Source organism: Type-D symbiont of Plautia stali (genome assembly GCF_001485335.1).
Taxonomy (GTDB): Bacteria; Pseudomonadota; Gammaproteobacteria; order Enterobacterales; family Enterobacteriaceae; genus Pantoea; species Pantoea vagans_C.
Genome location: NZ_BBOC01000027.1, coordinates 1 through 57,494 on the forward strand (window position 1 = coordinate 1; position 57,494 = coordinate 57,494).

Below are 57,494 nucleotides of genomic sequence, written 5' to 3' on the forward strand. Positions count from 1 at the left end.
CACTCAAATTCGATGTCCGGATAACGAGATTCGAAGCGGTTCAGCAGATTTTCATGATGATCCGCCTGCCAGAAATCTGAGATCGCCAGACTCAGCCGTGGCTCCACCCCTTGCGACAGGCGCGCCGCCAGTTCATCCAGCCGCTGGCTGGCCGCCAGAATCTGCTGTACCTGAGCCAGCGCACGTTGCCCCTGTTCCGTTAGCACCGGCTGACGCCCGCTGCGATCAAACAGGGTGAAACCTAAGTCATCTTCCAGATTCGCCACCGCACTGCTGATGATGGACTGACTTTTCGCCAGTGCGCGTGCCGCCGCCGAAAAGGATCCGCTGGCCACCGTCTGCACAAAGGCCTCAAGGGATTCCGGGGAGTATTTCATGGTGAACCATCGCTTTTATCGATAGGTAATCATTTTATCTTAGCATTTCACGGTGAGAAAATACGCGGCGTAACCAAAAAGGAGGTTTTTATGCGTACCCGTTCGCTGAAAGAACGTTTTTGTCATGCCGCAGGATTTGAAGTGCTGGCGATTTTAACTGTTGCACCGCTGGCTGCCTGGGTGATGGATAAACCGCTGTTTCAGATGGGCGCGTTGGCGATTATGTTATCGACCGTCGCTATGCTGTGGAACATGATCTATAACAGCGGTTTTGATCGTATCTGGCCGCCGCACGTGAAACGTGGTCTGGGTCTGCGTGCGGTGCACGCACTGGGCTTCGAGGGGGGCTTTATCGTGATTGGCCTGCCGATTGCGGCCTGGATGCTGAATATTACGCTGCTGGAAGCGTTCGTGCTGGAAGTGGCGTTCTTTCTGTTCTTCCTGCCTTATACCATGGCGTATAACTGGATGTGGGATAAGCTGCGCCAGCGCTGGGTTGGGCAAAAGTCCTGCCAGGCATAAAAAATCAGTGTTCAATAATCGTAGCGGCGCGATTTATCGCGCAATAAATTGCGCCGCTACAGACCCAGCCGCTAACCTAAATTAATTATGCGCCATGCGCGGCCAGATCCACGCCAGAATGGCCTGCGGATAGCTGCGCTTCCTTGGCTTCTCCTGCGCTTTATCTCGCTCTTGCACCTGCGCTTCCGTCAGATGCGTGATCCCTGTGGGTGCATAATCAGCCACTTTAAGCGGTGAGTGCTGGCTGACGTAATCGCGCAGCACGTCCGCATCACGCTGCCCGGTATTGTTAAAACCAGCATGGCTCTCAATCTGCGGATATCCATCGCCGCCGCTGGCGTTAAAACTGTTGGTGGCCATGCGATAGGTTTTGTCCTTTTGCAGCGGTTCGCCATTGATCTTCACATCGCTTACCGCTTTACCATCCGCCACCAGACTGATGTTGCTGAACTGCGCAAAGCCGCCGGAGTTGGGTTTGATATTCGCCACGGTCGCGAGATAACTCAGCAGCTCGTTGCCGGTTAAGGTGACGGAAACCACCTGATTACCAAACGGCTGCACCTGTAACAGGTCGCGCCAGCTCAATTTGCCTTCCGCTAATGAGGTGCGAATGCCGCCCCCGCTCATCACCGCAAAATCCGCTTGGGTCGCGGCCATCTGCGCACGCAGAATCAGCTGACCGAGATTGGTTTGTTCAAAGCGCACCTTGTCGCGCTCACCGACAAATACGCCATCGCTGCTGCCCACGCTGACATCCAGCTTCTTCGCGGCACGCAGTTGATACGGCGTCAGCAGTTTCATCATGGCGCTGTTAGGCGGGATCTCTTCCTGCCAGGTCAGCCAGGAAACACTGCCATCAAGGTTTTTCACCTCATGCTTAAGATTCACCGGGATCAGCTGATAGCTGTCCAGCGTCAGCTCACCGTTACGGAAGGTGAAATCGCCGCGACCGACATATTTGCCCCACTCTTTCGCTTGCATGATCCACACGCCATTTTGCCGATCGGGCTGGCACGGCTGGCCCGGCTGATAATCTTTGACGCTGACATTCTCTTTTTCCATGCACACCGCATCTTGCGAGTGGCCGCCAATGATCACATTAATAGTCCCCGGCGGCAGGCTGCGCGCTAACTCCACATCGCCCGGCGCATTGCTACCATGCTGGCCGTCGTCGTAATGCCCCATGTGGGTTAAGGCCACGATGACATCGGGTTTCTCGCTGGCGCGCAATTCCGCTACCGCTTTTTCTGTCTCTTTCACCGGATCGCGAATATCGATCTCAGCAATATTTTCCGGGTTGGAGATTTTTAAGGTGTCGGTGGTGGTCAGGCCAATCACCGCAATTTTCAAACCCATGCGGTTAAAGATCGCCCACGGCTTAAACAGGCGCTGATCGCTGCCTTTTTGATAGATATTGGCGGAGAGAAACGGGAATTTCGCCCACTTCTGCTGCATTTGCAGCACGCTGAGCGGCTTGTCGAATTCATGATTACCCAGCGCCATGGCATCGTAACCAATCAGGTTCATGCCACGGATATCGGGTTCTGCGTTCAATAAATCGGACTCCGGTACGCCGGTGTTCACATCCCCGGCAGAAAGGATCAATGCGCCGCCGCCCCGCGCCTGCACATCATAACGCTGTTTATCCATCAGCGTTTTCTGCGCGGCCAGACCGTATTCGCCCTGCGCATTCGGCCAGTAGCGACCATGATGATCGTTGGTGTGCAGAATACTAAAACGATAAGTCCGATCCGTTTGCCAGGCCTGCGCCAGCATCGGCAGTAACAGCACGATCAGCGCTAACCAGCGCCCTTTCCGCGGTAATGACAACAAAGCCGATCTCCTTATTCTGCGTTTTTCCACTTAGCCGTGGACTTAATGTGCTTTATCACTCATCTGTGTCGCACAGATGGCACTTTAACTCAAGACCAAAGGCTTATAGAGTCACTCAGGTATTAACAAACTGATAACGATAAACGCACTCTCAGGATTTTTTATGGCAAGTGAAATCGCAACCCCAGCGCGTGCGCCGGGACGCACTGCTTTTGGCATTTTAGGTGCCATCAGCCTCGCGCATCTGCTTAACGATATGCTGCAATCGCTGCTGCTGGCGATCTACCCAATGCTGCAAAAGGATTTTAGCCTTAACTTCGTGCAGATTGGTCTGATCACGCTGACTTTCCAGGTCACCGCGTCATTACTGCAACCGCTAATTGGCTACTACACGGATAAATACCCTAAGCCCTGGTCGCTGCCAGTCGGCATGGGTTTTACCCTGTGTGGACTCGTGTTATTGACCTTCTCCTCGACTTATCCGCAGGTGCTGCTGGCGGCCGCGCTGGTGGGCAGCGGTTCCTCCGTATTTCACCCGGAATCTTCTCGCGTGGCGCGTATGGCCTCTGGTGGACGTCACGGACTGGCGCAGTCGCTGTTCCAGGTGGGCGGTAATTTTGGAAGCGCATTAGGGCCACTGCTGGCGGCGATGATCGTCGCGCCTTACGGCAAAGGCCATCTGGGCTGGTTTGTGCTGGTGGCACTGCTCGGCATTATTGTGTTGTTGCAGGTGAGCCGCTGGTACAGCCACCAGCATCGTGCCAGCAAGGCGAAACCCGCCGCTGCACCGGTCAATGTACTGCCGCGTAAGAAAGTCGCTTTTGCCATTAGCATCCTGCTGCTGCTGATTTTCTCCAAATACTTCTATCTCACCAGCCTGAGCAGCTATTACACCTTCTATTTAATGCAGAAATTTGGACTTTCAGTGCAAGCGTCCCAATTCCACCTGTTTGCCTTTCTCGGCGCAGTGGCGGCCGGCACCATTATTGGCGGGCCGATTGGCGATAAAATTGGGCGTAAATACGTGATTTGGTGTTCGATTCTGGGTGTCGCGCCCTTTACGTTGCTGCTGCCGCACGCCAACTTGATGTGGACCAGCGTATTAAGCGTCATCATTGGCTTGATTCTGGCATCGGCGTTTTCCGCCATCCTGGTCTACGCGCAAGAGTTGATGCCGGGACGTATCGGCATGGTTTCAGGGCTATTTTTCGGTTTCGCCTTCGGCATGGGCGGCTTGGGTGCCGCCGTTCTTGGCGTGGTGGCTGACCACACCAGTATCGAATGGGTATATCAAATCTGTGCCTGGCTGCCTTTGATTGGCCTTTTGACCGCTTTCCTGCCTGATAACCGCCACGCCTGAACCGCTTTTGGGGGGCAATTTTTTTCTATCGCCCCCCTCTACTCTGCGTAAATCCTGCCGATAGCGTGAGATAACTGAGAAAAATGCTGCTTCAGCTGCGTTTTCTTCTCATTTTTTCAATTTTTTCGCTTTTCACCGCTCAAATGTTTAAACGCGGTGGAGGATTGTGCATTACACTAGGTTGTTACAAGCGGATACATTTGCATACAAGGAGACAGGCATGCATCACACCACACCGTTGATCACCACCATTGTCGGGGGCCTGGTCCTCGCCTTTCTCCTTGGTATGCTGGCGAATCGTCTGCGTGTTTCTCCGCTGGTGGGCTATTTACTGGCTGGCGTGCTCGCCGGCCCTTTCACGCCAGGTTTTGTCGCCGATACCAATCTTGCCCCTGAGTTAGCCGAACTGGGCGTCATTCTGCTGATGTTTGGCGTTGGTCTGCACTTTTCCCTGAAAGATTTAATGTCGGTAAAGTCGATCGCCATTCCCGGTGCTGTCGCGCAGATTGCGGTCGCCACGCTGCTGGGGATGGGGCTTTCCTGGGCCATGGGCTGGTCCTGGATGACCGGCTTAGTGTTTGGTCTGTGCCTCTCGACCGCCAGTACCGTGGTGTTACTGCGTGCGTTGGAAGAGCGCCAACTGATTGACAGCCAGCGCGGACAAATCGCCATCGGCTGGCTGATTGTCGAAGATTTAGTGATGGTGCTGACGCTGGTGCTGCTGCCCGCGATTGCCGGCATGCTGGAGGAAGGGAACGCCAGCCCGACGCTGCTGCTGTGGGATTTGATGCTGACCATCGGCAAAGTCGTCGCCTTTATGGTGCTGATGATGGTAGTTGGCCGCCGCGTGGTGCCGTGGATTCTGGCCAAAAGTGCCGCAACCGGCTCGCGTGAACTCTTTACCTTGTCGGTGCTGGCGCTGGCATTGGGCATCGCCTTTGGCGCAGTGGAATTCTTCGATGTCTCCTTTGCGCTCGGCGCCTTCTTCGCCGGTATGGTGCTGAATGAATCCGAACTCAGCCATCGCGCCGCCCACGACACACTCCCGTTGCGCGATGCGTTCGCGGTGCTGTTCTTTGTCTCCGTTGGCATGCTGTTTGACCCGATGATATTGATCGAACAGCCACTCGCCGTGCTGGGTGCGCTGGCAATCATCGTGCTGGGTAAATCCATCGCCGCCTGGCTGCTGGTCACCCTGCTCGGCCACTCACGCCGCACTGCTATGACCATTTCCGTGAGCCTGGCGCAGATTGGTGAGTTCGCCTTTATCCTGGCAGGTCTGGGGATTTCGCTCGGCATGCTGAGTGATGAGGGCCGCAATCTGGTACTGGCTGCCGCGATTATCTCCATTATGCTGAACCCGATTCTGTTCACCCTGCTGGAACGTTATCTCGAGAAGACTGAAACCATCGAAGAGCAGACGCTGGAAGAGGCCATTGAAGACGAGAAACAGATTCCAGTGGATATCTGCAACCATGCGGTGATCGTCGGTTATGGACGCGTGGGAAGCTTGCTGGGGCAGAAATTACTGGAAGCGGATGTGCCGTTAGTGGTGGTGGAAAACTCTCGGCCACGCGTCGAAGCGCTGCGCGAGCAAGGTATCAAAGCGGTGCTGGGCAATGCGGCACGTGTTGATACCATGGAATTAGCCCGACTCGATTGCGCCCGCTGGCTGCTGCTGACCATCCCGAATGGCTATGAAGCGGGTGAGATCGTTACCGCCGCCCGCGAGAAACGCCCGGATATCGAGATCATTGCGCGCGCGCATTATGACGATGAAGTGAATTACATCATTGAACGCGGAGCCAATCGCGTGGTGATGGGCGAACGTGAGATTGCCAACAGCATGTTGAACGTGTTGCAGGAAGAGATTGCCGAGCAACCGATTGTGCGTGAGTGCCCGATTTAATTTGGCGCCGTTATTAAACAGGTCGCCATAAATGGCGTAAGTCTCGTCAGTTAAGCGACTGACGATAACGCCGTCTGGGGTCGCATCGGGGTTATCCGCAGCGCTGAGACTTTTACGTTGGGCCAGGAGCCCCACGCGGGGAGGCGTGGGGCAGTTCGCGGCCGACCATGAATGGTCATCCGCGAACGGTCCGTCCGGCACGACGTGGAAGTCGAAGGTACCGCTTTAGCGGCGCGAGGACGGCCCAGAGGGGGCAGTAGTGGCGGCAGAGCCCGCACAGAAAAGACAGGCCACTTATCAATAAGCAGCCTGAGTCCTTAACTGACAAGCATTACGCCATAAATGGCGACCCTGGAAATTCAATCACGAAGGGTGCGCATTGATGCGCACCGGTTTCATTATCGATCCCAATACGACTCTTCTAAACTGTCTTCCCTTTCCGGCAGGCCGCGCGTCAGGCGTGGAGAGTGCTGATTAAGCACCTGATAACTCACCCGGTTCGCATACTTACATACCTGCGCCAGCGACGAATAAGTGAGATATTCGCGCGCATGCTTGCTGGAGTTCGGGACTTTCTGGCGATGGAAATTGTTGGCGGTGATATCGTGCAGCAGCGCCGCTAACGCACCATCACCCGCGCCGTTGGTATTCATGATTTTCTCGGGTCCGCCCATGTAAGGCGCGATATGCGAGAAAATACGCAGCGGCTGCTGACAATCCTGATGTCGCATCGCACGGCTGAATTCAAACTGGTTAAACTCAGCAATCGCTCCCGGCAGCAGCGGATGGTTGGTTTTACGCTTGAATGCTTCCTCGGTGAAACCCGCCATATACAAGCCGGTTGGTCCGGCGGTACACAGCACCAGATCCACCCAATCCAGCGCCATGTTCGATGCCAGCAGCGGATCTTGTTCACCGGTTAAGGCAAAGGCCTCTTCTTCGTTCATCGCCACGATCGAGACATGATTGCGCAGGAAATCACGCCAGAACTCAGGGTTATCCTGAATCACGTATTTGGTGCCCAGCGTCAACACCACTGGCACGTTGTACTTTTTCGCGTATTCAATGGCACGCAGCGTCGCGTCAGGCATCGGTTCGCCGGGTTGGCAACGCACAAGATAAGAGGTCAAAACCAGTGCTGAGGCACCGGCAATCATTGCTTCTGGAATGCTGTCAGCCTTGAGTTGGTTCATCAAACCGGGGCTGATGGCAAAGGTACGTTCGCCCTGCTCGCCAATCAGCGTAAAGCAGCGGCCAATCGCGCCATCGACGCCTTGCAAATAATTGAGATCCATACGGCTGGAGGTATTGCACAGATAGCGATAGGCGTAGCCACCAATCTGGATGTTATTACACATCACGCCAAGCAGCACCGAACGATCGTCCGCGAGAACAGAGTAGTTGTGTAGCGTATTGCCGATGGTGCCACCGGCAAACTGATGGCTGATCAGCCCTTCACGCATCAGTTCGTCATATAAGGCTTCGGCGGTGGCATCGTCAATCACCAGCGAATGACCGGCACTCAAGCCATAGCGCTGTAAGAAAGCGTCATCGACTTTAGCCTCAATATCCACCAGCGTTTGGTCGATACCGACCACCCAACTGCCCTCTTCCTGCTCTTGAGGCGTGGCTTGCAGCAGTGGGTCGCGCGCGTTGACGGGGAAATAATGTTTGGATTTGCGTTTGCCGGGAAATTTCATCGTGGCTGCCGTAAGGGAAATCTGACAGAGAATGATATCACACTCTCTGTCATCACTTTATCGGCGTGCGTTAACCAGTTGCACCATCATCTCGATATGCTCGTCATCGGCGTTGAGCGCAGGGATATATTCAAACTTCTCGCCGCCCGCATGCAGGAAGAACTCACAGTTCTGCTCGCTGATCTCTTCCAGTGTTTCCAGACAGTCTGCGGCAAAACCTGGACTCATCACCTGCACATGCTTGATGCCTTTGGCTGGCAAACCTTGCATGGTTTCATCGGTATACGGCGTTAACCACGGCTCGCGGCCAAAGCGTGACTGGAACGTCATCATAATTTTATGCGGCGCAATGCCTAACGCGGCGGCCAGCGCATCCGTGGTGTCTTTGCAACGCAACGGATAATCATCGCCTTCGTCCGCAAAGCGCTGCGGAATGCCGTGATAAGAGAGCACCAACAGATCGGGTTCGCCGTGCAGCGCAAAGGAGCGCTCTACCGAGGCTTTCAGTGCCGCGATGTAGGCCGGATGCTCCGCATAATCGCGGATAAAGGCAACGCTCGGCAACGAACGCAGCGGCTTGAAGCTGGCGGCCAGGCCATCCCACACTGCGGCTACCGTTGAGCAGGAGAACTGCGGATAGAGCGGCAGCACAATCAGTTGTGTGACTCCTTGCGCCAGTAAACGCTGCACCGCACCGTCAAGGCTCGGTTGCCCGTAGCTCATTCCCAACTCAACCGGCATATCCAGCCGCTGGGCGAGCGCATCTCGCTGACGTTTACTGAACACCATCAGCGGTGAGCCCTCTTCCATCCAGACGGACGCGTAAAGTTTCGAGACGCGCGGCGATCGGAACGGCAAGATGGCAAAATTCAGGATCGGCCACCACAACCAACGTGGAGTATCCACCACGCGCGGGTCGCCAAGGAATTGTTTCAGGTAGCGCTTAACAGCTGGTGTAGTGGGTGCATCTGGTGTGCCTAAATTAACCAGCAAAACCCCGGGCTTTTCTTGCCTCATTGTATTTCCTTGATGTCGAAACGAATGGGTCAAAATCGAGGGAAATTGTAGCGGAAATCGTGGGAGGGGAAAGCAATTGCTGCAAAAGGGCCGGACAACCGACCCTTTATAGCACAACCCTTAATCATTCAAATGGCAGGAAGGTGGCAAACGAGAGCAGCCAACGCGCCTGCACATTGAAGTATGTCGGGTTAACCGAGAATACCGGCCAGTTGCGTGCTCACTTCAGCAACCTTACGGGTGCCATCGATCTTGTGATACTGGGTGTTACCGTCTGCTGCTTCTTTGCTGTAGTAAGCAATCAGCGGTGCAGTCAGCTGATGGTATTCCACCAGACGCTTACGCACGGTTTCTTCCTGGTCGTCTTTACGCGTGGTCAGCTCTTCGCCGGTCACATCGTCTTTACCTTCCACTTTTGGTGGGTTGTAAGTGACGTGATAAACGCGGCCAGACGGCGTATGTACGCGACGTCCCACAATACGATCCACAATCAGTTCGTCCGGTACAGCAAACTCCAGCACGAAATCCACGTTGATGCCTGCTTCTTTCATGGCGTCAGCCTGCGGGATAGTGCGTGGGAAGCCATCGAGCAGGAAACCGTTTTTGCAGTCTTCCTGCGCGATACGCTCTTTAACCAGCGCAATCACCAGCTCGTCAGTCACCAGTTTACCGGCATCCATGATGGCTTTCGCCTGTTGGCCCAGTTCGGTGCCTGCTTTTACTGCCGCACGCAACATGTCACCGGTGGAGATTTGCGGAATACCGTATTTCTCCATGATGAATTGAGCCTGAGTGCCTTTACCTGCGCCCGGTGCCCCGAGCAGAATAATACGCATTGCGTAATTCCCCTTGCGAATCGCATTGATCAATCTGAGAAGGCCAAGAACATACCATTATGACCCGCGCACCACAAGGAAACGGGCGCGCTTCCGATGAAAGGTTTCACTTTGACCTGCTTTGACAGCCAACACCAGCGGAGCGCCCATTTTTAGGAATTGCGGCTAAGGCTTAACACTTCTTTTAGGCGTTTTTTCAGTGTCGGCGTCATATTTTGGTTCTTATTGACGCTGCCGCGTACGCTGGCATGCAGCCGCAGACGCTGCTGAGTCGGCAACAGCTGCATATCCTGCGGTAATTCGGCCAGCTTCAGGCCTGCAGGTAGCGGGAACAGCGCGAACGGCAGCCCGTGTTGCTGAATCGATTGCAGCTCAACGGGGGCATCAAGTGTGATGTTATCCACGCTTGCGATGTTAAACGGCCGCCAGTCGCTATTTTCCATTAATATCAGCGCCTGATCCAACGCCTCACCAAACGCCAGTCCCTGCTCGAACAAGCGCAGCTCACTGCGTACCAGCGTACTGAAATCGTTGGTTTTCAGGGCGATAAGCACCAGGTCACTGCTCAATGCCGCGTGGCGGTCAAGACGCGTCACAAACAAACGCGCATCGCTCACTAAACGTTTGTGTAGCAAGGTAGCAAAGGATTCGGATGCATCCGTCACGCCCTGGCTTTGGCACTCAGCCAGTGTCCGCACGCGACCCTGTTGCATATCTACGTGCTCAATAAAGGCGATATTGCCCGCCATCATGGGTAATGAAGGCAGAACACTGAGTTCGCTAACGGGATAGTGCGAGGCATAGCGTGTTTGGTTGCGTGCCTGTTCCTGACGCAGGAATAGCTGTGAGAGCAGCACCCGTGCAATATGCAGAGAGGGTGCAAAAAAGAGGTCGTAATTTTCCAGCCGGTAATGACGGGATAGCAAGCCGCGAAGTCGATCGCGCGCTGCCGCCGCCCTGGCAGTAGCATGTTGGTGATCCATCGCGAGAGGTTTCTCTATTATTATGATGCTGTGTGTGGTCGCGAATTGAGGGGCACATTAGCCGCGTTAAACACAGAGAAGGCCTTCCGTCAACCCGCCAGAATCTGGGGGAAAGGTTAGGCCAATGCGGCTGGACATTAAAATGATATAAACTGACAATCCCTGTTAGGTTTTTACACAGGGGATGAGTATGACCGCGCTTCCGTCGTTACGTGCACTGCACTATTTTCACCAGGCAGCCCTGCACAGCAGTTTCAGCGTTGCGGCCGAGCGTCTGCATGTGACTCATAGCGCCATCAGTCATCAGATTCGACAGCTGGAAAGCTGGATGGGTAAGCCTCTGTTTGTGCGCACCAATGGACGCGTCAAATTAACCTCACACGGCGAACGTTTGCTGGTGAGTTGTCAGAAAGCCTTTAGTGAACTCTCGACGACCTGCGAAAGCATTCGCACCGGCATGCGCCATCACCTCAGCGTTTCTTGCGCACCGAGTTTCCTCGCGCAATGGCTGATCCCACGTATTAGCAGTTTTATCAACGCTATCCGGATATCGAAGTCCAGTTTCAGCCGCTGGGCGAAATCGACCATCTGCGCAGCGAGCATACCGATTTGCTGATTCTCAGCTATGAGCAAACGCCGGATGAGGATATCGATGCCACGCTGATCAGCGATGATTATATTGGTCCGCTCTGTGCGCCTCAGTTCGCAGCACGTTTTCAAAGCGAGCAGGATTTGGCTTCGCTGCCGTTGCTGCATGCCGATACGCGCCTGCACGCCTGGGCGGAATGGGCGAAAACCAGCGGTGCTCGCGGCAATTTTTGGGTTGGTAAGCATTTCGATAATCTGACGTTAGGGATTCAGGCGGCGAGAAATGGCTTGGGTGTGATCATGGCACCGCGCTTGCTGGTTCGGCAGGAGTTGAGTGACGGGACGCTGATTGCGCCTTTGGGCTTTGTGCGCGCGGATCGTGCCACCTGGATGATGACCAAGCTGTCACGGCAGCATGACGCCGAGATCACCTTGTTCCGGGATTGGTTGCGGGACCAGGCCCTGCATTAAAAAAAGGTCGTCATAAATGACGACCCTACGGATTCATTTCATACCACACGCCTGGCTTGTGTTAGGTCGGCATTTATGCCGACCTTATGGATTCATTTCATACCAACGCACTGGCTTATGTAGGGTCGGCATTTATGCCGACCTGGTCAACCATCGCGCCCGATTACGCCGTCAGCAACTGATTCATACGACGGATAAACTGGTTCGGATCGTCCAGCGTGCCGCGTTCTGCCAGTAGCGCCTGATCCAGCAACAGCTCAACCCATTCAGCAAAATGCGTCTCATCGTGGGTATCCGCCACACGTTTCACCAGCGTATGCTCTGGGTTGATCTCGAAGATGTACTTCACATCCGGCACTTCCTGACCCGCCGCCGCAAACAGCTTCGCCATCTGGGTGGTCATTTCGTTGGCGTCCGTGGTGACAATCGCTGGGGTGTCGGTCAGACGATGCGTCAGACGCACCTCTTTCACGCGCTCGCCGAGCAGCGTTTTCACACGCTCAACAAAGGGCTCCAGCGCTTTTTCCGCTTCTTTCTGCTCTTCGGTCTCTTCATCCGCCAGTTTGCTCAGCGATTCATCCGCCTTGCTCACAGACTGGAAGGTCTTGCCGTCGAACTCGGTCAGGTAGCTCATCATCCACTCGTCGATACGATCGGACAACAGCAGCACCTCGATGCCTTTTTTGCGGAACAGTTCCAGATGCGGGCTGCTCTTCGCGGCGGCATAGCTGTCCGCGGTGATGTAGTAAATCTTCTCCTGCCCTTCCACCATACGGCTCAGGTAATCTTCGAGCGAAATGGTCTGCTCTGCACCTTCACTCTGGGTAGTGGCAAAACGTAGCAGCTTGGCAATCGCCTGCTGGTTGGTGTTGTCCTCTGCTGGGCCTTCTTTCAGCACCAGGCCAAACTCTTTCCAGAATTGCTGATATTTCTCAGCATCATCCTTCGCCAGTTTTTCCAGCATCTGCAGGCTACGCTTGGTCAGCGCGGCTCGCAGGCTTTGTGTCACGCGGCTATCCTGCAGGATTTCACGGGAGACGTTGAGCGGCAGATCGTTGGAATCGATCAGGCCACGCACGAAGCGCAGATAGTTCGGCATGAACTGCTCGGCATCGTCCATGATAAATACGCGCTGCACGTAGAGTTTCAGGCCGTGCTTGCTGTCGCGGTTGAACATGTCGAACGGCGCACGCTGCGGAATATACAGCAGGCTGGTGTACTCCTGCTTACCTTCTACGCGGTTGTGGCTCCAGATCGCCGGGTCGCTGAAATCATGGGCGATGTGTTTGTAGAACTCGTTGTACTCTTCATCGCTGATTTCTGACTTGTTACGCGTCCACAGCGCCTGGGCTTTGTTGATCTTCTCCCAGGTGGTGGTGTCGTTCTCTTCGTCTTTGGTTTCGATCTCCACCGGCAAGGCGATGTGATCGGAGTATTTGCTGATCACATTACGCACGCGCCATGCATCAAGGAAATCATCCTCGCCTGCGCGGAAGTGCAGCGTAATTTCGGTACCGCGATCGGCCTTCTCGATTTCAGCCAGGGTATATTCACCCTCACCCGCTGATTCCCAGAACACCGCTTCATCGGCTTTAGCACCGGCCGCACGGGTGCGCACGGTGACTTTATCGGCCACGATGAAGGCCGAGTAGAAGCCCACGCCAAACTGGCCGATCAACTGGCTGTCTTTCGCCTGATCGGAGCCCATGGATTCGAGGAACGCTTTGGTGCCCGATTTAGCAATGGTGCCGAGGTTCTCAATCACCTCATCACGACGCATACCGATGCCGTTGTCGCTCAGGGTCAGAGTGCGATTGTCCTTATCGACCGAGATACGCACGCGCAGGTCGCCATCGCCTTCATACAGATCTGGCGTAGACAGTGCGCGGAAGCGCAATTTGTCGGCGGCATCGGAGGCGTTGGAGATCAGCTCACGCAGGAAAATCTCTTTGTTTGAATAGAGGGAGTGGATCATCAGGTGCAGAAGTTGTTTTACCTCTGACTGGAAGCCACGCGTCTCTTGTCCTTTCATGGTCATTGCTACCTCAACTAAATCAGGGTTGATCATACCCCCTTCATACTTCAAGCCGCAGGCGCTTTGGCTGCATCTTGAATTATTTTGGGTATAGGTTGAGAAGGAAATGGGGATGATGAGGAGAAATTCAAGCCGATGTCCGTGAAGACATCGGCAAGTGATTAGAATTTAATCTTGTGACGTCCGGCAAGCGAGTGCGACAGCGTGGTGCCATCGACCATTTCCAACTCACCGCCCACTGGCACACCGTGCGCGATGCGGCTGGCATCAACGCCATATTGTCCGCACAGTTCAGCGATGTAGTTAGCTGTGGCTTCCCCTTCCACCGTCGGGTTGGTGGCGAGGATGACTTCCGTCAGGGTTTCACGCTCCAGCCGCTGCTCCAGCCGATCCAGGCCAATGTCCTGCGGACCAATGCCATCCAAGGGTGACAAATGGCCCATCAGCACAAAGTAGCGGCCGCCAAACTGGCCGGTCTGCTCAATGGCGTGGATATCGGCAGGGCTTTCCACCACGCAAATCTGACCGTTTTGTTGACGACGAGGATTGGCGCAAATGGTGCAGATTTCCTGCTCGGTGAAGGTGCGGCAATCGGCGCAGTGGCCGATTTCCGACATGGCACGGGTCAACGCCTGTGCCAGACGCATGCCACCGCTACGATCGCGCTGCAACAGATGAAAAGCCATGCGCTGCGCCGACTTCGGGCCAACGCCCGGCAGGCAGCGCAGTGACTCCATCAAAGATTCAAGCAGTGGACTGGTTTGCATCAGAACGGCATCTTGAAGCCAGGTGGCAGCTGCATGCCAGAAGAGACTGACGCCATCTTCTCTTTCTGCGTTTCGTCGATGCGACGTGCCGCATCGTTAAACGCAGCTGCGATCAAATCTTCCAGCATGTCTTTGTCATCTTCCAGCAAGCTAGGATCGACTTCGACACGGCGGCAGTTGTGTGCGCCATTGATGGTCACTTTCACCAAGCCAGCACCTGATTCACCGGTCACTTCCAGCGCGGCGATCTCTTCCTGAACTTTGGCCATTTTGTCTTGCATCTGCTGGGCCTGCTTCATCAGGTTGCCCAATCCGCCTTTACCAAACATAGTCTTCTCTCTCTGCTGGGGCTGCACGCAAACAAGCTGCGACAGCGGGTGTTCAAACGGGTCGAATACTCTCTTCATCCAGATCGGCATCGAAGAATCGACGCAAGGTCTGAATATGAGTATCGCTTTCGATCGACTGGCGCGCCTGCACCAGCTTCTCTTCATAAATGGCCTGACGCCATTCCAGTGGCGTCAATACCGCGGGATTATCATCTTCAACGATGGTCAGTTCAACCGTTTGTCCGGCTGAGTGACTGAGCGCCTCGGCCAGCGACTGTCGGGCAGACGCCGAATTCAGATGGCGCTGGCTGCTGCGCAGATGCAGTGTGACACTGTTTTCGCCCACTTCTTTCCACGCATTTAACGCCACCTGCTGCACCAGTTTGGGCAGCGTCAGTGCGGCAATTTCTGCTGCCCAGGCATCGCGCTGCTGGGCTTCTTCTGCCAGACGCAGCGCCAGCTCAGGCGTTTTCTCATGCTCCAGCGCGGAACGCAAGGCTTTTGGCGTAGCGACCGGCTCAGCTTTCACTTCCACCGTCTGCTGTGCTTTCCAGCGATAGGCTTCCGGTTTGGCCGGGGTTTTTACTGCCGGTTCTGCAGTACGCTGCTGCACACGTTCAGTGACACTGGCGAGACGTTCCAGCGCCGGATTCGCCGGCCGCGCGGAACGCGCTGCCGGCTCACTCTTTTTTGCTTTGCCGGCTCCCTGACGCAGCAACTGCGTTCGCGCCTGAAGTAGCTGACTGGTGGAGTCGGACAGATGTTCGGGGGCCGGTGGCATATCCGGGTAGTCATCGGCCATCGGCGGCGCATCGTGCATGGGCGGCGCCATCTGCGGCTGTGCAGCTGGCGCAGCTTTCGCGGCCGGAGCCGATGGCGCAACGGGCGCTTGTGGCGCGGCCTGCGGAATCAAGCTGGGGCGGGCGACCGGTTCGGCAATGGTGGCCTGCGGGTGGAAAGCCAGCGCACGCAGCAGTGTCATCTCAACGCCTAAACGACGATCCGGCGCCAGCGGCAGATCTTTACGCCCCATCAGCAGGGTCTGGTAATAGAGCTGAACATCGGCAGGCGGTAATACGCGGGCTAAGTCGCGCAGGCGCTGTGCCTGAGTAAGATCATCTTCGCCCAGCGAACTCGGCAAAAGTTGCACCATCGCCACGCGGTGCAGCAGACGCAGCATCTCCACCAGCAGCGCTTCCCACTCAACACCACGCGAGGCCGCCTGGTTCAGTAGCGCCATCACCTGCTCGCCCTGGCCATCAACCAAAGCTTCAATCAACGCCAGCGGCTGCTCATCATCCAGCGTGCCCAGCATCTGCGCCACGGTTTCACGCGTCACGCTGCCCTGCCCCATGGCAATCGCCTGGTCGGTCAGGCTGAGCGCATCGCGCATACTGCCGTCTGCGGCACGCGCCAGCAGATGCAGTGCGCGCGGCTCGGCGGCAATCTGCTCCTGCTGCAACACGTGCGCTAACTGCTGTTGAATTTGTTCAACATCCAGTGCTTTCAGATGGAATTGCAGACAGCGCGACAGAATAGTGACCGGCAGTTTTTGCGGATCGGTGGTCGCCAGCAGGAATTTAACGTGTGAAGGCGGCTCTTCCAGCGTTTTCAACAGTGCGTTGAAGCTGTGACGCGAGAGCATGTGCACTTCATCGATCAGGTAAACCTTGAAGCGCCCACGTGCCGGTGCGTACTGCACGTTATCCAGCAGATCGCGCGTGTCTTCGACTTTGGTGCGTGAGGCGGCGTCGATCTCAATCAGATCGACAAAACGGCCCTGCTCAATTTCACGGCAGTTGTCGCATTGACCACAAGGCGTGGAGGTGATGCCGGTTTCGCAGTTAAGGCCTTTCGCCAGCAGACGCGCGATCGACGTCTTCCCTACGCCGCGAGTACCGGAAAAGAGATAAGCATGATGGATTCGTCCCAGTGACAGCCCGTTGGCCAGCGCAGTCAGCACATGTTCCTGACCGACTACGTCAGCGAAAGCCTGGGGACGCCATTTTCGCGCAAGTACCTGATAGCTCATGTGGATTCGATCACTGGATTTTATTGAGTTGGCACAGCGGTGCGGCTAAGTGAACCGGGTTCCGCCACAGACAAAGGGGGAAAATGCAGCTTCGCAAAACCCTGTTTATATGGGCAGTAGTCTAACAGCCACAACAGGATATGCCTATACCCGAGATACGTTGAGTGAGAGGAGAGACTGGCGGTTTGACGGAGGGGCGGCCATCAGGCCGCCCAATGGCGCACGGGCCTTAGTGGCCGGGGAAATTCACCAGGCTGAAGCAGTCGATGCCCATCGCCGTCAGGCGCGCTTCACCGCTCAGATCGAACAAATTGATCACAAACGCGGCATCTTTCACTTCACCACCGGCACGGCGGATCAGCTTCACCGTGGCTTCCAGCGTACCGCCGGTCGCCAGCAGATCGTCAACCACCAGCACCACATCACCCGGCTTGATCGCGTCTTTATGCAACTCAAGCGCATCAGAGCCATACTCCAGCTCATAGCTTTCACTGAAGGTTTCACGCGGCAGTTTGCCTGGCTTACGTACCGGCACAAAACCCACGCCCAAACCTAACGCGACGGGTGCACCGAACAGGAAGCCACGCGCTTCAGTGCCCACCACTTTGGTGATGCCTTTACCACGATAGCGCTCAACCAGAATGCCGATCGACGCGGCATACGCCTGAGGGTCTTCCATCAAACTGGTGACGTCGCGGAACAGGATGCCCGGCTTAGGGTAGTCAGGAATGCTTTTGATGCTGTTTTTGATGAGTTCAAGCTGCTGAGCAGTTGCGGTCATAAGTGTTACGCCTGGAAAAATATCTAATACGCGAAGCTTCTGACAGCGCCAATACCCGGAGACCGGGTTAAGCGAAGACATTTAAACAGGGAAGCCACGCACGAAGATGCCCAAATCTATGCAAATACCCGGTTAAATGCAACCCTGACGCGCTTATTCGCGCGTGTCAGCATTTTCTGCCACTACCGGGATGCGCCACATAAACAGTAGCAGCGCGCACAACATGACGCCGAGCATAATCCGCACCCACAACATGTCGACGACATAGATAGAGACGGCAAAGGTGACGATAATCAGCAACATGGCGCGGCCTTTCGCGCCTGGCGGCATCGCGCGGTGCTGTTGCCAGTGGCGAATGTAACGGCCAAACGGTGAACGCCACAGCAGCCAGTGATGAAAGCGCGGCGAGGAACGGGCAAAACACCATGCCGCCAGCAACACAAATGGCGTGGTGGGCAATAAAGGTAATACAATGCCCAGCGTACCCAGCACAATCGCTAGCCAACCGAGGCTGATGAGTAAAATTCGCTGCATGCCTGATGCCTGATAAAGTCGGAACTGCGCTACGTTAACACAGTCGGAATCAGAGTGATGCCCCAACCGCCCGCACAACAGCGCTTACTTAACCTTGTCGATCAACTGCGCCAGCAGATTGCGCAGCAGCGCGATGGCGCATGCCGTCAGCCGCGTTTCGACGCACAGTTATTCCGGTGTAAAGGTACACGTTTAGCCGACTATCTTCTTGAGCTGGAACAAAATGTCACGCAACTGTTCGCGGTGGACACTGATGTCGCCCGTCGCCAATGGCTGGCGGAGAAGGTGCTGGACCAGATTGCGGCGTTACAGCGCGAATGCCAAAGCCAACAGCTGCGCACCTCACGTGAACGCCCACGCGTCGATCCGCGCCAGCAGAAGCGTGAAGAGTATCTGGGCTATGAAACCCGGCTGTTAGCGATGATTCAACAGCGCGAACAGCATCTGGCAAAAGCGGAGACGCTGAGCGTGCAGCAGCAACTCATTCGCGAAGTCGAAGTGCTGCACGAGCGTTTAGCGCGTTGTCGTTCGGCGCTACATAAACTGGAAATGTCATCCTCGACACGATAATCAGCGTCCGCTTTCCTCTATACTTTCCCCAACCATAAAAGGAGGAAAATCATGACGCTTATCTTCTGGGTTGTGATTGGCATTGCCGCAGGCGGGTTAAAACGCATGATGTTTCCCGGTCGACCAGGCGGCTTTGTGCCGACGCTGGTGCTGGCGGTGATTGGCGCACTTATCGGTGGTTATATAGCGACTTACTTTACCACCGGCGATCTGGGCACCCTGCATCCTGCGGGCTTTGCTGTGGCGCTGATTGGATCAATATTGATGCTGCTGGTGGCGGCAAAATTACGCATTTAGGAGAGAGAATGTCACTGGAAACAGCATCAGACGAGATCAAACTGGCGGTGGATTTAATTCAACTGCTGGAAGAGAACCAGGTGCCAACCGCTACCGTGCTGGCGGCTCTGGCGATTGTACAGCGTGATTATCAACAGAAGCTGGCAGCAGAAAATTAAGCGCGCCTGATCCGATGGCGGCCTGAAGGCCGTCGCGACGACACCGAATCCAGCCCATCAACGGGGAGTTGAAAGCGTTGAACTCAACCGCAGCATATCGATAAAGGCATCCACCAACTGCGGCGCATCCGCAGCCAAATCAAATGCCTGCGGGTTGAACAGCCAGTTTTCCATCATGCCATTAATGTATCCGCACATCAGCCGAGCTGACTGCAGCGTATTCAGACCGGCCGGTAACTGCCCGACTTCAATACATTCACGTAGCACTAATTCAATTCGGTCGTAACACTCCAACAGTAAACTTTGACGCATATCCTGTAACGTCGACATTTCGCCAACAAACTCACATTTATGGAAGATAATCTCCATTAATGCGCGTCTTTGTGGATCCTTTGCTGTGGCTTCAAGGATATAGATCAACATCGAACGGATAACAGAAAGTGGATCGCCCGGGTATTTTGTCTGATACTCAAGTTCCACATCATCAAGCCCAGCGTCACAGCGCAGCCAGATTTCATGCAAGAGATCGGCTTTATTTTTGAAATGCCAGTAGATAGCACCGCGCGTTACGCCGGCCGCTGTTGCGATATCTGCCAGGGATGTGGCAGCCACACCGTGTTCAGAGAAGTGTGCTAAAGCGGCATCCAGAATTTGATGCCGAGTTTCAAGTGCTTGCGCTTTGGTTTTTCGTGCCATAGAGGACTTTTTTTACAAACTGGCAAGTTTACATACATTTGTGAATGTATGTACCATAGCACGACCCGTGTTTTAACGCAGCAATGGGTTTATCGGTTTGTGATCCATTGATCATTTGATATCGGACACTAGAGGTTTATTTATGAATAAAAACAGAGGATTAGCCCCTCTGGCGGCCGTCCTGATGCTTTCAGGCAGCTTTGTGTTAACAGGATGTGATGATAATAAATCCCAGCAAGCCGCCCAGCAGCAGCCCCCAGAAGTGGGTGTTGTGACGTTAAAAAACGAGCCCTTGAAGATCACTACCGAATTGCCTGGCCGTACGTCGGCTTTCCGAGTGGCAGAAGTGCGCCCTCAGGTCTCAGGCATTATTCTGAAGCGTAATTTTGAGGAAGGTACGGATATCAAAGCAGGCGTTTCCCTGTATCAGATCGATCCCGCTACCTATCAGGCCGCTTACGACAGCGCCAAAGGCGATTTAGCGCAGGCACAAGCCAACGCGCACGTCGCGCAGTTAACCATCAAGCGTTATAAGCCGCTGCTGGGTACCAAATACATCAGCCAGCAGGACTATGACACCGCCGCCGCAACCGCTGCACAGACCGCCGCTGCTGTTCAGGCTGCACAAGCGAATGTTGAGACCGCGCGTATCAATCTGGCCTATACCAAAGTGACCTCGCCTATCAGCGGACGCATTGGTAAATCTTCAGTCACTGAAGGTGCTTTAGTTTCCAGCGGACAAACCACTGCCCTGGCGACCGTGCAACAGCTTGATCCGATGTATGTCGATGTGACCCAATCCAGTGATGATTTCCTGCGTTTGCGCGCAGAACTGGAGTCAGGTCAGCTGAAGCAGAATGACGGAAAAGCCAACGTCACCCTGCTAATGCAAAACGGTAGCGCATACACTCAACCAGGCACATTGGAATTCTCTGATGTGACCGTGGATGAAACCACTGGCTCGATCACGCTGCGTGCCATCTTCCCGAACCCGGACCACCGCCTGCTGCCAGGTATGTTTGTGCGTGCGCGTCTGGATGAAGGGACTAACCCCACCGCACTGCTGGTTCCGCAGCAAGGTGTGACTCGCACCCCAACCGGTCAGGCAACGGCGATGGTCGTGGGCGCAGATAACAAAGTTGAAGTGCGTAATATTACGGCGAATCAGGCATTTGGTGACAAATGGCTGGTGACGGATGGCCTGAAAGAAGGCGATCGCGTGATCACCGTCGGTCTTCAGCGTGCCAAGCCAGGTGCGCAGGTGACACCACAAGAAGTCAAAGATGATGCCAAAGCAGCACCGGAAACACAGTCTGCTAAATCATCGTCCTAAACAGGAGCCACTGATACATGGCTAAGTTCTTTATTGATCGCCCCATTTTTGCCTGGGTGCTCGCCATCATCATCATGCTGGCGGGTACTTTAGCAATTATCAACTTGCCGATTGAGCAATATCCCAATGTTGCGCCACCGGCAGTTGAAATTCAGGCGACTTATCCGGGTGCGGATGCGAAAACGCTGCAGGATTCGGTAACCCAGGTTATCGAACAAAACATGAACGGCATCGATGGCCTGATGTACATGGCGTCGAGCAGTGACTCGTCAGGTACCCTGACGCTGACGTTGACGTTCCAGTCGGGCACTGATGCCGATATCGCGCAGGTTCAGGTGCAGAACAAACTGCAACTGGCGATGCCGTTACTGCCGCAAGAAGTTCAGCAACAGGGGATTCAGGTAAAAAAATCCTCTAGCAGCTTCTTGATGGTGGCCGGTTTTGTTAGCGATAACGACAACATGACGCAGAATGACATCTCTGACTATGTTGCCTCTAACATCAAAGACCCGATCAGCCGTACGCCTGGCGTCGGTGATACTCAGGTATTTGGTGCGCAATATGCCATGCGTATCTGGCTTGATCCGCACAAGCTGAATAACTATCAACTGACACCGGTTGATGTCATCAGTGCGTTGCAGACCCAGAACACCCAGATTGCTGCAGGCCAGTTAGGTGGTACGCCGCCGGTTCCGGGCCAGCAGTTGAACGCCTCGATCATTGCGCAGACACGTCTGACATCCACGGATGAGTTCGGTAATATCTTGCTGAAGGTTAATCAGGATGGCTCACAGGTGCGCCTGCGTGACGTCGCGAAGATCGAATTGGGTGGTGAGAACTACGAGATCATCGCACGTTATAACGGTAAACCTGCATCCGGTATCGGTATTAAGCTGGCCACTGGTGCGAACGCATTGGATACCGCCAAGGCGGTGAAAGATGAGCTGGCTAAACTGCAGCCCTTCTTCCCTGCCGGTATGAAAACCGTTTATCCGTATGACACCACGCCATTTGTGAAGATCTCCATCTTCGAAGTGGTGAAAACGCTGTTTGAAGCGATTGTGCTGGTGTTCCTGGTGATGTATCTGTTCCTGCAGAACTTCCGCGCGACCTTGATTCCAACCATCGCCGTGCCGGTCGTTCTGTTGGGTACTTTTGCCATCATCAGCGCCTTCGGTTACTCGATAAACACCCTGACGATGTTCGGGATGGTGCTCGCCATCGGCTTGCTGGTGGATGATGCCATCGTGGTGGTCGAGAACGTTGAGCGCGTAATGGTCGAAGAGGGCTTACCGCCTAAAGAAGCCACCAAGCGTTCGATGGAGCAGATTCAGGGTGCATTGGTCGGTATCGCCTTGGTGCTGTCAGCGGTATTTATCCCGATGGCCTTCTTCGGCGGTTCAACCGGTGTTATCTATCGCCAGTTCTCAATCACTATCGTTTCGGCCATGGCGCTGTCAGTCCTGGTGGCGTTGATTCTGACGCCAGCACTCTGTGCCACCATGCTGAAACCGGTTAAGAAAGGCGATCACGGTAAAACCACCGGTTTCTTCGGCTGGTTTAACCGTCTGTTCGATAAGAGCACCAACCACTATGTTGATAGCGTAGGTCATATCGTTCGCAGCACCGGTCGCTATCTGGTGATCTATCTGGTGATCGTGGTCGGTATGGCGTACCTGTTCCTGAAACTGCCCACCTCGTTCCTGCCGGAAGAGGATCAGGGTCTGTTACTGGCACAGGCGCAGTTGCCTGCTGGTGCGACGCAGGAACGTACCCAGAAAGTGCTGGATCAGGTCACGGATTACTTCCTGAACAAAGAGAAAGACAGCGTTAACTCGGTGTTTACCGTTAACGGCTTCGGCTTTGCCGGTCGTGGTCAAAACACCGGTATTGCGTTCGTCAGCCTCAAGCCTTGGGATGAGCGTGGTGACGCCAGTCTGAAGGTGCCTGCGATTGCGGGACGTGCAATGAAAGCGCTGGGTCAGATTAAAGATGCGATGGTCTTCCCGTTCAACCTGCCAGCGATTATCGAACTGGGTAACGCCACCGGCTTCGACTTTATGCTGACTGACCAGGGTAACCTAGGGCACGAGAAGTTGACCGCCGCGCGTAACCAGTTGTTTGGCATGATTGCCCAACATCCGGATACGTTGGTGGGCGTGCGTCCGAACGGTATGGAAGATACCCCACAGTACAAACTGATTATCGATCAGGAAAAAGCACAGGCATTAGGTGTGTCGCTGTCTGACATCAACACCACGCTGGGCGCCGGTTGGGGTGGTTCTTACGTTAACGACTTTATCGACCGCGGTCGTGTGAAGAAAGTGTACGTGATGGGCCAAGCCGACTCGCGCATGCTGCCAGACGACATCAGCAAATGGTTCGTGCGCAACAGCTCAGGCACCATGGTGCCGTTCTCCGCCTTCTCTTCGGCGAAGTGGCAGTACGGTTCGCCACGTCTGGAGCGCTATAACGGCTTGCCATCAATGGAAATCCTCGGCCAGGCTGCACCAGGCAAGAGTTCCGGTGATGCCATGAACCTGATGGAAGAGCTGGCAGGTAAACTGCCTGCCGGAATTGGCTATGACTGGACCGGTATGTCCTATCAGGAACGTCTGTCCGGTAACCAGGCCCCTGCCCTGTATGCGATCTCGCTGATTGTGGTGTTCCTGTGTCTGGCGGCGCTGTATGAGAGCTGGTCGATTCCGTTCTCGGTTATGCTGGTGGTACCGCTCGGTGTGGTCGGTGCGTTGATCTTCACCACCTTGCGCGGACTCAGTAACGACGTCTACTTCGTGGTGGGGCTGTTAACCACTATCGGCTTGTCGGCGAAGAACGCCATCCTGATCGTTGAATTCGCTAAGGATTTGATGGAGAAGGAAGGGAAAGGATTGGTGGAGTCAACGCTGGAAGCCGCGCGTATGCGTCTGCGTCCAATTCTGATGACCTCACTTGCCTTTATCCTCGGTGTACTGCCGCTGGCGATCAGCACCGGTGCCGGTTCTGGCGCACAGAACGCCGTCGGTACCGGCGTAATGGGCGGTATGGTCACGGCAACAGCATTGGCCATCTTCTTCGTTCCGGTGTTCTTCGTGGTGGTGCGTCGCCGCTTCGGTAAGAACAAAGCGGATATCGAACAAGGTCATCCGGTCGAACACAAGCACTAAGTTTTAACCTGTTGAAAAGGCCGCGTAAGCGGCCTTTTTTATTGCTGCGCTCTCCTGCCTGATGAATACCCATACTGCAATCACGGTTGCAATCAATTCTCTGCAGGTTCATACTATTGTTATAGTATAACATTACATGAGACCGCAGTTATGAAACCGAATATCCATCCGCTTTACCGCCCTGTGGTGTTCCATGACACCTCGGTAGACGAGTACTTCAAAATCGGCTCCACCATTAAAACCGAACGCACCATTGAGTTCGAAGGTGAAGTGCTGCCTTACGTGACGCTGGATGTCTCATCCAAGTCGCACGTTCATTACACCGGTAAGCAGAAAGATCTCACCAAAGAGGGCAGCGCTGCACGCTTCAATAAGCGTTTTGGTAGCTTCCTGACGCGCGGCAACTAATCGGGGTTACATCCATGCAAGTATTAAGTTCATTACGGTCTGCCAAGACCCGCCACAAGGATTGCAAAGTCGTGCGCCGTAAAGGCCGCATTTACGTGATCTGCAAAACCAATCCGCGCTTTAAGGCGGTTCAGGGAAGAAAGAAAAAAGGTAGGAAAGTGTCGTGATAATTGGCCGGGATGCTCCCCGGCCTTTTTTACTTCATGCTTTTGGCAATGGTTTCAACGTTATGTTTGAACGCATCAACATAGGTTGCCGCTGGACCATTTGCTTCGGACAGCGCTTCTGGATACAGCTCACCACCCGGTTGTGCGCCAGTCTCACTGGCAATCTGTTTCACCAGACGTGGGTCAGTCTGATTCTCCATGAAGTAGGTATTGATGTGCTCTGCTTTCAACTGTTTGATGATCGAAGCCACATCGCTGGCGCTGGCTTCTGCTTCCGTTGAGAAACCAACCGGTGCCATAAAGCTCACGCCATAGCGCTGACCAAAGTATCCAAAGGCATCGTGGCTGGTCAGGACTTTACGTTTGCTTTTTGGTACGGAAGCAAACTCGCTTTTCGCCCAGCTATCCAGCTTCTGCAGCTGTTGAATATAGCTTTCACCACTTTTACGGATATCAGCCGCATCTTCTGGGTCGGCTTTAATCAGTGCGTTCATGACGTTGGTCGCGTAGATCACGCCATTCTGCATGCTGTTCCACGCGTGAGGATCGGTAACGGTTTTGCCGTCTTCTTCCATTTTGCGCGTGTTCACGCCGTTTGATGCCACGACGATGGTGCCTTTATAACCTGACGCGCTGATCAGACGATCCATCCAGCCTTCCATGCCGAGGCCACTGACAAACACCACGTTAGCTTTGGACAACGCCTGGCTGTCTTGCGGTGTCGGTTCAAAGGTATGCGGATCGCCGTTCGGGCCCACCAGTGACTTCACGTTGACATGTTCGCCACCCACCTGCTTGACGATATCTGCCAGCACGGTGAAACTCGCCACTACATCGACCGTTTTCGCCATGGTCAATGGGCTGATAAACAGGGTGCCAATGGCCAGGCTTAACGTTAACTTTTTCATTCATATCCCCTTATAGTTTGATTATCGGCGGCGCAGCAGGCCACCACATGGTCCTGTCAAAACAGAAAGCAAAAACAGTACGGCCGCACTCAGCACCACCGCGGGTCCGGCGGGCAGCGAGAAGTGCCAGGAAAGGATCAGTCCCACCAGCGCGGCGACCATCGCCAGCAGCATGGCGATACCGAGCATGCAGGCCAGATGACGACTCCAGAAACGGGCGCTGGTTGCGGGTAACATCATCAAGCCCACCGACATCAGCGTGCCGAGCACCTGAAAACCGGCCACAAGATTGAGCACCACCAGCATCAGAAAGATGCCGTGCACCACAGGCGCGCTCCACTTGCCCTGCGCGCGCAGGAAATCAGGATCGAAGGCGTCGATCACCAGCGGACGAAAAATCACGGCCAGCATCAGTAAGGTGAAAGCCGCAATACCTCCAACCAATAAGATGGCCGCGTTGTCGACCGCCAGCAGCGAACCAAACAGCACGTGCAGCAGATCGACGCTTGAGCCGCGCAGCGAAACCAGCGTGACGCCCAAGGCCAGCGAGCCGAGATAGAAGCCCGAGAAGCTGGCATCCTCTTTCAGCGGGGTATAGCGGCTGACGGCGCCAGAGAGCAGCGCCACCGCCAGGCCAGCAATCAGTCCACCGATGCCCATCGCCACCAGCGATAATCCAGACACCAGGTAGCCAATCGCCGCGCCGGGTAACACCGCATGGGATAGCGCATCCCCCACCAGACTCATGCGACGCAATGAAAGAAAGACGCCGAGCGGTGTGGCGCTCAGCGCTAAAGCCACACAGGCCACCAGGGCGCGGCGCATAAAACCAAATTCGATAAAGGGTTGAATCAAGGTCACGAAGCCACCCTACGCAGCAGTGGAGTTTGAGCGGAGGTTGCATCGTCGAGCGACAACACATCGTTAAAATGGCGCGCCACTAATGGGCGGTCGTGCAGCACCACCAGCAAGGTCGTGCCGAGTTTCTGTTGCTGTTCGAGGATGGACATCAGTAACGCCACGGTCTGCGTATCAATGCCATTAAAAGGCTCATCCAGCAGCCAGACTTTGCTCTGCTGCAACATCAAACGGGCGAACAGTACGCGCTGCAACTGACCGCCAGAAAGCGTCGAGGGCTGAGCATCGGCAAACTCACGCATCATCACCGCATCCAGCGCGGCATCGATTTCCAGGCGCAAAGCACGGTTGATGCCGCCGAACCAACCACAGCGCGGCCAGCAGCCCATCGCCACTAACTCATAGACGGTGAGAGGAAAACGCGTTTCTAATTCGCTGCGCTGCGGCAACCAACCCAATGCTTTGCGCGGAACCTGAACTTCACAGGTGCCAGCAACCGGCGGCAACAGACCCGCAATGGTTTTTAATAGCGTGGATTTTCCGGTGCCATTGGCACCCACCAGCGCCGTCATACTGCCCGCTGCCAGTTCGCCGGTCACCACCGGCGTCACGGCCTGACCTTGGTAGCCAGCCTGCAATCGGTTGAAATGCATCATTTTTGCATTCCCCAATAGATAGCTAAGGCTAAAAAGGCGATGAGCAGTAAGGCGACCATCAGGCGACCGCCGAGCGAGAAGAGTAGTCCGCTGTGATTCATGGGTGACAACCAAAATGTTATAACATAACAAACATCATATCCGATCGCCCCCTCGCTACGCCCGGTCGAAAGTGTTTCAAAAGTTAACCATTCCCCTGCTTGTCTGCGCTAATCCGTGGCCCTGAATTGATTAAGTGAAAAAACCCATCGCAACGATTGCGTATTCTGTTTATTGATGTATTGCAAAGTTGGCGCGGAACCCCAATGATAGAATCATGTTTCTTTTTTACTGGATGCAGAATGCAGTCTATTATTCATTGTAATATTGCTGTGGATGAGGACGATTGCGAGAAGTTACAGGCTATTATCCAGGGGAATATTCTCAAAATAGCCGAAGCACTGGCAGGTGATTTACAGTGGTATTCTCAAAATGCGCAATTAGTTCCTGGCAGTTTTAAGATTATTTCTATTCAACCGCATGACCAGAATCGATTTAAAATGCTTTACGATTTTTCGTGGGATTTATTTAATCCTTGCCTGGATTTAAAAGAAACTTCAACCCAACGTGAAGAAGTTTTGTTCCACATAGCGCCCGGCGCGCTGGTGTTTTCAGTGATTGACAATACGCGCCCCTCGCCTGCCGACGAATTGTAATATTTGGTAATTGAGGTGAGCAAAACTAATGAATGTGGATTATATTTAAGGAGTCGCTGAATTCATTTTATTCGTGATCGCTTCCTGATAGCTTTTCCAAATCTCGCCGCGCTGCGGTAACTGTGCAAGCTCTGGAGGGGAAAAAGATGGACGAATACTCACCAAAACGGCATGATATTGCCCAGCTTAAATTCCTGTGTGAGAACCTGTTTGACGAAAGTATGGCGACCCTAACCGACAGCCACCACGGCTGGGTTAATGATCCTACTTCGGAGAGCAATTTACAGCTCAACGATTTGATTGAGCATATCGCGTCTTTCACGATGAATTACAAAATTAAGCACGTTGAAGATGAAGCGCTGATTACGCAAATCGATGAATATCTTGACGATACCTTTATGCTGTTTAGTAGTTATGGAATCAATACTCAGGATCTTCAACGGTGGCAACGTTCAGCAAGACGCTTATTTAATCTGTTTGCCGAAGAGTGCGCTTTTCTCCAACAACCCAGCCATTCCTTTTAGCATCAGAGTGAGACCGGTTTATTTATGAGCAACCAAGCCTTAACCAAAACAGATTATTTGATGCGACTTCGCCGTTGTCGCTCAATCGACACCCTCGAACGGGTGATCGAAAAAAACAAGTACGAATTATCTGACAATGAACTCGCGGTATTTTATTCAGCAGCCGATCATCGTTTAGCCGAGCTGACCATGAATAAGCTTTACGATAAAGTGCCGGTCTCTGTCTGGAAGTTCGTCCGCTAACGCTTTACTGCCACTCGTTACATTACGCTTTCGTTTTATTCAGGAAGAGCTCCCCAGGCAAAGGAGTGCCAGCGTGATGCTGTGCGCTGTAATTGTTGGGATTTTTTTGGGGAGTAGAAATGGTGGAGGCCCTGCCAGCTACATCCCGGCACACGCGTCGCCTGCTGCGGCTGCTTCCTTCCGGACCTGACCGAGTTCACAAGTTAGCGTTGCGGGAGAACCAACAGGGCCCCCATTGACGAGCCCTCATTTCGAGAGCGCAGGCATTATCAAGTAAGCCCCCGGCAATTGCAAGCGCAGGCCGGGTGACCGTTGTTTTCTTGAACAACCGCGCAGTAATACTCCAGCTTCCCTCTCCTTGTGCGTGATAAAGTCAGCCTTTCCTCGCTTAACAGGTATGCGCATGAGCGATACAAGCAATTTTTCTGAACGCGTCTGGCAAATCATCGCCGCAATTCCTGAAGGCAAAGTTGCGACTTATGGGGATATCGCGCTATTGGCAGGTTCCCCGCGTGCCGCACGACAAGTCGGAGGCGTGCTCCGCCGTTTGCCCAAGGGCAGCAAATTGCCCTGGTTCCGGGTGATTAATCGCTACGGCCGTATTTCCCTGCAGGGCGATGATTTGTTCCGTCAACGTGATGCATTAGAAGCCGAAGGCATTGAAGTCAGCGATGCGGGTGAAATCGAGCTGGGTAAGTATCGTTGGAAGTATTAAGCGTAGCGGTGCAATATGCGACACTCATGTCCGCAGGCGTTGCGAAATTGATTCGACCGCGCGCGCAATTTTCGAAGTGCGGGCAGGCAACACTGTGGAGTAAAGCGTCACACGCCATGAATGGCGTGTGCCGAGCGATCAGGGACGAGACAGCGTCTTTACGTAACAGTGTTGCCTGTCCGCACACTCTCACGTCCCCATCAGTTTTTACATACTGGTTGGCGCAGGCACCGATGCTGAAGGCACCACCTGCGTCGGCGACGTGGATGGCACTGTGGTTGCCGCGCCAGGCTGCGTCTGCATCGCCATATTGGTCACTGGCACCAGCAACAGCTCTGCTTTAGTCCCGCCCTGATTAATCACCGGCTTCACGGTGTCCGTGATAAATGCCAGCTTGCCGTCAATGGCGATGGCCGCACTCAGCAGAATGCGTGCGTTCGGCTGAATATCTGCCGGATTAAATGGCAGCACGAACTGGAACGGCGCCTGTTTCCCCTCAGTACGCACCACATGCTGTGCCAACACTTTCGATGGCGCGTCAGCCAGTGATGCATCAGACAGCGTCACCGTCAGCACCGCATCCGGCGGCAGCGCAATACGTTGGCGAATATACACCGAACCACTAACGTTAGGCTGCGCAATGGCGGCCTGCTGTCCCGCAACGGCGGAGCCCAGTGTTGGGGTCGCTACTGGCTTACTGTGATCGGCACAGCCCGTGATTGCTGCAGCCAGGGTAATGCCGCTAATAACATGCCAGAGTTTCATCGATGTCGTCTCCTTGTGAACACTATGATTGTCGGCGCTAAATTTGTTGGGTAGCTTTTCAACCGCCGATTGACCTTAATTCTGGCACAAAAATCCGCATTGCGCCTAAATGCACCGCCAGCCCGCTGAAATCACGGCAAAATCATTGACGGAAACTGGTCGGATCTTTCAAACTGGCGCGATCGGGAATATTGAGGAATCGACTATGAGCCAGGCACTGCACAACCTGCTTAACTTACTAAATCTGGAAAAACTCGAAGAGGGTCTGTTCCGCGGCCAAAGTGAAGACCTCGGTCTACGCCAGGTGTTTGGCGGTCAGGTCGTCGGACAGGCGCTGTATGCGGCAAAACAAACCGTGCCAGAAGAACGCATCATCCACTCGTTCCACAGCTACTTCCTGCGCCCCGGTGACAGCCAGAAAGCCATCATCTATGACGTTGAAACCCTGCGTGACGGCAAAAGCTTCAGTGCGCGCCGTGTCAGCGCGGTGCAGAATGGCCACCCGATTTTCTACATGACCGCCTCATTCCAGGCACCAGAGCAGGGATTTGAGCATCAAAACACCATGCCGCAAGTGCCCGGACCGGATAACTTACCTTCTGAGCAAGATCTGGCGCAAAAACTTGCCGCACATTTGCCGCTTAAACTCAAAGAGAAGTTTCTTGCTGAGCGCCCACTGGATATTCGTCCGGTGCAAATTCACAATCCGTTAAAAGGCCGGGTCGATGAGCCGCTGCGTCAGGTGTGGGTTCGTGCCAATGGTCAGATGCCGAGTGATCAACGCATTCACCAATATGTGCTGGGTTATGCTTCCGATCTCAACTTCCTGCCGGTGGCGCTGCAACCGCATGGCAAAGGCTTCCTGGAACCGGATATGCAAGTGGCGACCATAGACCACTCTATGTGGTTCCATCGCCCCTTCGACCTCTCAGAATGGCTGCTGTACAGCGTGGTGAGCACCTCCGCATCCGGTGCGCGCGGTTTTGTGCGAGGGGAGTTCTATACGCAGGATGGCACCCTCGTTGCTACCACGGTGCAAGAGGGCGTGATGCGCCAACGTGAGGCATAAAAAAGGGGCGATATTATCGCCCCTTATGCTTTTTATTGTTTTAGCGCACTGCTCTTCAGCAGCCCGGCACTTACTGGTTGTAAGCGTTTTCGCCGTGGCTGTTCACATCCAGACCTTCACGTTCCTGATCTTCTGGAACACGCAGGCCAACAATCATATCTGCCAGTTTGAAGCCGATGAAGGCAACCACACCAGACCAGACGATGGTCACGCCGCAGCTGAACAGCTGTACCCAAACCTGATGGCCCATGGTCACGCCTTCAGCGTAGCCCACACCACCCAGTGAAGAGGAGGCGAACACACCGGTCAGGATACAACCCAGGATACCGCACACACCGTGTACACCGAACACATCGCATGGGTCATCCACACGCAGCCATTTTTTCAGGGTAGTTACGCCCCAGATACCTGCCAGGCCACCGGCCAGACCGATAATCAGCGCGCCGCCAACACCGACATAACCACAAGCTGGGGTGATAGCAACCAGACCCGCGATGAAACCAGAACACGCACCCAGCAGAGAAGGCTTGCCACGCATTGCCCACTCACCGAACACCCATGACAGCACCGCACCTGCAGTCGCTACAACGGTATTCAGGAAGGCCAGTGCAGCAATTTCGTTCGCTGAAGAGGCTGAACCGGCGTTGAAACCAAACCAGCCAACATACAGAATCGCTGTACCGGTGAAGACCATTGGCAGGTTGTGTGGTTTGAAGGCTTCTTTACCAAAGCCAGCACGTTTGCCCACCAGGTAAGCACCCACCAGACCGGCTACCGCGGCGTTGATGTGTACAACGGTACCGCCTGCGAAGTCCAGCGCACCATCTTGAGCCAGCAGACCGCCTGCCCAGACCATGTGTGCGATTGGCAGATAAGAGAGCGTCAGCCATACCACCACGAAAATCAGTACCGCAGAGAAGCGAATACGTTCTGCCAGTGCACCCACAATCAGGCCCACGGTAATACAGGCGAATGAAGCCTGGAACGCAACGTGGATATACTGATAGAAGCTACCCATCACCGCTTTCAGCTCGATATTTTTCAACATCGCCCACTGGAAGTTACCGAAGAAGGCGTTGCCTTCGCTGAAGGCCAGCGAATAACCGTAAATTACCCAGAGTACGCACACCAGTGAGAAAGTCACTGCGACCTGAGTCAGCATTGAAAGTACGTTCTTACCGCGAATTAAACCGCCGTAGAACAGGGCAATGCCCGGAATCGACATGAACAGCACCAGTGCGGTACAGATCATCATAAAGGCGTTATCCGCTTTGTCCGCAACGGCAGGTGCTGCCGCCATGGCCAGAGACGGTAACAGTGCCAGGCTGGTGAGGCCTAACTTAGTCATCAGTTTATTCATTTCTTTCCATCCCATCACAATTCAGAGCCCCAGTTACAGTGCTGCTTCGTCGGTCTCGCCGGTGCGAATACGAATAACGCGCTGCAGTTCTGCGACGAAGATTTTGCCGTCGCCAATTTTGCCGGTGTAAGCGGCTTTGCTGATGACATCCACCACTTCATCGAGTTGATCGTCCGCAATCGCGATATCAATTTTTACTTTTGGCAGGAAGTTCACGCTGTACTCGGCACCGCGGTAAAGCTCTGCGTGACCTTTCTGGCGACCAAAACCCTTCACTTCGGTAACAGTCAATCCCTGAATGCCAATGGAGGATAAGGCTTCACGCACGTCCTCCAGCTTAAATGGTTTGATTACCACGGTAACCAGCTTCATACGTTCCCCTCCGGATAATAAATTGAGTGAGTCTCGCGGACACGCAGAGATATAAGCAAACGCTGTGCCATAAATGAAAAAAGTGCGGAAGTCAGTGGCATAGAGGCGCTGGATAGCGCTTCGTTATGTGATGGGTAGCTCAATCTGGAGGATGGGGTAAAGAAAGGTGTTGCAATATTGCACTCCTTTGGTGCTTTCAGCCTCAAAGGAGTGCATCAATACAGAACAATCTGATAAATCTGCGCAAAAAAGGTGCAAATCACCCTTCAGCTTGTACGGGGATGCTCGCCGCGAGTTCATCACCCGCTTGTTGCAATTGATACATCTGCCAATAACGACCTTGTTGTGCCAGCAATTGCGCATGCGTACCGCGCTCGGCAACCTGGCCGCGATGCAGCACCAGGATTTGATCAGCTTCGGTAATGGTGGAGAGACGGTGCGCAATCACCACCAGCGTGCTGTGCTGACGCAGTGCACGCAAAGCATGCTGAATCGCCTGCTCGGTACCGGAATCAATGTTGGCGGTGGCTTCATCCAGAATCAAAATCTGTGGCAACGACACCAGCACGCGCGCCAGCGCCAGCAACTGTTTCTGTCCCACCGACAAATTATTGCCCTGCTCCCCTAAGCGCGTGTGAATGCCCTCTGACATTGCACGTGCTAAAGGGGCAAGCTGCACGGTTTCCAGCGCCTGCCACACCTGCTCTTCAGGAATATCGCGTCCCAAACGTACATTCGCCAACAGCGTATCAGCCAGAACCACCGGATCCTGTTGCACCATAGCGATACTTTGCCGCAGTGCCTCATGGGAGAGTTGCGGTAATGGGCGGCCATCCAGCTCAATACTGCCGCGCGTTACCGGATAGTAGCCCATTAACAGATTCGCCAGGGTACTCTTACCGCTACCGGTATGCCCGACCAGGGCGATAAAGCCCCGCGCCGGTACGTCCAGATTAATATGGCTTAGCACGTCGCGGTCATCACGATAGGCAAAGCTGACATCGTGCAGCTTGATACGGCCTGAGGCCAGCGGCTGGTTATCGGCACCGTAACCTTGTTGTGCGGCATCCATCAGCTCAAAAATACGTTCACCGGACACCACCGCCTGCTGCAGCATCGACTGCTGCGTCGTCAGCTCGATCAGAGGTTCATTCAGGCGGCCAAGATAAGTAATAAAGGCGTAAAGCACCCCAACTTCAAACACGCCCGGCGTGGCAAAGCTAAACAGCATCAGCAACCCACACAGGATCATCGCTGAAAACAGGCTCAGCAGCGGACGCAGCAGGAAGCCATCCAGACGCAGCGTTTCCATGCGCGCCAGATAGTGCGAGCGGCTCGCCTCCCCCATGCGCTCGCCGAAGCGCGCCTGCTGGCGGAACTGCTGGATCACACTCATGCCGTTGATCACTTCATTGAAGCCGTTGTTGATGTCGGCGAGATAACTGCGCACCCGGCGCGCGATCGGCGTACTGTAGCGCTGGTAGATCAGCATCACCGTTAACACCAGCGGGAAGATCACGATCGCTACCAACGCCATGCGCCAGTCGAGTGAGAACATCGCCACCAGCATTGCACCAATTAACGCGGCACTGCGTAAAACAGTTGCCACCACCGTGACGTAGAGATCTTTGATCACTTCGGTATCGTTGGTGACGCGGGAAATGATTTGCCCCACTGGTTGGGTATCAAAGGCGCTTAAGGGCTGACGCAGTGCGGCGTTCATCACATCGACGCGCAGTTGTTGCACCACGCCAATCGCGGCACGGTTAAACAGCAGCGCCTGAAAATAGTGTAAGCCCGCCGCCAGCAGTTGCAGCAACACAAAGCACACCAACAAGCCAATGGCGATGGCCCACGGCATCTGATGTTTCGCCACCAGATTATCAATGAAATAACTCACCAATACCGGGCCGGTGACTTCGGCGGCAGCGGCAATCCACAGCATGCCGACCGCTAACCACAGGGATTTTCGCCAGGGTTTGCCGTAAGCCAACAGGCGTTTGAGCGTTGGCCACAAACGAGGTGATTTAGCCATGATTTGATCCCTCCGTCACATCGTCCTCATCCAGTGCCGCTTCCAGTTGCTGATAGCGGTACATATCGCGATACCAGCCCTCTTTGCTCACCAGGCTGTCGTGATCGCCACGCTGTGCAACAGCGCCCTGCTGCAGCACCAGAATCTCACTGGCTTCGGTCAGTGCCGACAAACGGTGCGCACTGATAATCAACGTGCGGCCTTTGCCCCACTGCCGCAGGTTATGCAAGATTTCATGCTCGGTGCGGCCATCAACGGCAGAGAGTGCATCGTCCAGAATCAGGATCTCGGCATTCAGCAGCAGCGCGCGCGCAATCGCAATACGCTGTTTTTGGCCGCCGGAGAGCATCACTCCGCGCTCACCGACTTCGGTGTCGTAACCTTGCGGCAGGCGCAGAATGTCATCATGCACACAGGCCATCTGCGCCACGTACTCGATCTCTTGCTGGGTGGCATTAGGTCGGCCCAGTGCCAAATTGTTCGCCACCGAATCGGAGAACAGAAACGGTGTCTGGCTCACTACCGCTAATTTGCTACGCCAGCTGTCGAGCCGTAGCTGGTTCAGTGGCAGGTTGTGATAGCGAATATCGCCCTGGTCGATATCAAAGTGGCGCTGAATCAGGCTCAGCAGCGTACTTTTACCGCAGCCGGTTGGGCCACACAGCCCTAACATTTGTCCCGGCTTCAGTTGGAAATTGAGGTGGCTCAGCACCGCGCCAGAACTGGCGGGATAGCGAAACTCACGAATGGCGACCTGCATCACACCCGGTTCAGCGGGCAAGACTTTTTGCCCGTCTTCCACCGCTGGGGCTTCCGCCAGCAGTGCGCGGATACGACTCCACGCGGCGCTCCCGCGCTCGACAATATTGATCATCCACGCCAGCGCCAGCATCGGCCAAATCATCAGCCCCAGATACATCACAAAACTGGTGAGCTGGCCCAGCGTCAGGCTGCCATGCCACACCATCCATCCACCGCCCGCGATAGCCAGCAGATTAGAGAAGCCCACCGCGATATAGATGATCGGATCAAAGCGCGCATCAACACGCGCCACATGCAGATTTTTCTTGCCGGTGTCGCTGGCAATATCAGCAAACTGCTGCGACTGATGATCTTCCAGACCAAAGGCTTTGATCATGCGAATGCTGGTGAGGCTTTCCTGAGTTTGATCGTTGAGGCTGGAGAAGGCTGCCTGCGCGACTTTAAAACGCTGATGCAGGCGCGATCCATCTTTCTGGATCGCTATCGCCATAATCGGCATTGGGATCAGCGCCAGCAGTGTCAGCTCCCAGCTGATCTGGGTGCTCATCACCGCCAGCACCACCAACCCCATTACCAGCGAATCCACTAGCGTCAACACGCCCTCGCCTGCCGCGAATACCACACGGTCAACATCGTTGGTGGCACGAGCAATCAGATCGCCGGTCCGGTGGCGCAAATAGAAGGCTGGATGCTGGCGACTTAACTGGCGATAGAAGTCTTCGCGCAGTTCTACTGCCAGTTGATAAGAAGCGCCGAACAGCAGCACGCGCCAGACATAGCGCAGCAGATAGACAATAACCGCAGTGACCAGCATCACACCGATCCACATGAAAATTTTGCCGCTGCTTAAGGTATGTTGCGTCACGCCGTCAACAATCACCCCAACCACATGCGGTGGTAAGAGTTGCAGCAATGCAATGACAATCAGCAAGCTAACGGCACCCAGATATCGCCGCCACTCACGTAGAAAATACCAACTTAACTGGCTAAATAATCGCACAAGAAACTCTCTTTCTCTGCCCGATCAGGGCGCTACCGGCAAGGCGGTGGTATATTTTATCTCTTCCATGGCGAAGCTTGAGGTCACATCAATCAGGCCAGGCACGCCATTCACCAGACGTTTATAAAACGCATCATAGCTTTTCATATCAGCCACCTGGATGCGCAACAGGTAATCGTATTCTCCCGCCATACGGTAAAACGCCATGACCTCTGGCATTTGCTGAACCACGGCGACAAACTGATGAAACCATTCGCTGCTGTGCTGCTGCGTCTTCACAAACATAAACGCGGTGAGTGACAGCCCAATTTTTTCGCCGTCGAGCAATGCCACGCGCGCACGAATAATGCCATCATCTTCCAGCTTTTTCAGGCGTTTCCAGCACGGCGTAGTGGTGAGATTCACGGCATCTGCCAGCGACTGCAGCGATAACGTACAATCCTGTTGCAACATCGCCAGCAGTGTACGGTCAGTTTTATCTAGCATTCGGCGCTCCGGGAGAAAATTTTTCTCTTATCGAGCCATTATAACCCGATTAAAGCAACCTAATTTTCCTGCCTGTGCCTTACACTGTGCACAATAATTATTCTGGATAATGTCACATGCAAACGCCTTGGGTTCGCCACTCCATCAATGAAATTAATGCCGATTTTCAACGCTCTGCGGATACTCATCTCATTCGCTTTACGCTGGAAGCGTATCCCGGCATTCGCTTCTATCTTAAAGATGAAAGTACTCATCCGAGTGGCAGCCTGAAACATCGCCTGGCGCGTTCACTGTTTTTGTATGGTCTGGCTAACGGCTGGATCAAGGAAAATACCCCGATCATTGAGGCTTCATCCGGCAGTACTGCGGTGTCAGAAGCTTATTTCGCCCGCCTGCTGGGCTTGCCGTTTATCGCCGTGATGCCCGCCAGTACCGCTAAGCGCAAAATTGAGCTGATCCGCTTTTACGGCGGTGAATGCCATTTCGTGGCCGATCCTTGCCAGTTATATAGCGAGTCAGAACGTCTGGCGCGAGAGCTGAACGGCCACTTTATGGATCAGTTCACCTATGCTGAACGCGCTACAGACTGGCGCGGTAACAACAACATCGCAGAAAGTATCTTTCGCCAGATGGCGCATGAGCCCCACCCCGTTCCGCATACGGTGATCATGAGCGCGGGCACTGGCGGCACCTCCGCAACGCTGGGTCGCTACATCCGTTATCAGGGCCACGACACGCGTCTGCTGATGGTTGATCCTGAACACTCGGTATTTTTTGACTACTGGCACAGTCGTGACAGCGCTTTACGCAGTGACCGCGGCAGCCTGATTGAGGGCATCGGCCGCCCGCGTGTGGAACCGTCATTTTTGCCCGATGTGATCGACGAGATGATAAAAGTGCCCGATGGCGCAACGGTGGCGGCAATGCTGCAACTGGAGAAAATTCTGGGGCGTCGCCCAGGGGCTTCCACGGGCACTAATTTCTGGGGCATGCTGCAGGTCGCGCAACGTATGCGGGATAAGGGCCAACAGGGTTCACTGGTTACGCTGCTGTGTGACAGCGGCGAGCGCTATCCGGATACCTATTACAATCCGGAGTGGGTGGCGCAGAATATCGGGGATATTCAGCCATGGCAGCGTGAGTTATACCCTAACTAATTCGGATAATAAAAAACCGGACGTCCTGTCCGGTTCACTGTAAGCCTCAGCATTCGGGGGAATAATCGAGGTGTGGTGTGGTCATCCAGTGATTTAAGTAGTGAGACACCGCCTGTGTCTCGCAATGTCCAATAATCGGTAAATGAGGCAATGATGTTTTGAGCTGATTCATGGCATTGCCCATAATGAATCCTTTACCTACTCGTTCCAGCATTTCACGATCGTTCATGGCATCACCAAACGCCATGCAATCCGCCATCGACAGCGATAAATGCTGGCACAAGTGAGCCAGCGCGGCACCTTTGTGGCAATCCAGCGGCAGCACTTCGAGGCAATCCCACGCCGAGAAACAGATATTCGCGCGCTCGCCCAGCGCATCCTGCAATTCCACTTTTAGCGCCAGCAGTTCCTCATGCGGTGCGATAAAGCAAACTTTGGTGACTTCATGCGCCGACATCTGGCGTAAATCACGCAGTTGATAGTGGAAGCCACTCATCACGTGCGCAGCTCTCACAGAAGGTAACGGCTTATCGGTAAACCAGCCCTCATCGTTAAAGATGTGAATTGAGGCAGGCGTTTGCCAGTGGGTGTGAATCACCTCTTCTGCCAACGATGGCGGCAGATCGCAGCCAAATAATTGTTGCCCATCCAGATCGTGAATACGTGTACCGTTGCCGCTGATTAGCCAGGCGGGCAAGGTGATTTGTTCACGCACAACCTGCACATCCATCAAATGACGGCCAGTAGCAAAAGCAATGGTGACATCACGCTGATGCAGGGTATGCAGGGTGTCGATCGTTTCTTTACCTAACCGGTGCGTTGGCAGCAACAACGTGCCATCCATATCAAATGCTGCGAGGCGGGCCATGCGGATTCTCCAGTCTGAATAAGGGTTCCACTATCGCCTGGTAATTACGGAACTAATAGTGAATACTTTTAGAAAACTGTTCCGGGTTTACTGATGCGCGAACTTCATCGGGTTAATCAATTCCAGCGTCTGTGGCAATTGAGCCAAGGCGAACCACAGCGGCTCAGTGTGACTGCGATGGCACAACACTGCTTTTGCAGCGAGCGCCATGTGCGCACCCTGCTGCGCCAGTGGCAAGATGCGGGCTGGTTACGCTGGCAGGGCGAGGCGGGACGCGGCAAACAGGGCAAGCTGTCATTTCTGGTCTCGCCAGAACAGCTGCGTCAGCAACTGTTAGCCCAGCAGCTCGAAGCAGGGGAAGCGGTACAGGCCCTGCAGGTACTGGATCTTCACCCTGAACGGCTGGTCAAAATGCTGCGTCCTCTGATGGGCGGACAATGGCAAAACCAGGCGCCGGTGCTGCGTATTCCCTACTATCGTGCCATGGAGCCACTGCGCCCACTCAGCCTGACTGGGCGGGCCGAGCAACATCTTCTGCGGCAAATTTTTTCAGGGCTTACCCGTTTTGCAGGTAACGATGTTGAAGGCGATCTCGCTCATCACTGGCAGCACGACGACAGCGGGCGCGATTGGTATTTCTGGCTGCGTCCACAACTCAGCTGGCATAACGATGAACCGATCCATGCAGCTCAACTCGCCACACAATTGCAGCAGATCAGGCAAACGGAGGTGGGTCGCCGCTTGCTGGCCTCCATCGAGCATATCGAGGCACCGCATCCATTAGCACTGCGTATTCAGTTGCACCAGAGCGACTACTGGCTACCACAACGGTTAGCACATCAATTCTGCCTGCTCCCACATCCCGACGCAGTGGATGTGGGGAGCGGCCCCTGGAAACTGACGCATTTCACTGACGATCTGGTGCGGCTGGAGAGCCACGCGCGCTGGCATCTGCAGCGCCCTCTAATTCAGGTGGTGGAATACTGGATCACCCCGCAGCTGTTTGCGCACGGCCTGGGTACCAGCTGCCGTCATCCGGTGCAGATTGCGATTGGCGATCCCGACGAACTGGATGCACTGCGTCCGGTCGATCGCAGCATTAGCCTTGGCTTCTGTTATCTGGCACCACGCATCTCCGCTCACTTAAGTGCTGCCCAGGCCAAAGCGCTGATTGCCTTAATCCAGATCAGCGGTGTGATTCAACAACTTCCTCTGGATGAAGGGTTGATCACCCCCAGCCACGAGTTATTGCCTGGCTGGCCCGTGCCATTAGAAGAGGCGAGCCACGTCGCACTACCGGAAAAACTGACGCTGCATTACCATCTCCCCATTGAGTTACATGTGATGGCGCAAGCGCTGGTCCCGCTCTTGGCGCAACAGGGATGCACTCTGACCTGCGTTTTTCATGATGTTAAAAGCTGGCATGACGATATTGATCTCAGCGAAGCGGATGTGGTGATGGGGGACCGTTTGATCGGCGATGCGCCGCTGTTCACTTTAGTGAACTGGTTAGAGAACGATCCGGTCTGGCTTCCGCTGCGCGCAACGGTATTGCAGGCCCCCCTCAGCGCTATCGCCCATGAGCCGAGTCCAGAAGCACGCGCAGCGCTGACCCATCAACTTTTTCAACAGCTAATGCGAGGTGGACATCTTCTGCCGCTGTTTAACTACCGCTATCAGGTATTTGCACCGCCAGGCGTAGAGGGTATTCAACTCAATACGCTGGGCTGGTTTGATTTCACCCGCGCCTGGATTCCACCTCCCGCGACAGCCAGTACTGTTCAGCCTGCGCCTGAGCCAGTACCATAGACGCACTGATTTTTGGGGAAAATAAAATGAAACGAGCCGTAGTCGTATTCAGTGGCGGACAAGACTCCACCACCTGTTTGATTCAGGCACTGCAACAGTACGATGAAGTGCACTGTGTCACCTTCGATTATGGCCAACGCCATCGCGAAGAGATTGAAGTCGCGGCAGAACTCGCGCACAAGCTAGGCGCCCGCGCGCACAAAGTTCTGGATGTTACCTTACTCAACGAGCTGGCGGTGAGCAGCCTGACGCGTGATAACATCCCGGTGCCCACTTACGATCCTAACGCCAGCGGTTTGCCGAGTACCTTCGTGCCGGGCCGCAATATTCTGTTCCTGACCCTGGCGTCGATTTATGCCTATCAGGTCGAAGCGGAAGCCGTCATCACCGGCGTGTGTGAAACGGATTTTTCTGGCTATCCTGATTGCCGTGATGAATTTGTCAAAGCGCTGAACAATGCGGTGAGCCTCGGTATGGCGCGTAATATTCGCTTTGAAACCCCGCTGATGTGGTTGAACAAGGCGGAGACCTGGGCGTTAGCTGATTACTGGCAGCAGCTGCCGTTGGTGCGCGCAGAAACCCTGACCTGCTACAATGGGGTAAAGGGCGATGGCTGTGGCGAATGCGCCGCCTGTCATTTACGCGCCCGTGGTTTAGCCGATTATCAGGCGAATGCTTCCGCAGTGATGGCGGCGATGAAGCAGAAGAGCGGATTACGTTAAGAGATCGGTGCCCGAATTATCCTGGTGCGCATCAATGCGCACCCTAAGGATGGTGGGGCGCCAAGGCTCCAGACAGTGTGCCCTTTTTGACAACTCGCACCCAGACGGCGTTACTACCAGCCACTTAACTGACCAGCATCAGCGCCGCCAGCCGATCACGCAACTCGCCTCCCATCGGCACCGCTTTCTGCGTGCGTAAATCGATGCAGACAAAGGTCAGCGCCGCGTCAGCCACCACCGAGTTATCGCTGGCTAGCAGCACACGCTGAGAAATGATGCCGCTTTTCCCGTTCAGTTGTGACACTTCACTTTCAATATTGAGTACATCGCCCAAAACCGCTGGGCGACGATAGTTGATGTTGATATTTACCACCACAAACGCCAGTTTCTGCTCCATCAGCCAGTGAAAAGCATCAACATCTTCCAGCCACTGCCAACGCGCCTCTTCAAGAAACTCCAGATAACGCGCGTTGTTCACATGCTGGTATACGTCGAGATGATAGCCGCGCACTTTAATTGTGGTTTGCATTATTGCTCCTGTTCAGGCTGAGAATGACAACTGGTATGACCTGTTGAGCATAGCACAGCCTGAAGCAGGGTCTTATCAATCCTTCAGAGTCGAGAGCCGCCTCACAATTTCAACCGACTGACATTACGCTCGACCAACGCGTTGCCAATGCCGGGTATCTCTTTGAGTTGCTCAATGGAGGTAAAGGGACCGTACTGCTCACGGTAATCGACGATGGCCTGTGCCTTCTTCAGGCCGATGCCATTCATGCCAGCAGCAAGCTGTTCAGCTGTGGCTTGATTGATGCTGATCTGCCCTTCTTGCGGCGTGGAGACCTGGGTCGCTTGCGTCTCACTGGGGCTTTCCGCCGCCGCTAATCCGCCGGTATAGAGCGCGCCACCGAGTGCCAGCGTGACACATAAAGCGCGAAAAGTTGATTTTACCATGCTGTGTTTCTCCTTATGTTTGACAGCCACAGCAGAGTGTCACAGCGAGCATTTACGCTCAAAAGGGCAATATCAGAAATGGAAAAGGCCGCAGAAGCGGCCTTTGTGTTATTGCAGTAGATTCACTTTTTTTGTGAGGCTTACTGGTTTTGTGCAGCGGCGCCGTACTTAATCTTGGCGTCTTTGCGCAGGTTTTCCAGCAACGCTTCGAACGCAATCTGTGCGTTATTCTGCGTCACGCCCTGCACCATCTGATCGATCTGTGGCTGCAGCATGTTACCCGGGCTGACTTTATCCAGCGCAACCAGCACCACGTTGCCTTGCATATCTTCGCTCACGCCCCAGGACGGTTTGTTGTCTGCGGGTTGTGGCAAATCAAAGGCTGACTGTGCAACAGGATCCTGGGCATTACGGTCAAAGGTTTTGCTGGCGCTCAGGGTCAAACCTGCCGCTTTCAGCGCATCTTCTTTACCGGCTTTCAGATCAACCAACAGTTTGTCGGCCTGTGCTTTTGCCTGCTGGGTGGCTTTGTCATGCTTCAGCGAGTCGGTAATCTGCGCTTTCACCTGATCCAGTGGTTTCACCGCTTCAGGTTTGTGCTCGCTAATGCGCAACACGAAGGCGCGATCGCCATCAACGCTGATGATGTCAGAGTTGTTACCCGGCGCACCGTTTTGTCCTACCAGACCACCATTGAAAATCGCCTGCTTAACCGGATCAAAATCGAGTTCAGCCGGTACGTTGTCTTTGGTGATCCAGCCGGTCTCCACCACTTTCAGACCGGAAGCCTGTGCTGCACCCGCCAAGGATTCGTTATCGTTGCTGGCCGCTTCACTGACTTTTTGCTGCATCTTGTAGAATGCATCAACCGCTTTTTCCTGCTTCACTTTATCAGCGACAGCATCATGGATTTCCGCCAGCGGTTTAACTTGTTCTGGCTGGATATCATCCAGACGCACCACCAGGAAACCGACCGAGGATTTGATCACGCCGGACAGTTGGCCCTTCTGCGTCAGATTGGCATTTTTCAGCTCATCTGGCGTCGTGCTCGGTTCCAGCCAACCCATATCACCGCCTTTACGCGCTGAGATCGGGTCAATCGATTTGCTTTTCGCCAGGGTCGCGAAGTCTTCACCCTTTTTCAGCGCTTCCAATACCGCGTTAGCATCAGCTTCAGTTTTGGTCTGAATTACGCTATAGCGGTTGCGCTGCGGCTGGGAGTAATCGGCTTTATGCTGATCAAACCAGCTCTGGATCTCAGCATCGCTGACCGGTTCCTGCATGCTGGCTGCATCCATTTTGATGTAGCTGACGCGGAACTGTTCAGGCGCCATAAAGCTGTTCTGATGCTGCTGATAGTATTGATTGATTTCGTCATCGCTGACCGTCTGCTTCGCCGCCAACGCGTTAACATCAATCACCGCCTGGCGCACATCACGCTGCTGAGACACCAGATCAACTAATTTGCTGGTTTCGCCTTTCAGCATGAAATCGGTATTGGCCACGGCATTGATCAACTGCTGGGTCGCCAACTGCTTGCGCAGCGCTTCAGCATACTGATCGGCATTGAAGCCCATCTGGTTGATCAGGGCGTTGTATTTGGCGTTGTCAAACTTACCATTGGTCTGGAAGGCTTTCTGATTGAAGATCGCCTGTTTGATTTGATCATCGCTAATGCCAATTTTCAGATCTTTGATGTATTGATCGAGCAGCGCCTGATCAATAAGCTGAGATAACGCCTGCTGGCGCATCTGCTGCATATAACCTTCATTGCTGGCCAGCTGCGAGAATTGATCGCCCAGCTGCTGCTGCTGACGGTTACGCTCGCTGTTATAAGCCTGTTCCAGTTCGGCACGGCTAATCTCATGACCGTTAACTTTGGCGGCATAGTCGCTGCCACCGCCGATCAGGTAGTTGCCCACCCCGGTCAGTACGAAAGACAGGATGATCAATCCCAGAATAATCTTGAGCACGACATGATTCGACGCCGCGCGTAAATTGTCCATCATGGTATGACAACACTCCGCTGTAGTGTGAATGTAAAGCTTTAACACGATGTCATCATCGTGCAACTGCTGTTCAGGCTGGCAGTTGGCAACCATGCGGAGACAACAGCCTCAGGCTATCGTCGCGCATCAAGAATAAAAAAGGCACATCAAAAATGATGTGCCCGTATGTTACATGAGAACGGCTTTTTCGTCCTCAATCCATAGAAGAAAATGCTTCAATGGATGTGTCAGCGGTCATTAATTGACTGAGTCTTTCAGTGCTTTACCTGCACGGAAGCCCGGAACTTTACCAGCCGGGATGGTGATCTCTTTACCCGTTTGTGGGTTACGGCCTGTACGAGCAGCACGCTCACGTACAGAGAAAGTACCGAAACCAACCAGTGCTACTTCATCCCCGCCTTTCAGCGCGTCAGAAACTGAGCCCATGAATGCATCTAACACACGTCCCGCTGCTGCTTTAGAAATGTCAGCGTCTGCAGCAATTTTGTCGATCAACTGTGACTTATTCACTCTATTCATCCCCTCTTTTATTATTCACATCGCACCCGCGCTTCCCGCCCGGTGCGAACGCGCAGCCAGTTATATCAAGCCTGTGGTGCTGAGACAACGGTATTCATCTTAATCGTTGATCCAGCAGCCACCTAAAGTAGCGGCACAAAAAAAAGCTGGCAAGCACCATTTGGCCTGCCAGCTTCGCTTTTTAACGGTTTTTGCCGTTAATCACTATTTTGCCGTCGCAACCTGCATGCCGTAAGGCGCATTTTCCAGTGCCAGGTTCAGCACCTCTTCAATACGCTTCACCGGATGGATGGTTAAATCCGCAATCACGTTCTGTGGAATCTCTTCCAGATCGCGCTTGTTTTCATCCGGGATCAGCACAGTTTTGATGCCGCCGCGATGCGCTGCCAACAGCTTCTCTTTCAGGCCACCAATCGGCAGTACCTGGCCACGCAAGGTGATTTCACCGGTCATCGCCACATCGGAGCGCACGGGGTTACCTGTCAGGCAGGAGACCAGCGCCGTACACATCGCGATACCCGCACTTGGGCCATCCTTCGGCGTCGCACCTTCCGGCACGTGCACGTGGATGTCACGTTTCTCATGGAAATCACCGTTGATACCGAGTTTATCCGCACGTGCGCGAACCACGGTCAGCGCCGCCTGGATAGACTCTTGCATCACTTCACCCAGTGAGCCGGTGTAAGTCAGCTTGCCTTTACCTGGCACACAGGCGGTTTCAATGGTCAGCAGATCGCCGCCCACTTCCGTCCATGCCAGGCCAGTCACCTGACCCACGCGGTTTTCACTGTCTGCGCGACCATAATCAAAGCGCTGCACGCCAAGGAAGTCCTTGAGGTTGTCGCCGTTGATTTTGATGCTTTTCTTGGATTTATCCATCAGCAGTGTTTTCACCGCTTTACGGCACAGCTTGGAGAGTTCACGTTCCAGGCTACGTACGCCCGCTTCACGGGTGTAATAGCGAATAATGCCGATGATGGCGCTATCGTCAACGCTGATCTCTTTCTCTTTCAGCGCATTACGCTCAATTTGCTTCGGCAGTAAATGCTGTTTGGCGATGTTCAGTTTTTCATCTTCGGTGTAACCAGAAAGACGAATCACTTCCATACGGTCCAGCAGCGGAGCCGGGATGTTCATGGAGTTTGAGGTCGCCACAAACATGACATCAGAGAGATCGTAATCCACTTCCAGATAGTGATCGTTGAACGCAATATTCTGTTCTGGATCCAGCACTTCCAGCAGCGCTGAAGCCGGGTCACCACGCATGTCAGAGGACATCTTATCGATTTCATCCAACAGGAACAGTGGGTTCTTCACCCCGACCTTCGCCATTTTCTGGATCAGTTTGCCCGGCATAGAACCGATGTAAGTACGACGATGTCCACGGATTTCCGCTTCATCACGCACGCCACCCAGCGCCATACGCACATACTTACGACCGGTTGCTTTCGCAATCGATTGACCCAGAGAGGTTTTACCCACACCTGGCGGTCCGACGAGGCACAGAATCGGCCCTTTGATTTTGCTGACGCGACTCTGAACCGCAAGATACTCAAGAATGCGATCTTTCACGCGTTCCAGACCGTAATGGTCGGTATCCAGCGTTTCTTGGGCTTTCAGCAGATCTTTTTTCACTTTGCTGCGCGCCACCCACGGCACCTGAACCATCCAGTCGATGTAGCCGCGCACAACCGTGGCTTCTGCAGACATTGGCGACATCATTTTCAGCTTCTGCAGTTCAGCTTCGGCTTTCTCGCGCGCTTCGGTCGGCATTTTTGCCGCATCAATTTTACGTTTCAGCGCTTCGTATTCATCCGGCGCATCATCCATTTCGCCCAGCTCTTTCTGAATGGCTTTCATTTGCTCATTCAGGTAGTACTCGCGCTGGCTTTTCTCCATCTGCTTTTTCACGCGGTTGCGAATGCGTTTCTCAACCTGCAGCAGATCAATTTCTGATTCCATCATCGCCATCAGATATTCCAGACGCTCATTCACGTCGGACATCTCCAGCACGGACTGTTTATCCGCCAGCTTCAGCGGCATATGCGCTGCCACGGTGTCGGCGAGACGCGCCGCATCGTCGATGCTGTTAAGCGAGGTCAGAACCTCAGGGGGAATTTTTTTATTGAGCTTGATGTAGCCTTCAAACTGATTGATCGCCGTGCGTACCAACACTTCCTGCTCGCGCTCTTCGATTTCAGGCGAAATCAGGTATTCGGCTTGAGCAACAAAGTGGTCGCCATTATCAGCCAGCGTGGTGATATGTGCGCGTTGCAGGCCCTCAACCAGTACTTTAACCGTGCCATCAGGCAGCTTAAGCATCTGCAATACAGAAGCGACGGTCCCTACTGAGAAGAGATCGTTAATACCAGGTTCATCCGTTGAAGCCTCTTTCTGGGCAACCAGCATGATCTTCTTGTCATGATCCATCGCCGCTTCAAGGCAACGAATCGATTTTTCCCGACCAACAAACAACGGAATTACCATGTGCGGATAAACCACCACGTCGCGCAATGGCAACACGGGGATTTCAATGCGTTCAGAACGCTCAGGATTCATAGAGCTCTCTCTTAGTTTAATGTCCGCCAGGTGATGGGTACCGCGCAATAGAGGTTTTGCAGTTAAACCCACAGGATATTGAGTATATGGGGATGCTTGGTCGACATTCAATGTCACGGGTGAGAGAAAAACAAAAGGGGAAAACATTTTCCCCTTTTTAAGATAACCACATGGTGCGATTGCTTATTTATTCGCCAGAAGCCTGGGCTTCATGCTTACCATAAATCAGCATCGGCTCAGATTGACCGTCAATCACTGACTCATCAATCACCACTTTTTCGACGTCTTCCATTGATGGCAAGTCGTACATGGTTTCCAGCAGTGCGCCTTCAACGATTGAACGCAGACCACGCGCACCGGTTTTACGTGACATCGCTTTCTTGGCGATAGCGGTCAACGCTTCGTCGCGGAACTCCAGCTCAACACCTTCCAGATTGAAAAGTGCCTGGTACTGTTTCGTCAGCGCATTCTTCGGTTCACGTAGGATCTGAATAAGGGCTTCTTCGCTCAGTTCGCTCAACGTCGCCACCACAGGCAGACGACCAATGAACTCAGGAATCAGACCGAATTTGATCAGATCTTCTGGCTCAACCTGCGACAGCAACTCGCCTTCGCTGGCTTTCTGTGACTTACCTTTAACCGTTGCGCCAAAACCAATGCCGGAGCCGGTTTCGACACGCTGGGAAATCACTTTGTCGAGACCTGCAAAAGCGCCACCGCAGATAAACAGGATTTTAGAGGTATCAACCTGCAGGAATTCCTGTTGCGGGTGTTTACGTCCACCTTGTGGTGGAACCGCCGCCACGGTGCCCTCGATCAGCTTCAGCAGTGCCTGCTGTACGCCTTCACCTGATACGTCACGGGTGATCGATGGGTTGTCTGACTTACGAGAAATCTTGTCAATCTCATCGATGTAGACAATACCGCGCTGTGCTTTCTGCACATCGTAATCGCACTTTTGCAGCAATTTCTGGATGATGTTCTCAACATCTTCCCCCACGTAACCGGCTTCGGTCAGTGTGGTGGCATCCGCCATGGTGAACGGCACATCCAGCAAACGTGCCAGCGTTTCAGCCAGCAAGGTTTTACCGCTACCGGTAGGACCAATCAGCAGAATGTTACTTTTGCCCAGCTCGATACCGTTGCTGGTGTCGCCATTGCGCAGACGTTTGTAGTGGTTGTACACCGCCACGGCCAGCACTTTTTTCGCCTTTTCCTGGCCGATAACATAATCGTCAAGATGATGGCGGATCTCATGCGGCGTTGGCAGCGCACTGCGTTCACGGTGCGGAGCGACTTCTTTAATCTCTTCGCGAATGATGTCATTACACAAATCAACACATTCGTCGCAAATATACACTGACGGCCCGGCAATCAGCTTACGGACTTCATGCTGGCTTTTGCCGCAGAAAGAGCAGTACAGCAACTTACCTGAACCGTCTTTGCGCTTATCTGTCATCAGCTAACCTCTTTTCGTTCTCAGACCCAATTTGGTGTACGGCATTGGCCGCACATCAACGGCCGATATTCATTCAACTCACCTGCCTGCCCCGTTAACTATAGCGTAAGGGCCAGGCAGATGTGTCTTATTGGCGATGCGTCAGGATGGAATCGACTAAGCCATACTCTACCGCTTCGCTGGCGGAGAGGAAACGATCGCGTTCAGTGTCGCGCTCGATCTGCTCCAGCGATTTGCCAGTGTGCTCAGCCATCAACTCATTCATACGCTGTTTCACTTTCAGAATTTCACGCGCATGGATTTCAATATCCGTCGCCTGGCCCTGATAGCCGCCCAGCGGCTGGTGAATCATGACGCGGGAATTAGGCAGACAGAAGCGTTTGCCCTTGGTACCTGCGGTCAACAGAAACGCACCCATCGAGCAAGCCTGACCCATACAGATGGTGCTGACGTCCGGCTTGATGAATTTCATGGTGTCATAAATCGACATCCCAGCAGTGATCACACCGCCAGGGGAGTTAATGTAGAGATAAATGTCTTTTTCAGGATTCTCAGCTTCCAGAAACAGCATCTGCGCCACGATCAGGTTGGCCATATGATCCTCAACCTGGCCGGTCAGGAAGATCACACGCTCTTTGAGTAGGCGGGAGTAGATGTCGTAAGAACGCTCGCCACGCGAGGTTTGTTCGACCACCATTGGCACCAGCGCCATGTGCGGTGCAGTAAATTCACGATCGCCACTGTATGACATTACCGTCTCCTGATAAATTTCATTGGCAACATTCTGTACCGATATTACGTGAGGCGCGTCAGAAAAACTATGCGCTGCCCCCTCACTCCGACATAACAGGACGGTTAATCAGCCAGTCTCACTGTTTTCATGCATGCTCCCTCTATCTGGGGATGCTGCCCAGTTGTTTCAAGCATAACAACCTTTTGCCCATTCGCTAATACGGAAAAAGAGCTTAGCGAACAATTTGCCGATTAATTAAGCAAATAGAGAACAAATCTGCTGGGTTTCCGCCAGAAAAGAAAAAGCCCGCGACTTTTCAGTCGCGGGCTTCGAACTTTCGGTTAACTAACGAATCAGGCCGCTGAGGTCTGGTTCATCAGTTCCTGGAAGTTGGTTGCTTTGTCGGTCACTTTGGCTTTCGCCAGTACCGCTTCAACAGCCTGCTCTTCCAGCGCAACGTTGCGCATGTTGTTCATCAGCTCGTTGTTCTTGCTGTAGAACTCGATCACTTCCTGCGGATCTTCGTATGCAGAAGCCATCTCTTCGATCAGCGCTTTAACGCGGTCTTCGTCAGCTTTCAGCTCGTTGATGCGAATCACTTCGCCCAACAGCAGGCCAACCACTACGCGGCGTTTTGCCTGCTCTTCGAACAGTTCACGTGGCAGTTCCAGTGCTTGTTTCTCGTTGCCACCAAAACGCTGTGCAGCCTGGCGACGCAGCACGTCGATTTCGCTGTCGATCAACGCAACAGGTACGTCGATGTTGTTCGCTTCAACCAGACCGTCGATAGCCTGAGACTTCACGCGGTTACGGATAGCGCCTTTCAGCTCACGATCCATATTCTTACGCACTTCTGCACGCAGACCGGCGACTGAACCATCTTCAACGCCAAAGCGCTTGATGAACTCTTCAGTCAGTTCTGGCAGCTCACGCGTTTCTACTTTCTTCAGCACGATTTCGAACTTAGCATCTTTCCCTTTCAGGGTTTCAGCGTGGTAATCGTCTGGGAATTTCACGTCGATAGTGAAGGTTTCGCCCGCTTTATGGCCAACAACACCTTCTTCGAAGCCAGGAATCATACGACCCTGACCCATCGCCAGTACGAAGTCAGACGCTTTGCCGCCTTCGAACTCTTCACCGTCTACAGAGCCGCTGAAATCGATGGTCGCGCGATCTTCAGCAGTGGCTGCTGCATCACTCTCTTTCCAGGTCGCCTGCTGCTTCTGCAGGGTTTCCAGCATGGTATCAACGTCAGCGTCAGTTACTTCAACAACGGGTTTCTCAACTTCGATAGCATCCAGGCCTTTCAGCTCAACTTCTGGATACACTTCGAACTCTACCGCGTAGGTGAAATCTTCACCTTCTTTATACTCACCTGGCACGTAGTTTGGTGCGCCAGCTGGGTTGATTTTCTCTTTGATGATGGCGTCAACGAAGTTGCGCGTCATCAGCTCGCCCAGTACGTCCTGGCGAACAGAAGCACCGTAGCGCTGAGAAATGATGTTTGCTGGCACTTTGCCTTTACGGAAACCGTCGATACGGACTTTCTTAGCCACTTCCACCAGTTCTTTCTTCACTGCGCTTTCGATGCTGTCAGCTGCAACAGTAATCGAAATGCGACGGCCCAGACCCTGAGTGGTTTCTACTGAAACTGTCATCTTGTTACCTCAAAAAATCACGTGCTCGGTCAACTTCAGACACCACACATTAGTAATGCGCCGTATCCAACAACCGGGACGGCCTCTGCAGGCAGAACCTAATCCCTGTTACCAGAAGCGTCCCGAAGACATTCCGGAAAAATAGACGCAGCATTATAGCGGCATCGCTGGAATGAGTCGAGGCTGCAAACTCACCACTTTTTAGCGGTTTTGCTGCTTTTTTGCGCCGCAGATCGCGTTTAGGGGTAATAGATGAAAAGAAAACGGCCCGCAGGCCGTTTTTGAGAGAGGAAATTCATGACTTATGCCAGGGTGCCCGCACCGCGACAATTAGGGGATGCCAGTACAGTATCTTGCAGTCCATCCCACTCTTTTTGCGTGTAGGTATGCAATGCCAGCGCGTGCACGCTACCTGCTAACTCTTCCGTCAATTCACCATAAATGGCGCGGTGACGTTGCAGGAAACGCTGACCGGTAAACAGGTCACTGACAATCACCACTTTAAAGTGACTTTCAGAACCGGCGGGCACGTTATGACGGTAGCTCTCATCATGCACTTCGAGATGTGCAGGTTCGAACGCCTTACGCAGCTTTTCTTCTATTTGTTCGCGAATCATTTTTAACACTCCTCTACGGCGAGCGCTGTGCCCCATCTGATTAAATATTAGTAGGTTTTTTACCCATTCCGCACAGGAGCAGGAAAAAAAGCTCGTTATGCTGCGCATCTTAACTGGCTCAGCAGGCAGGTCAACCGGGCTGAGTCTCTGTCTGTCTGAAAAAAGCCTTTACAATCAATTTCCACTGGTACGGGGCTTTCTTCGCCGTCATGCAATGCTATGATGGCCGCAGTTTTGCAAACCAACCCATATGCTAACGAGAATGAGTATGTTGAAAAAACTGTTATTCCCTCTGCTGGCTGCTTTCATTTTGGCCGGCTGCGCCAGCAATAATACCACCTTAAATATCCAACCTAAGATCCAGTTGCCTCAGCAGGATCCCAGCCTGATGGGTGCCACCATCAGTGTAAACGGTGCCGACCAACGTTCAGATCAGGCATTAGCTAAAGTGAACCGCGATGGCCAGTTGGTGACGCTGACGCCTTCGCGCGATCTGCGCTTCCTGCTGCAAGAAGTGTTGGAAAAGCAGATGACTGCGCGCGGTTATATGATTGGACCAAACGGTGCGGTTGACCTGCAGATTGTCGTCAATGGTCTTTACGCTGATGTGACACAAGGCAACGTGCGCTACAGCATCACCACCAAAGCTGACATTTCTATCATTGCGACCGCTAAAAACGGTAACAAGCAGGTGAAAAACTATCGTCAGACCTACAGCGTTGAGGGTGCGTTCACCGCCACCAACGCGAAAATCACCAATGCGGTTAACTCAACACTGAGTGATGTCATTGCGGATATGGCGCAGGACACCAGCGTTCATAACTTCATTAAACAGAACGCCCGTTAATTCCTCAGCTATTTTGCCCGGTCACTCTGGCCGGGCTTCATTTCAGGTTGGTTATGACTTCTCACTATCTACGCATTTTCACCCAACGTAACGCTGCCGTTTTGCTGTTGCTGGGGTTTGCCTCTGGCCTGCCGCTGGCACTGACAGCCGGTACTTTGCAGGCGTGGATGACCGTAGAGAACGTCGATTTGAAAACCATCGGTTTCTTCTCCCTTGTCGGCCAGGCTTATGTCTTTAAGTTCTTGTGGTCGCCGATGATGGATCGCTATACCCCGCCGTTTCTTGGACGTCGCCGTGGCTGGCTTTTGCTGACGCAGTTGGCGCTGATCGCGGGCATCGTTGCGATGGGCTTTATGCAACCTTCGCGTGATCTTACTCTGCTGGCCGCCTTAGCGGTGCTGGTGGCATTTTGCTCCGCCTCACAGGACATTGTTTTTGATGCCTGGAAAACCGACGTGCTGCCTCCCGAAGAGCGTGGCAGCGGCGCAGCGATTACTGTTCTGGGCTATCGCCTGGCGATGTTGATTTCCGGTGGCCTGGCGCTATGGATGGCGGATCGCTATCTCGGCTGGCAAGCCACCTACTGGTTAATGGCACTCCTGATGCTGCCCGGTCTGATCGCGACTCTTCTGGCGAAAGAGCCAGAGGTCCCTGCGCGTGAGCCTCATTCACTGCGCCAGGCCGTGACCTTCCCACTAAAAGATTTCTTTCTGCGCAATAACGCCTGGCTGCTGATTACTTTAATCATCCTTTATAAGCTGGGTGATGCCTTTGCCGCGTCACTCACTACCACGTTCCTGATTCGCGGCGTCGGCTTTAGCGCGGGTGATGTCGGCCTGGTCAACAAAACCCTCGGCCTGCTGGCGACGATTGTCGGCGCGCTCTACGGCGGTCTACTGATGCAACGCCTGACGCTGTTCCGGGCGCTGATGATTTTCGGCATTCTACAAGCCGTCTCCAACTTTGCGTATTGGCTGCTGGCTGTCACGCCACCACATTTATGGAGTATGGCGAGCGCGGTGTTTATCGAAAATCTGTGCGGTGGCATGGGCACCGCCGCCTTCGTGGCGCTATTAATGACGCTGTGCAACAAATCCTTCTCTGCTACACAGTTCGCCTTACTCTCCGCACTCTCTGCGGTTGGCCGCGTCTACGTAGGCCCAGCCGCAGGCTGGCTGGTGGAATTATGGGGCTGGCCGACCTTCTATGCGTTCACCGTGTTTGCGGGTGTACCGGGCCTGCTGCTGCTGTGGGTCTGCCGTGGCACGTTACAAGCCATACAGCAAAACGGGGAATTTGTGATGCGCAGCCTCTGGCCGCAAGGCTATCGTTGGACAGTGCGCCTGTTCAGCGCGGGTTGTGGCTTACTGGTGCTCTGGCTGCTGGCTTTAGCGCTTAACGCCTCAGGTGTCTGGCATCTGGGAGAAGCCCTGACGCCGCTGTTTGAGGCAGGTATGGCTGTCGCGCTGGTTGCGGTAGCCTTGGGTGTCACACTGGATTGTCTGGCGTTGAGAAAAACGTCAGCACGCAATCTGAGTTAAGTGATCCTAATTTGCCGGCGCCTAAATATTTGGCTAAAAATTAACAACGAACTTATTTTAACGAATAGCATTTTTTTCATCGCGAAAAAGAAACATTAATTTAACAACCTCGGGAAATATTAAAATCCGGTGCGCAATTACTTTGTAGTAAACACGTCACCCAAATGATGCATAATTGTTAAATAAGTGGGCATAAAAAGTACGGTTTATGCTTTCCCTGATTTTTCTGCGGTTTCTGTCATCTGTTTTTGTTATATTGACGCCAACTGCTTGTCGCAGTTAATAATTTGTCACCCCCCGCAACATCTGTGACACCCTTAGCAAAAGGTGTCAACAGCCTTCTGACACATCCTTAAGCTGGTTTACACTGCATAAACCTTCCCGTAAAATGCGCGCACACTTAAACGACAATAGAGCCCTTTGTCATTGAGGTCGTTAAATGAGACTCAGGAAATACAATAAAAGTTTGGGGATTTTGTCATTAATTGCAGGCGCTGTATTACTCAGTGGCTGCGATAGTGCGTTGTTAAATCCCAAAGGACAGATTGCACTGGAGCAACGTTCGTTGATTCTGACAGCTTTCGGCTTGATGATGATCGTAGTTATCCCGGCAGTCTTCATGGCGGTATTCTTTGCCTGGAAATATCGGGCAACAAATACTAATGCAACATATAGCCCTAACTGGTCACACTCTAATAAAGTGGAAGCCGTGGTCTGGACCATCCCGATCCTGATCATCATCTTCCTCGGTGTGCTAACCTGGAAATCGACTCACGCTTTAGAGCCAAGCAAACCGCTGGTCTCTGATGTGAAGCCGGTTGAAATTGATGTTGTCGCGCTGGACTGGAAATGGCTGTTTATCTACCCAGAACAGGGTATTGCGACGGTTAACCAGATTGCCTTCCCGGCAAACACTCCGGTTAACTTCAAGATCACCTCCAACTCCGTAATGAACTCCTTCTTTATTCCTACGCTCGGTAGCCAGATCTACGCCATGGCGGGCATGCAGACTAAACTGCACCTGATCGCCAATGAGCCAGGAACATTTGACGGTATCTCTGCGAACTTCAGCGGTCGCGGTTTCTCTGGCATGAAATTCAAAGCCATTGCAACCAAAGACGATGCGGAATTCCAGCAGTGGGTGGCTAAAGTTAAAGCAGCACCTAACGCGCTGACTACCATGGATGATTTCGAGAAACTGGCTGCGCCAAGCGAAAATCACCCAGTGGAATATTTCTCTACTGCGAATCCAGAACTGTTCAAGCAGGTTATTGATAAGTTCATGATGAGCCACGGGAAAATGGACATGTCAGAGCACAAAGGCATGGACATGAATCACGCCGCTGCTGCGGGAGCCGAGGAATAATACGATGTTCGGAAAATTAACACTGGATGCAGTGCCCTACCACGAACCCATTATCGTGGTTACGGTTGCCGCAATCATCTTAGGTGGTCTGGCACTGGTTGCCGCGATTACTTACTTTGGTAAGTGGCAATACCTGTGGTCAGAATGGTTTACCTCTATTGACCACAAAAAACTGGGTATCATGTACATCATCATGGCTTTCGTCATGCTGCTGCGCGGCTTTGCCGATGCGGTAATGATGCGTACCCAACAAGTCATGGCTTCCGCAGGTGAAGCCGGCATCTTACCACCGCACCACTACGACCAGATCTTCACCGCTCACGGCGTGATCATGATCTTCTTCGTAGCGATGCCTTTCGTGGTAGGTCTGATGAACATCGCGGTACCGCTGCAAATCGGTGCACGTGACGTTGCCTTCCCGTTCCTGAACAACCTGAGCTTCTGGTTTACCGCGATCGGTGTGATCCTGGTGAACATTTCTCTGGGTGTGGGCGAGTTCGCACAGACCGGCTGGCTGGCTTATCCGCCACTTTCGGGCGCGGAATACAGTCCTGGCGTCGGGGTCGATTACTGGATCTGGAGTCTCCAGCTTTCCGGTATCGGTACGACACTGACCGGTATCAACTTCTTCGTGACCATTCTGAAGATGCGTGCACCGGGCATGGACCTGTTCAAAATGCCTGTATTCACCTGGGCATCACTGTGTACTAACGTCCTGATCATCGCTGCGTTCCCGGTACTGACCGTTACGCTGGCACTGTTGACACTTGACCGTTACCTCGGCTTCCATTTCTTCACCAATGAAATGGGCGGTAACATGATGATGTACGTCAACCTGATTTGGGTCTGGGGTCACCCGGAAGTATACATCCTGGTTCTGCCGGTCTTCGGTGTGTTCGCGGAAGTCACTGCGACCTTCTCGAAAAAGCGTCTGTTTGGTTACACCTCTCTGGTGTGGGCGACCATCGCCATTACCGTTCTGTCGTTCATCGTTTGGCTGCACCACTTCTTCACCATGGGTGCCGGTGCGAACGTTAACGCCTTCTTCGGTATCATGACGATGATCATCGCGATTCCGACCGGCGTGAAAATCTTCAACTGGCTGTTCACCATGTATCAGGGTCGCGTTGAGTTCCACTCAGCGATGCTGTGGACCATCGGCTTCCTGGTCACCTTCTCTATCGGTGGTATGACAGGTGTTCTGCTGGCGGTTCCAGGTGCAGACTTCATTCTGCATAACAGCCTGTTCCTGATTGCTCACTTCCATAACGTCATTATCGGTGGTGTGGTGTTCGGTTGTATGGCAGGTGTGACCTACTGGTTCCCGAAAGCATTCGGCTTCACCCTGAACGAAAAAT

Annotated in this window: 54 protein-coding genes, 1 other RNA gene, 1 pseudogene and 1 other annotated feature (1 of these 57 running past the window's edge); of the genes and pseudogenes, 23 read left to right on the forward strand and 33 right to left on the reverse strand. The window is 53.7% G+C overall.

The window, feature by feature from the left end:
• Positions 1-377: LysR family transcriptional regulator (locus tag PSSD_RS10585; protein ID WP_153011431.1), on the reverse strand; the 377-nt coding region annotated here is incomplete at its 3' end.
• 90 nt (positions 378-467) lie between these two features.
• Here PSSD_RS10585 and PSSD_RS10590 point away from each other — a divergent pair.
• Complete coding sequence (locus PSSD_RS10590; RefSeq protein ID WP_039330583.1) at positions 468-899, forward strand: multidrug/biocide efflux PACE transporter; 432 nt, start codon at positions 468-470, stop codon at positions 897-899.
• Between the two features lie 81 nt (positions 900-980).
• On the opposite strand, the gene ushA is transcribed toward PSSD_RS10590, so the two are convergent.
• Positions 981-2,675 (reverse strand): bifunctional UDP-sugar hydrolase/5'-nucleotidase UshA, encoded by a 1,695-nt coding sequence (gene ushA, locus PSSD_RS10595; RefSeq protein WP_058972252.1) that lies wholly within the window; start codon positions 2,673-2,675, stop codon positions 981-983.
• A gap of 220 nt (positions 2,676-2,895) precedes the next feature.
• Between ushA and PSSD_RS10600 the strand changes: the two genes are divergently transcribed.
• Both PSSD_RS10600 and ybaL read left to right on the forward strand, forming a co-directional pair.
• Positions 2,896-4,092 (forward strand): MFS transporter, encoded by a 1,197-nt coding sequence (locus PSSD_RS10600; RefSeq protein ID WP_058971704.1) that lies wholly within the window; start codon positions 2,896-2,898, stop codon positions 4,090-4,092.
• A gap of 220 nt (positions 4,093-4,312) precedes the next feature.
• The gene (gene ybaL, locus PSSD_RS10605; protein ID WP_058971707.1) at positions 4,313-6,001 is read left to right on the forward strand and encodes a YbaL family putative K(+) efflux transporter; all 1,689 of its coding nucleotides are present in this window, start codon (positions 4,313-4,315) and stop codon (positions 5,999-6,001) included.
• A 398-nt stretch (positions 6,002-6,399) separates the two neighbouring features.
• Here ybaL and PSSD_RS10610 read toward each other — a convergent pair whose 3' ends face one another.
• The 4 genes from PSSD_RS10610 to PSSD_RS10625 form a co-directional block, all read right to left on the reverse strand.
• The gene (locus PSSD_RS10610; RefSeq protein WP_058971710.1) at positions 6,400-7,701 is read right to left on the reverse strand and encodes an inosine/guanosine kinase; all 1,302 of its coding nucleotides are present in this window, start codon (positions 7,699-7,701) and stop codon (positions 6,400-6,402) included.
• A gap of 57 nt (positions 7,702-7,758) precedes the next feature.
• Positions 7,759-8,718 carry a ferrochelatase gene (gene hemH, locus PSSD_RS10615; protein WP_039330102.1) on the reverse strand — a complete coding sequence of 320 codons (960 nt, stop codon included), beginning with the start codon at positions 8,716-8,718 and terminating at the stop codon, positions 7,759-7,761.
• Positions 8,719-8,909: 191 nt separating this feature from the next.
• The gene (gene adk / locus PSSD_RS10620) at positions 8,910-9,554 is read right to left on the reverse strand and encodes an adenylate kinase (protein ID WP_039330101.1); all 645 of its coding nucleotides are present in this window, start codon (positions 9,552-9,554) and stop codon (positions 8,910-8,912) included.
• Positions 9,555-9,706: 152 nt separating this feature from the next.
• Entirely contained in the window at positions 9,707-10,537 is an 831-nt protein-coding gene (locus tag PSSD_RS10625; protein WP_039330100.1) for a DUF6024 family protein, read from the reverse strand.
• Between the two features lie 190 nt (positions 10,538-10,727).
• Here PSSD_RS10625 and PSSD_RS10630 point away from each other — a divergent pair.
• Positions 10,728-11,596, forward strand: a pseudogene (locus PSSD_RS10630) (LysR substrate-binding domain-containing protein).
• 163 nt (positions 11,597-11,759) lie between these two features.
• Here the strand turns inward: PSSD_RS10630 and htpG are convergent.
• The 6 genes from htpG to PSSD_RS10660 all read right to left on the reverse strand — a co-directional run bounded on the left by htpG (position 11,760) and on the right by PSSD_RS10660 (position 18,074).
• Positions 11,760-13,634, reverse strand: a complete 1,875-nt coding sequence (htpG, locus tag PSSD_RS10635) for a molecular chaperone HtpG (protein ID WP_058971713.1) — start codon at positions 13,632-13,634, stop codon at positions 11,760-11,762.
• A gap of 158 nt (positions 13,635-13,792) precedes the next feature.
• Entirely contained in the window at positions 13,793-14,398 is a 606-nt protein-coding gene (recR, locus tag PSSD_RS10640) for a recombination mediator RecR (RefSeq protein WP_058971716.1), read from the reverse strand.
• Complete coding sequence (locus tag PSSD_RS10645) at positions 14,398-14,727, reverse strand: YbaB/EbfC family nucleoid-associated protein (protein WP_031377860.1); 330 nt, start codon at positions 14,725-14,727, stop codon at positions 14,398-14,400. Before PSSD_RS10645 ends, recR begins: the two co-directional genes overlap by 1 nt.
• 52 nt (positions 14,728-14,779) lie before the next feature.
• A complete protein-coding gene (dnaX, locus tag PSSD_RS10650; RefSeq protein WP_058971719.1) occupies positions 14,780-16,759 on the reverse strand; it encodes a DNA polymerase III subunit gamma/tau in 1,980 nt (659 codons plus the stop codon).
• Positions 15,377-15,438 (reverse strand) — a sequence feature (DnaX frameshifting element). It overlaps the preceding gene by 62 nt.
• Positions 16,760-16,988: 229 nt before the next feature.
• Positions 16,989-17,540 (reverse strand): adenine phosphoribosyltransferase, encoded by a 552-nt coding sequence (gene apt, locus PSSD_RS10655; RefSeq protein WP_058971722.1) that lies wholly within the window; start codon positions 17,538-17,540, stop codon positions 16,989-16,991.
• Between the two features lie 153 nt (positions 17,541-17,693).
• Positions 17,694-18,074 carry a DUF454 family protein gene (locus PSSD_RS10660; protein WP_058971725.1) on the reverse strand — a complete coding sequence of 127 codons (381 nt, stop codon included), beginning with the start codon at positions 18,072-18,074 and terminating at the stop codon, positions 17,694-17,696.
• A gap of 57 nt (positions 18,075-18,131) precedes the next feature.
• On the opposite strand from PSSD_RS10660, the gene priC reads away from it, so the two are divergent.
• The 3 genes from priC to rsmS are packed head-to-tail and all read left to right on the forward strand — an operon-like array spanning position 18,132 to position 19,099.
• Positions 18,132-18,644: a primosomal replication protein PriC gene (gene priC / locus PSSD_RS10665; RefSeq protein WP_058972242.1), complete on the forward strand. Its 513-nt coding sequence runs from the start codon at positions 18,132-18,134 to the stop codon at positions 18,642-18,644.
• A gap of 51 nt (positions 18,645-18,695) precedes the next feature.
• The gene (locus tag PSSD_RS10670) at positions 18,696-18,941 is read left to right on the forward strand and encodes a GlsB/YeaQ/YmgE family stress response membrane protein (protein ID WP_058972243.1); all 246 of its coding nucleotides are present in this window, start codon (positions 18,696-18,698) and stop codon (positions 18,939-18,941) included.
• 8 nt (positions 18,942-18,949) lie between these two features.
• On the forward strand, positions 18,950-19,099 hold the full coding sequence (gene rsmS / locus PSSD_RS26205) for a pleiotropic regulatory protein RsmS (protein ID WP_064511454.1): 150 nt from the start codon (positions 18,950-18,952) through the stop codon (positions 19,097-19,099).
• Between the two features lie 57 nt (positions 19,100-19,156).
• On the opposite strand, the gene acrR is transcribed toward rsmS, so the two are convergent.
• Positions 19,157-19,795 carry a multidrug efflux transporter transcriptional repressor AcrR gene (acrR, locus tag PSSD_RS10675; protein ID WP_039330092.1) on the reverse strand — a complete coding sequence of 213 codons (639 nt, stop codon included), beginning with the start codon at positions 19,793-19,795 and terminating at the stop codon, positions 19,157-19,159.
• A gap of 142 nt (positions 19,796-19,937) precedes the next feature.
• Between acrR and PSSD_RS10680 the strand changes: the two genes are divergently transcribed.
• From PSSD_RS10680 to ykgO, 4 genes are all read left to right on the forward strand, one after another.
• Positions 19,938-21,128, forward strand: a complete 1,191-nt coding sequence (locus PSSD_RS10680; RefSeq protein ID WP_058972244.1) for an efflux RND transporter periplasmic adaptor subunit — start codon at positions 19,938-19,940, stop codon at positions 21,126-21,128.
• A 17-nt stretch (positions 21,129-21,145) separates the two neighbouring features.
• Positions 21,146-24,295: a multidrug efflux RND transporter permease subunit AcrB gene (locus PSSD_RS10685; RefSeq protein ID WP_058972245.1), complete on the forward strand. Its 3,150-nt coding sequence runs from the start codon at positions 21,146-21,148 to the stop codon at positions 24,293-24,295.
• Positions 24,296-24,445: 150 nt separating this feature from the next.
• On the forward strand, positions 24,446-24,703 hold the full coding sequence (locus tag PSSD_RS10690; protein ID WP_039330089.1) for a type B 50S ribosomal protein L31: 258 nt from the start codon (positions 24,446-24,448) through the stop codon (positions 24,701-24,703).
• Positions 24,704-24,717: 14 nt separating this feature from the next.
• Positions 24,718-24,870: a type B 50S ribosomal protein L36 gene (gene ykgO / locus PSSD_RS26550; protein WP_072214971.1), complete on the forward strand. Its 153-nt coding sequence runs from the start codon at positions 24,718-24,720 to the stop codon at positions 24,868-24,870.
• 29 nt (positions 24,871-24,899) lie between these two features.
• Here ykgO and PSSD_RS10695 read toward each other — a convergent pair whose 3' ends face one another.
• From PSSD_RS10695 to PSSD_RS10705, 3 genes are read right to left on the reverse strand one after another with little or no spacing between them, the layout of a single operon-like run.
• Positions 24,900-25,778, reverse strand: a complete 879-nt coding sequence (locus PSSD_RS10695) for a metal ABC transporter substrate-binding protein (protein ID WP_039330088.1) — start codon at positions 25,776-25,778, stop codon at positions 24,900-24,902.
• A 21-nt stretch (positions 25,779-25,799) separates the two neighbouring features.
• Complete coding sequence (locus PSSD_RS10700; RefSeq protein ID WP_039330087.1) at positions 25,800-26,639, reverse strand: metal ABC transporter permease; 840 nt, start codon at positions 26,637-26,639, stop codon at positions 25,800-25,802.
• Positions 26,636-27,292 (reverse strand): metal ABC transporter ATP-binding protein, encoded by a 657-nt coding sequence (locus tag PSSD_RS10705; RefSeq protein ID WP_039330086.1) that lies wholly within the window; start codon positions 27,290-27,292, stop codon positions 26,636-26,638. Before PSSD_RS10705 ends, PSSD_RS10700 begins: the two co-directional genes overlap by 4 nt.
• Positions 27,293-27,633: 341 nt before the next feature.
• Here PSSD_RS10705 and PSSD_RS10710 point away from each other — a divergent pair, with 341 nt between their 5' ends.
• The 3 genes from PSSD_RS10710 (at position 27,634) to hha (ending at position 28,754) form a co-directional block, all read left to right on the forward strand.
• Positions 27,634-27,987: a hypothetical protein gene (locus PSSD_RS10710; RefSeq protein ID WP_039330085.1), complete on the forward strand. Its 354-nt coding sequence runs from the start codon at positions 27,634-27,636 to the stop codon at positions 27,985-27,987.
• Positions 27,988-28,133: 146 nt separating this feature from the next.
• Positions 28,134-28,511 (forward strand): Hha toxicity modulator TomB, encoded by a 378-nt coding sequence (gene tomB / locus PSSD_RS10715; RefSeq protein WP_021185827.1) that lies wholly within the window; start codon positions 28,134-28,136, stop codon positions 28,509-28,511.
• 24 nt (positions 28,512-28,535) lie between these two features.
• Complete coding sequence (hha, locus tag PSSD_RS10720) at positions 28,536-28,754, forward strand: hemolysin expression-modulating protein Hha (protein ID WP_034828137.1); 219 nt, start codon at positions 28,536-28,538, stop codon at positions 28,752-28,754.
• A gap of 129 nt (positions 28,755-28,883) precedes the next feature.
• On the opposite strand, the gene ffs is transcribed toward hha, so the two are convergent.
• Positions 28,884-28,980: signal recognition particle sRNA small type (gene ffs / locus PSSD_RS26210), an RNA gene on the reverse strand.
• A gap of 177 nt (positions 28,981-29,157) precedes the next feature.
• Here ffs and PSSD_RS10725 point away from each other — a divergent pair.
• Entirely contained in the window at positions 29,158-29,469 is a 312-nt protein-coding gene (locus PSSD_RS10725) for an MGMT family protein (RefSeq protein ID WP_039330084.1), read from the forward strand.
• Positions 29,470-29,676: 207 nt separating this feature from the next.
• Here the strand turns inward: PSSD_RS10725 and PSSD_RS10730 are convergent, their stop codons facing one another.
• Positions 29,677-30,234, reverse strand: coding sequence for a YbaY family lipoprotein (locus PSSD_RS10730; protein WP_039330083.1), 558 nt, complete (start codon positions 30,232-30,234; stop codon positions 29,677-29,679).
• A 205-nt stretch (positions 30,235-30,439) separates the two neighbouring features.
• On the opposite strand from PSSD_RS10730, the gene tesB reads away from it, so the two are divergent.
• Positions 30,440-31,303 (forward strand): acyl-CoA thioesterase II, encoded by an 864-nt coding sequence (gene tesB / locus PSSD_RS10735; protein ID WP_039330082.1) that lies wholly within the window; start codon positions 30,440-30,442, stop codon positions 31,301-31,303.
• 70 nt (positions 31,304-31,373) lie between these two features.
• Here tesB and amtB read toward each other — a convergent pair whose 3' ends face one another.
• The 5 genes from amtB to PSSD_RS10760 all read right to left on the reverse strand — a co-directional run bounded on the left by amtB (position 31,374) and on the right by PSSD_RS10760 (position 37,318).
• Positions 31,374-32,663: an ammonium transporter AmtB gene (gene amtB / locus PSSD_RS10740; RefSeq protein ID WP_039330081.1), complete on the reverse strand. Its 1,290-nt coding sequence runs from the start codon at positions 32,661-32,663 to the stop codon at positions 31,374-31,376.
• 33 nt (positions 32,664-32,696) lie between these two features.
• Positions 32,697-33,035 (reverse strand): P-II family nitrogen regulator, encoded by a 339-nt coding sequence (gene glnK / locus PSSD_RS10745; RefSeq protein WP_007886947.1) that lies wholly within the window; start codon positions 33,033-33,035, stop codon positions 32,697-32,699.
• A gap of 259 nt (positions 33,036-33,294) precedes the next feature.
• Positions 33,295-35,070, reverse strand: coding sequence for a SmdB family multidrug efflux ABC transporter permease/ATP-binding protein (locus PSSD_RS10750; protein WP_039330076.1), 1,776 nt, complete (start codon positions 35,068-35,070; stop codon positions 33,295-33,297).
• Positions 35,063-36,832 (reverse strand): SmdA family multidrug ABC transporter permease/ATP-binding protein, encoded by a 1,770-nt coding sequence (locus tag PSSD_RS10755; protein ID WP_058972246.1) that lies wholly within the window; start codon positions 36,830-36,832, stop codon positions 35,063-35,065. Before PSSD_RS10755 ends, PSSD_RS10750 begins: the two co-directional genes overlap by 8 nt.
• A gap of 24 nt (positions 36,833-36,856) precedes the next feature.
• Entirely contained in the window at positions 36,857-37,318 is a 462-nt protein-coding gene (locus PSSD_RS10760) for an Lrp/AsnC family transcriptional regulator (protein WP_039330073.1), read from the reverse strand.
• Positions 37,319-37,434: 116 nt separating this feature from the next.
• Between PSSD_RS10760 and PSSD_RS10765 the strand changes: the two genes are divergently transcribed.
• Positions 37,435-38,475, forward strand: a complete 1,041-nt coding sequence (locus tag PSSD_RS10765; protein WP_058972247.1) for a PLP-dependent cysteine synthase family protein — start codon at positions 37,435-37,437, stop codon at positions 38,473-38,475.
• Between the two features lie 46 nt (positions 38,476-38,521).
• Here PSSD_RS10765 and cof read toward each other — a convergent pair whose 3' ends face one another.
• A complete protein-coding gene (cof, locus tag PSSD_RS10770) occupies positions 38,522-39,343 on the reverse strand; it encodes an HMP-PP phosphatase (protein WP_039330071.1) in 822 nt (273 codons plus the stop codon).
• A 93-nt stretch (positions 39,344-39,436) separates the two neighbouring features.
• Between cof and PSSD_RS10775 the strand changes: the two genes are divergently transcribed.
• Together PSSD_RS10775 and queC are read left to right on the forward strand one after the other, a co-directional pair.
• Complete coding sequence (locus PSSD_RS10775; protein WP_058972248.1) at positions 39,437-41,152, forward strand: SgrR family transcriptional regulator; 1,716 nt, start codon at positions 39,437-39,439, stop codon at positions 41,150-41,152.
• Between the two features lie 26 nt (positions 41,153-41,178).
• Positions 41,179-41,874 (forward strand): 7-cyano-7-deazaguanine synthase QueC, encoded by a 696-nt coding sequence (queC, locus tag PSSD_RS10780; protein ID WP_039330068.1) that lies wholly within the window; start codon positions 41,179-41,181, stop codon positions 41,872-41,874.
• 124 nt (positions 41,875-41,998) lie between these two features.
• Here queC and PSSD_RS10785 read toward each other — a convergent pair whose 3' ends face one another.
• The 9 genes from PSSD_RS10785 to bolA all read right to left on the reverse strand — a co-directional run bounded on the left by PSSD_RS10785 (position 41,999) and on the right by bolA (position 52,382).
• Positions 41,999-42,403 carry a YbgC/FadM family acyl-CoA thioesterase gene (locus PSSD_RS10785; protein WP_058972249.1) on the reverse strand — a complete coding sequence of 135 codons (405 nt, stop codon included), beginning with the start codon at positions 42,401-42,403 and terminating at the stop codon, positions 41,999-42,001.
• A 101-nt stretch (positions 42,404-42,504) separates the two neighbouring features.
• Complete coding sequence (locus PSSD_RS10790) at positions 42,505-42,828, reverse strand: ComEA family DNA-binding protein (RefSeq protein WP_058972250.1); 324 nt, start codon at positions 42,826-42,828, stop codon at positions 42,505-42,507.
• Positions 42,829-42,968: 140 nt separating this feature from the next.
• Entirely contained in the window at positions 42,969-44,837 is a 1,869-nt protein-coding gene (ppiD, locus tag PSSD_RS10795) for a peptidylprolyl isomerase (protein ID WP_058972253.1), read from the reverse strand.
• A gap of 237 nt (positions 44,838-45,074) precedes the next feature.
• Positions 45,075-45,347, reverse strand: coding sequence for a nucleoid-associated protein HU-beta (gene hupB, locus PSSD_RS10800; RefSeq protein WP_034828113.1), 273 nt, complete (start codon positions 45,345-45,347; stop codon positions 45,075-45,077).
• A 213-nt stretch (positions 45,348-45,560) separates the two neighbouring features.
• Positions 45,561-47,915 (reverse strand): endopeptidase La, encoded by a 2,355-nt coding sequence (gene lon, locus PSSD_RS10805; RefSeq protein ID WP_039330062.1) that lies wholly within the window; start codon positions 47,913-47,915, stop codon positions 45,561-45,563.
• Positions 47,916-48,102: 187 nt separating this feature from the next.
• Entirely contained in the window at positions 48,103-49,374 is a 1,272-nt protein-coding gene (gene clpX, locus PSSD_RS10810) for an ATP-dependent protease ATP-binding subunit ClpX (protein WP_039330061.1), read from the reverse strand.
• Between the two features lie 127 nt (positions 49,375-49,501).
• Complete coding sequence (gene clpP, locus PSSD_RS10815) at positions 49,502-50,125, reverse strand: ATP-dependent Clp endopeptidase proteolytic subunit ClpP (protein ID WP_013508134.1); 624 nt, start codon at positions 50,123-50,125, stop codon at positions 49,502-49,504.
• Between the two features lie 335 nt (positions 50,126-50,460).
• Positions 50,461-51,765 carry a trigger factor gene (tig, locus tag PSSD_RS10820; RefSeq protein ID WP_039330057.1) on the reverse strand — a complete coding sequence of 435 codons (1,305 nt, stop codon included), beginning with the start codon at positions 51,763-51,765 and terminating at the stop codon, positions 50,461-50,463.
• Positions 51,766-52,067: 302 nt separating this feature from the next.
• Positions 52,068-52,382 (reverse strand): transcriptional regulator BolA, encoded by a 315-nt coding sequence (bolA, locus tag PSSD_RS10825; protein ID WP_039330055.1) that lies wholly within the window; start codon positions 52,380-52,382, stop codon positions 52,068-52,070.
• 268 nt (positions 52,383-52,650) lie between these two features.
• Between bolA and PSSD_RS10830 the strand changes: the two genes are divergently transcribed.
• The 4 genes from PSSD_RS10830 to cyoB all read left to right on the forward strand — a co-directional run.
• Positions 52,651-53,229 carry a lipoprotein gene (locus PSSD_RS10830; RefSeq protein WP_039330053.1) on the forward strand — a complete coding sequence of 193 codons (579 nt, stop codon included), beginning with the start codon at positions 52,651-52,653 and terminating at the stop codon, positions 53,227-53,229.
• 53 nt (positions 53,230-53,282) lie between these two features.
• Positions 53,283-54,770 carry a muropeptide MFS transporter AmpG gene (ampG, locus tag PSSD_RS10835; RefSeq protein ID WP_058972251.1) on the forward strand — a complete coding sequence of 496 codons (1,488 nt, stop codon included), beginning with the start codon at positions 53,283-53,285 and terminating at the stop codon, positions 54,768-54,770.
• Between the two features lie 439 nt (positions 54,771-55,209).
• Positions 55,210-56,136: a cytochrome o ubiquinol oxidase subunit II gene (gene cyoA, locus PSSD_RS10840; protein WP_039330050.1), complete on the forward strand. Its 927-nt coding sequence runs from the start codon at positions 55,210-55,212 to the stop codon at positions 56,134-56,136.
• Positions 56,137-56,140: 4 nt separating this feature from the next.
• Positions 56,141-57,494: the 5' portion of a cytochrome o ubiquinol oxidase subunit I gene (gene cyoB / locus PSSD_RS10845; RefSeq protein ID WP_039330047.1), read on the forward strand. Its footprint extends 629 nt past the window's final position; only the first 1,354 of its 1,983 coding nucleotides appear in the window; the start codon lies at positions 56,141-56,143; the stop codon falls past the right edge of the window.

Bases quoted from the DNA above. Each gene is read 5' to 3' on its own strand.
- PSSD_RS10670 (WP_058972243.1), top strand. From the start codon at position 18,696: ATGACGCTTATCTTCTGGGTTGTGATTGGCATTGCCGCAGGCGGGTTA.
- bolA (WP_039330055.1), bottom strand. From the start codon at position 52,382: ATGATTCGCGAACAAATAGAAGAAAAGCTGCGTAAGGCGTTCGAACCT.
- apt (WP_058971722.1), bottom strand. From the start codon at position 17,540: ATGACCGCAACTGCTCAGCAGCTTGAACTCATCAAAAACAGCATCAAA.
- rsmS (WP_064511454.1), top strand. From the start codon at position 18,950: ATGTCACTGGAAACAGCATCAGACGAGATCAAACTGGCGGTGGATTTA.
- recR (WP_058971716.1), bottom strand. From the start codon at position 14,398: ATGCAAACCAGTCCACTGCTTGAATCTTTGATGGAGTCACTGCGCTGC.
- PSSD_RS10705 (WP_039330086.1), bottom strand. From the start codon at position 27,292: ATGATGCATTTCAACCGATTGCAGGCTGGCTACCAAGGTCAGGCCGTG.
- PSSD_RS10685 (WP_058972245.1), top strand. From the start codon at position 21,146: ATGGCTAAGTTCTTTATTGATCGCCCCATTTTTGCCTGGGTGCTCGCC.
- htpG (WP_058971713.1), bottom strand. From the start codon at position 13,634: ATGACCATGAAAGGACAAGAGACGCGTGGCTTCCAGTCAGAGGTAAAA.
- PSSD_RS10765 (WP_058972247.1), top strand. From the start codon at position 37,435: ATGCAAACGCCTTGGGTTCGCCACTCCATCAATGAAATTAATGCCGAT.
- acrR (WP_039330092.1), bottom strand. From the start codon at position 19,795: ATGGCACGAAAAACCAAAGCGCAAGCACTTGAAACTCGGCATCAAATT.
- PSSD_RS10775 (WP_058972248.1), top strand. From the start codon at position 39,437: ATGCGCGAACTTCATCGGGTTAATCAATTCCAGCGTCTGTGGCAATTG.
- PSSD_RS10830 (WP_039330053.1), top strand. From the start codon at position 52,651: ATGTTGAAAAAACTGTTATTCCCTCTGCTGGCTGCTTTCATTTTGGCC.
- ushA (WP_058972252.1), bottom strand. From the start codon at position 2,675: ATGCTGGCGCAGGCCTGGCAAACGGATCGGACTTATCGTTTTAGTATT.
- adk (WP_039330101.1), bottom strand. From the start codon at position 9,554: ATGCGTATTATTCTGCTCGGGGCACCGGGCGCAGGTAAAGGCACTCAG.
- ampG (WP_058972251.1), top strand. From the start codon at position 53,283: ATGACTTCTCACTATCTACGCATTTTCACCCAACGTAACGCTGCCGTT.
- cof (WP_039330071.1), bottom strand. From the start codon at position 39,343: ATGGCCCGCCTCGCAGCATTTGATATGGATGGCACGTTGTTGCTGCCA.
- PSSD_RS10725 (WP_039330084.1), top strand. From the start codon at position 29,158: ATGAGCGATACAAGCAATTTTTCTGAACGCGTCTGGCAAATCATCGCC.
- PSSD_RS10590 (WP_039330583.1), top strand. From the start codon at position 468: ATGCGTACCCGTTCGCTGAAAGAACGTTTTTGTCATGCCGCAGGATTT.
- tomB (WP_021185827.1), top strand. From the start codon at position 28,134: ATGGACGAATACTCACCAAAACGGCATGATATTGCCCAGCTTAAATTC.
- ykgO (WP_072214971.1), top strand. From the start codon at position 24,718: ATGCAAGTATTAAGTTCATTACGGTCTGCCAAGACCCGCCACAAGGAT.
- PSSD_RS10610 (WP_058971710.1), bottom strand. From the start codon at position 7,701: ATGAAATTTCCCGGCAAACGCAAATCCAAACATTATTTCCCCGTCAAC.
- lon (WP_039330062.1), bottom strand. From the start codon at position 47,915: ATGAATCCTGAGCGTTCTGAACGCATTGAAATCCCCGTGTTGCCATTG.
- clpX (WP_039330061.1), bottom strand. From the start codon at position 49,374: ATGACAGATAAGCGCAAAGACGGTTCAGGTAAGTTGCTGTACTGCTCT.
- dnaX (WP_058971719.1), bottom strand. From the start codon at position 16,759: ATGAGCTATCAGGTACTTGCGCGAAAATGGCGTCCCCAGGCTTTCGCT.
- clpP (WP_013508134.1), bottom strand. From the start codon at position 50,125: ATGTCATACAGTGGCGATCGTGAATTTACTGCACCGCACATGGCGCTG.
- PSSD_RS10730 (WP_039330083.1), bottom strand. From the start codon at position 30,234: ATGAAACTCTGGCATGTTATTAGCGGCATTACCCTGGCTGCAGCAATC.
- ybaL (WP_058971707.1), top strand. From the start codon at position 4,313: ATGCATCACACCACACCGTTGATCACCACCATTGTCGGGGGCCTGGTC.
- glnK (WP_007886947.1), bottom strand. From the start codon at position 33,035: ATGAAGCTGGTTACCGTGGTAATCAAACCATTTAAGCTGGAGGACGTG.
- PSSD_RS10690 (WP_039330089.1), top strand. From the start codon at position 24,446: ATGAAACCGAATATCCATCCGCTTTACCGCCCTGTGGTGTTCCATGAC.
- cyoA (WP_039330050.1), top strand. From the start codon at position 55,210: ATGAGACTCAGGAAATACAATAAAAGTTTGGGGATTTTGTCATTAATT.
- PSSD_RS10600 (WP_058971704.1), top strand. From the start codon at position 2,896: ATGGCAAGTGAAATCGCAACCCCAGCGCGTGCGCCGGGACGCACTGCT.
- queC (WP_039330068.1), top strand. From the start codon at position 41,179: ATGAAACGAGCCGTAGTCGTATTCAGTGGCGGACAAGACTCCACCACC.
- ppiD (WP_058972253.1), bottom strand. From the start codon at position 44,837: ATGATGGACAATTTACGCGCGGCGTCGAATCATGTCGTGCTCAAGATT.
- PSSD_RS10645 (WP_031377860.1), bottom strand. From the start codon at position 14,727: ATGTTTGGTAAAGGCGGATTGGGCAACCTGATGAAGCAGGCCCAGCAG.
- hha (WP_034828137.1), top strand. From the start codon at position 28,536: ATGAGCAACCAAGCCTTAACCAAAACAGATTATTTGATGCGACTTCGC.
- PSSD_RS10750 (WP_039330076.1), bottom strand. From the start codon at position 35,070: ATGGCTAAATCACCTCGTTTGTGGCCAACGCTCAAACGCCTGTTGGCT.
- PSSD_RS10625 (WP_039330100.1), bottom strand. From the start codon at position 10,537: ATGGATCACCAACATGCTACTGCCAGGGCGGCGGCAGCGCGCGATCGA.
- PSSD_RS10710 (WP_039330085.1), top strand. From the start codon at position 27,634: ATGCAGTCTATTATTCATTGTAATATTGCTGTGGATGAGGACGATTGC.
- amtB (WP_039330081.1), bottom strand. From the start codon at position 32,663: ATGAATAAACTGATGACTAAGTTAGGCCTCACCAGCCTGGCACTGTTA.
- tesB (WP_039330082.1), top strand. From the start codon at position 30,440: ATGAGCCAGGCACTGCACAACCTGCTTAACTTACTAAATCTGGAAAAA.
- PSSD_RS10660 (WP_058971725.1), bottom strand. From the start codon at position 18,074: ATGCAGCGAATTTTACTCATCAGCCTCGGTTGGCTAGCGATTGTGCTG.
- PSSD_RS10760 (WP_039330073.1), bottom strand. From the start codon at position 37,318: ATGCTAGATAAAACTGACCGTACACTGCTGGCGATGTTGCAACAGGAT.
- priC (WP_058972242.1), top strand. From the start codon at position 18,132: ATGCCCCAACCGCCCGCACAACAGCGCTTACTTAACCTTGTCGATCAA.
- tig (WP_039330057.1), bottom strand. From the start codon at position 51,765: ATGACAGTTTCAGTAGAAACCACTCAGGGTCTGGGCCGTCGCATTTCG.
- PSSD_RS10680 (WP_058972244.1), top strand. From the start codon at position 19,938: ATGAATAAAAACAGAGGATTAGCCCCTCTGGCGGCCGTCCTGATGCTT.
- PSSD_RS10785 (WP_058972249.1), bottom strand. From the start codon at position 42,403: ATGCAAACCACAATTAAAGTGCGCGGCTATCATCTCGACGTATACCAG.
- hemH (WP_039330102.1), bottom strand. From the start codon at position 8,718: ATGAGGCAAGAAAAGCCCGGGGTTTTGCTGGTTAATTTAGGCACACCA.
- PSSD_RS10695 (WP_039330088.1), bottom strand. From the start codon at position 25,778: ATGAAAAAGTTAACGTTAAGCCTGGCCATTGGCACCCTGTTTATCAGC.
- PSSD_RS10790 (WP_058972250.1), bottom strand. From the start codon at position 42,828: ATGGTAAAATCAACTTTTCGCGCTTTATGTGTCACGCTGGCACTCGGT.